At 42.8% G+C, this 55,000-nt stretch carries 53 protein-coding genes and 4 rRNA genes (2 of these 57 only partly in view); 56 read left to right on the forward strand and 1 reads right to left on the reverse strand.

From position 1 onward, the window contains the following. From QNN06_RS00165 to rsmI, 12 genes are all read left to right on the forward strand, one after another. Positions 1 to 457, forward strand: a 23S ribosomal RNA gene (locus QNN06_RS00165); it begins 2,477 nt to the left of the window's first position. Positions 458 to 695: 238 nt separating this feature from the next. Then, positions 696 to 812: ribosomal RNA gene (gene rrf, locus QNN06_RS00170) — 5S ribosomal RNA — on the forward strand. Between the two features lie 203 nt (positions 813 to 1,015). Beyond that, positions 1,016 to 1,234 carry a sigma factor G inhibitor Gin gene (locus QNN06_RS00175; RefSeq protein WP_213121164.1) on the forward strand — a complete coding sequence of 73 codons (219 nt, stop codon included), beginning with the start codon at positions 1,016 to 1,018 and terminating at the stop codon, positions 1,232 to 1,234. Positions 1,235 to 1,311: 77 nt separating this feature from the next. Continuing rightward, a complete protein-coding gene (locus tag QNN06_RS00180) occupies positions 1,312 to 2,757 on the forward strand; it encodes an aminotransferase class I/II-fold pyridoxal phosphate-dependent enzyme (RefSeq protein WP_284036731.1) in 1,446 nt (481 codons plus the stop codon). A gap of 26 nt (positions 2,758 to 2,783) precedes the next feature. Continuing rightward, positions 2,784 to 3,419, forward strand: a complete 636-nt coding sequence (gene tmk, locus QNN06_RS00185) for a dTMP kinase (RefSeq protein ID WP_284036732.1) — start codon at positions 2,784 to 2,786, stop codon at positions 3,417 to 3,419. A 118-nt stretch (positions 3,420 to 3,537) separates the two neighbouring features. Then, positions 3,538 to 3,867, forward strand: coding sequence for a cyclic-di-AMP receptor (locus QNN06_RS00190; protein WP_213121161.1), 330 nt, complete (start codon positions 3,538 to 3,540; stop codon positions 3,865 to 3,867). A gap of 123 nt (positions 3,868 to 3,990) precedes the next feature. Next, positions 3,991 to 4,989, forward strand: a complete 999-nt coding sequence (gene holB / locus QNN06_RS00195) for a DNA polymerase III subunit delta' (RefSeq protein WP_284036733.1) — start codon at positions 3,991 to 3,993, stop codon at positions 4,987 to 4,989. Between the two features lie 2 nt (positions 4,990 to 4,991). After that, the gene (locus QNN06_RS00200; RefSeq protein WP_213121159.1) at positions 4,992 to 5,819 is read left to right on the forward strand and encodes a PSP1 domain-containing protein; all 828 of its coding nucleotides are present in this window, start codon (positions 4,992 to 4,994) and stop codon (positions 5,817 to 5,819) included. Positions 5,820 to 5,832: 13 nt separating this feature from the next. Beyond that, positions 5,833 to 6,210: a DNA replication initiation control protein YabA gene (gene yabA / locus QNN06_RS00205; protein WP_213121158.1), complete on the forward strand. Its 378-nt coding sequence runs from the start codon at positions 5,833 to 5,835 to the stop codon at positions 6,208 to 6,210. Positions 6,211 to 6,271: 61 nt separating this feature from the next. Then, a complete protein-coding gene (locus QNN06_RS00210; protein WP_213121157.1) occupies positions 6,272 to 7,015 on the forward strand; it encodes a tRNA1(Val) (adenine(37)-N6)-methyltransferase in 744 nt (247 codons plus the stop codon). Next, complete coding sequence (locus tag QNN06_RS00215; RefSeq protein ID WP_213121156.1) at positions 7,002 to 7,295, forward strand: GIY-YIG nuclease family protein; 294 nt, start codon at positions 7,002 to 7,004, stop codon at positions 7,293 to 7,295. Before QNN06_RS00210 ends, QNN06_RS00215 begins: the two co-directional genes overlap by 14 nt. Further along, positions 7,267 to 8,145 carry a 16S rRNA (cytidine(1402)-2'-O)-methyltransferase gene (gene rsmI, locus QNN06_RS00220; protein ID WP_284037869.1) on the forward strand — a complete coding sequence of 293 codons (879 nt, stop codon included), beginning with the start codon at positions 7,267 to 7,269 and terminating at the stop codon, positions 8,143 to 8,145. The genes QNN06_RS00215 and rsmI overlap by 29 nt, the downstream gene beginning before the upstream one ends. 73 nt (positions 8,146 to 8,218) lie before the next feature. Here rsmI and QNN06_RS00225 read toward each other — a convergent pair whose 3' ends face one another. Next, on the reverse strand, positions 8,219 to 8,509 hold the full coding sequence (locus QNN06_RS00225) for a transition state genes transcriptional regulator AbrB (RefSeq protein ID WP_213121168.1): 291 nt from the start codon (positions 8,507 to 8,509) through the stop codon (positions 8,219 to 8,221). A 479-nt stretch (positions 8,510 to 8,988) separates the two neighbouring features. On the opposite strand from QNN06_RS00225, the gene metG reads away from it, so the two are divergent. The 44 genes from metG to QNN06_RS00445 form a co-directional block, all read left to right on the forward strand. After that, positions 8,989 to 10,947: a methionine--tRNA ligase gene (gene metG / locus QNN06_RS00230; RefSeq protein WP_284036734.1), complete on the forward strand. Its 1,959-nt coding sequence runs from the start codon at positions 8,989 to 8,991 to the stop codon at positions 10,945 to 10,947. A 352-nt stretch (positions 10,948 to 11,299) separates the two neighbouring features. After that, entirely contained in the window at positions 11,300 to 12,067 is a 768-nt protein-coding gene (locus tag QNN06_RS00235; RefSeq protein WP_217037423.1) for a TatD family hydrolase, read from the forward strand. Positions 12,068 to 12,304: 237 nt separating this feature from the next. Next, on the forward strand, positions 12,305 to 13,486 hold the full coding sequence (locus QNN06_RS00240; RefSeq protein ID WP_213121152.1) for a G5 and 3D domain-containing protein: 1,182 nt from the start codon (positions 12,305 to 12,307) through the stop codon (positions 13,484 to 13,486). A gap of 182 nt (positions 13,487 to 13,668) precedes the next feature. After that, positions 13,669 to 14,229: a ribonuclease M5 gene (gene rnmV, locus QNN06_RS00245; protein WP_213121151.1), complete on the forward strand. Its 561-nt coding sequence runs from the start codon at positions 13,669 to 13,671 to the stop codon at positions 14,227 to 14,229. Further along, on the forward strand, positions 14,222 to 15,100 hold the full coding sequence (gene rsmA, locus QNN06_RS00250) for a 16S rRNA (adenine(1518)-N(6)/adenine(1519)-N(6))-dimethyltransferase RsmA (protein ID WP_217037422.1): 879 nt from the start codon (positions 14,222 to 14,224) through the stop codon (positions 15,098 to 15,100). Before rnmV ends, rsmA begins: the two co-directional genes overlap by 8 nt. 98 nt (positions 15,101 to 15,198) lie before the next feature. Next, positions 15,199 to 16,089 carry a sporulation peptidase YabG gene (gene yabG, locus QNN06_RS00255; RefSeq protein ID WP_372447650.1) on the forward strand — a complete coding sequence of 297 codons (891 nt, stop codon included), beginning with the start codon at positions 15,199 to 15,201 and terminating at the stop codon, positions 16,087 to 16,089. Positions 16,090 to 16,333: 244 nt separating this feature from the next. Further along, on the forward strand, positions 16,334 to 16,597 hold the full coding sequence (gene veg / locus QNN06_RS00260) for a biofilm formation stimulator Veg (RefSeq protein WP_213121148.1): 264 nt from the start codon (positions 16,334 to 16,336) through the stop codon (positions 16,595 to 16,597). Between the two features lie 191 nt (positions 16,598 to 16,788). Then, positions 16,789 to 16,977, forward strand: a complete 189-nt coding sequence (locus tag QNN06_RS00265; protein WP_213121147.1) for a small, acid-soluble spore protein, alpha/beta type — start codon at positions 16,789 to 16,791, stop codon at positions 16,975 to 16,977. Positions 16,978 to 17,235: 258 nt separating this feature from the next. Continuing rightward, the gene (gene ispE / locus QNN06_RS00270) at positions 17,236 to 18,105 is read left to right on the forward strand and encodes a 4-(cytidine 5'-diphospho)-2-C-methyl-D-erythritol kinase (RefSeq protein ID WP_213121146.1); all 870 of its coding nucleotides are present in this window, start codon (positions 17,236 to 17,238) and stop codon (positions 18,103 to 18,105) included. Positions 18,106 to 18,159: 54 nt separating this feature from the next. Further along, positions 18,160 to 18,978 (forward strand): pur operon repressor, encoded by an 819-nt coding sequence (gene purR / locus QNN06_RS00275; protein ID WP_213121145.1) that lies wholly within the window; start codon positions 18,160 to 18,162, stop codon positions 18,976 to 18,978. 16 nt (positions 18,979 to 18,994) lie between these two features. Then, positions 18,995 to 19,369 carry a 2-iminobutanoate/2-iminopropanoate deaminase gene (gene ridA / locus QNN06_RS00280; RefSeq protein WP_213121144.1) on the forward strand — a complete coding sequence of 125 codons (375 nt, stop codon included), beginning with the start codon at positions 18,995 to 18,997 and terminating at the stop codon, positions 19,367 to 19,369. 149 nt (positions 19,370 to 19,518) lie between these two features. Then, positions 19,519 to 19,809 carry a septation regulator SpoVG gene (gene spoVG, locus QNN06_RS00285; RefSeq protein WP_003347151.1) on the forward strand — a complete coding sequence of 97 codons (291 nt, stop codon included), beginning with the start codon at positions 19,519 to 19,521 and terminating at the stop codon, positions 19,807 to 19,809. Positions 19,810 to 20,017: 208 nt separating this feature from the next. Beyond that, positions 20,018 to 21,391, forward strand: coding sequence for a bifunctional UDP-N-acetylglucosamine diphosphorylase/glucosamine-1-phosphate N-acetyltransferase GlmU (glmU, locus tag QNN06_RS00290; protein WP_213121143.1), 1,374 nt, complete (start codon positions 20,018 to 20,020; stop codon positions 21,389 to 21,391). Positions 21,392 to 21,415: 24 nt separating this feature from the next. Further along, positions 21,416 to 22,372 (forward strand): ribose-phosphate diphosphokinase, encoded by a 957-nt coding sequence (locus QNN06_RS00295; RefSeq protein ID WP_213121142.1) that lies wholly within the window; start codon positions 21,416 to 21,418, stop codon positions 22,370 to 22,372. Between the two features lie 242 nt (positions 22,373 to 22,614). Then, complete coding sequence (locus QNN06_RS00300) at positions 22,615 to 23,250, forward strand: 50S ribosomal protein L25/general stress protein Ctc (protein ID WP_284036735.1); 636 nt, start codon at positions 22,615 to 22,617, stop codon at positions 23,248 to 23,250. 706 nt (positions 23,251 to 23,956) lie between these two features. Then, on the forward strand, positions 23,957 to 24,520 hold the full coding sequence (gene pth, locus QNN06_RS00305) for an aminoacyl-tRNA hydrolase (RefSeq protein WP_284037870.1): 564 nt from the start codon (positions 23,957 to 23,959) through the stop codon (positions 24,518 to 24,520). Between the two features lie 125 nt (positions 24,521 to 24,645). Next, complete coding sequence (fin, locus tag QNN06_RS00310; RefSeq protein ID WP_213121140.1) at positions 24,646 to 24,876, forward strand: anti-sigma-F factor Fin; 231 nt, start codon at positions 24,646 to 24,648, stop codon at positions 24,874 to 24,876. Positions 24,877 to 24,962: 86 nt separating this feature from the next. After that, complete coding sequence (gene mfd, locus QNN06_RS00315; protein WP_284036736.1) at positions 24,963 to 28,499, forward strand: transcription-repair coupling factor; 3,537 nt, start codon at positions 24,963 to 24,965, stop codon at positions 28,497 to 28,499. Between the two features lie 222 nt (positions 28,500 to 28,721). Then, on the forward strand, positions 28,722 to 29,258 hold the full coding sequence (spoVT, locus tag QNN06_RS00320; protein ID WP_213121138.1) for a stage V sporulation protein T: 537 nt from the start codon (positions 28,722 to 28,724) through the stop codon (positions 29,256 to 29,258). Between the two features lie 202 nt (positions 29,259 to 29,460). Then, on the forward strand, positions 29,461 to 31,083 hold the full coding sequence (locus QNN06_RS00325) for a putative polysaccharide biosynthesis protein (RefSeq protein ID WP_284036737.1): 1,623 nt from the start codon (positions 29,461 to 29,463) through the stop codon (positions 31,081 to 31,083). A gap of 1 nt (position 31,084) precedes the next feature. Next, positions 31,085 to 32,557, forward strand: coding sequence for a bifunctional methyltransferase/pyrophosphohydrolase YabN (gene yabN / locus QNN06_RS00330; protein WP_284036738.1), 1,473 nt, complete (start codon positions 31,085 to 31,087; stop codon positions 32,555 to 32,557). 77 nt (positions 32,558 to 32,634) lie between these two features. Further along, entirely contained in the window at positions 32,635 to 32,913 is a 279-nt protein-coding gene (locus QNN06_RS00335) for an RNA-binding S4 domain-containing protein (RefSeq protein ID WP_213121136.1), read from the forward strand. 113 nt (positions 32,914 to 33,026) lie between these two features. Then, positions 33,027 to 33,329: a sporulation protein YabP gene (gene yabP / locus QNN06_RS00340; RefSeq protein WP_213121135.1), complete on the forward strand. Its 303-nt coding sequence runs from the start codon at positions 33,027 to 33,029 to the stop codon at positions 33,327 to 33,329. Next, positions 33,326 to 33,958 carry a spore cortex biosynthesis protein YabQ gene (yabQ, locus tag QNN06_RS00345; RefSeq protein WP_284036739.1) on the forward strand — a complete coding sequence of 211 codons (633 nt, stop codon included), beginning with the start codon at positions 33,326 to 33,328 and terminating at the stop codon, positions 33,956 to 33,958. The genes yabP and yabQ overlap by 4 nt, the downstream gene beginning before the upstream one ends. Positions 33,959 to 33,970: 12 nt before the next feature. Further along, complete coding sequence (locus tag QNN06_RS00350; protein ID WP_217037419.1) at positions 33,971 to 34,354, forward strand: FtsB family cell division protein; 384 nt, start codon at positions 33,971 to 33,973, stop codon at positions 34,352 to 34,354. 93 nt (positions 34,355 to 34,447) lie between these two features. Then, positions 34,448 to 34,882, forward strand: coding sequence for a S1 domain-containing RNA-binding protein (locus tag QNN06_RS00355; RefSeq protein ID WP_213121132.1), 435 nt, complete (start codon positions 34,448 to 34,450; stop codon positions 34,880 to 34,882). Between the two features lie 255 nt (positions 34,883 to 35,137). Next, a complete protein-coding gene (gene spoIIE, locus QNN06_RS00360) occupies positions 35,138 to 37,612 on the forward strand; it encodes a stage II sporulation protein E (protein ID WP_213121131.1) in 2,475 nt (824 codons plus the stop codon). Positions 37,613 to 37,705: 93 nt separating this feature from the next. Continuing rightward, positions 37,706 to 38,443 (forward strand): VWA domain-containing protein, encoded by a 738-nt coding sequence (locus QNN06_RS00365; RefSeq protein WP_284036740.1) that lies wholly within the window; start codon positions 37,706 to 37,708, stop codon positions 38,441 to 38,443. Next, positions 38,412 to 39,425 carry a protein kinase domain-containing protein gene (locus tag QNN06_RS00370; protein WP_284036741.1) on the forward strand — a complete coding sequence of 338 codons (1,014 nt, stop codon included), beginning with the start codon at positions 38,412 to 38,414 and terminating at the stop codon, positions 39,423 to 39,425. Before QNN06_RS00365 ends, QNN06_RS00370 begins: the two co-directional genes overlap by 32 nt. Positions 39,426 to 39,700: 275 nt before the next feature. Beyond that, positions 39,701 to 41,086 carry a tRNA lysidine(34) synthetase TilS gene (tilS, locus tag QNN06_RS00375; protein ID WP_213121128.1) on the forward strand — a complete coding sequence of 462 codons (1,386 nt, stop codon included), beginning with the start codon at positions 39,701 to 39,703 and terminating at the stop codon, positions 41,084 to 41,086. A gap of 25 nt (positions 41,087 to 41,111) precedes the next feature. Beyond that, positions 41,112 to 41,651, forward strand: coding sequence for a hypoxanthine phosphoribosyltransferase (gene hpt, locus QNN06_RS00380; protein WP_249367023.1), 540 nt, complete (start codon positions 41,112 to 41,114; stop codon positions 41,649 to 41,651). Positions 41,652 to 41,786: 135 nt separating this feature from the next. Beyond that, complete coding sequence (gene ftsH / locus QNN06_RS00385; protein ID WP_213121127.1) at positions 41,787 to 43,727, forward strand: ATP-dependent zinc metalloprotease FtsH; 1,941 nt, start codon at positions 41,787 to 41,789, stop codon at positions 43,725 to 43,727. A gap of 111 nt (positions 43,728 to 43,838) precedes the next feature. Beyond that, positions 43,839 to 44,624, forward strand: coding sequence for a type III pantothenate kinase (locus tag QNN06_RS00390; protein ID WP_213121126.1), 786 nt, complete (start codon positions 43,839 to 43,841; stop codon positions 44,622 to 44,624). Between the two features lie 13 nt (positions 44,625 to 44,637). Then, the gene (gene hslO / locus QNN06_RS00395; protein WP_213121125.1) at positions 44,638 to 45,516 is read left to right on the forward strand and encodes an Hsp33 family molecular chaperone HslO; all 879 of its coding nucleotides are present in this window, start codon (positions 44,638 to 44,640) and stop codon (positions 45,514 to 45,516) included. A gap of 24 nt (positions 45,517 to 45,540) precedes the next feature. Continuing rightward, a complete protein-coding gene (locus QNN06_RS00400; protein WP_213121124.1) occupies positions 45,541 to 46,440 on the forward strand; it encodes a peptidyl-prolyl cis-trans isomerase in 900 nt (299 codons plus the stop codon). Positions 46,441 to 46,602: 162 nt separating this feature from the next. Beyond that, entirely contained in the window at positions 46,603 to 47,532 is a 930-nt protein-coding gene (gene cysK, locus QNN06_RS00405; protein WP_213121123.1) for a cysteine synthase A, read from the forward strand. 105 nt (positions 47,533 to 47,637) lie between these two features. Then, positions 47,638 to 48,483, forward strand: coding sequence for a dihydropteroate synthase (gene folP / locus QNN06_RS00410; protein ID WP_213121122.1), 846 nt, complete (start codon positions 47,638 to 47,640; stop codon positions 48,481 to 48,483). Next, positions 48,476 to 48,835 (forward strand): dihydroneopterin aldolase, encoded by a 360-nt coding sequence (folB, locus tag QNN06_RS00415; RefSeq protein WP_213121121.1) that lies wholly within the window; start codon positions 48,476 to 48,478, stop codon positions 48,833 to 48,835. The genes folP and folB overlap by 8 nt, the downstream gene beginning before the upstream one ends. Before the next feature lie 2 nt (positions 48,836 to 48,837). Further along, positions 48,838 to 49,365 carry a 2-amino-4-hydroxy-6-hydroxymethyldihydropteridine diphosphokinase gene (gene folK / locus QNN06_RS00420; RefSeq protein WP_284036742.1) on the forward strand — a complete coding sequence of 176 codons (528 nt, stop codon included), beginning with the start codon at positions 48,838 to 48,840 and terminating at the stop codon, positions 49,363 to 49,365. Continuing rightward, entirely contained in the window at positions 49,317 to 49,523 is a 207-nt protein-coding gene (locus QNN06_RS00425; RefSeq protein ID WP_213121119.1) for a helix-turn-helix domain-containing protein, read from the forward strand. Before folK ends, QNN06_RS00425 begins: the two co-directional genes overlap by 49 nt. Positions 49,524 to 49,558: 35 nt before the next feature. Further along, positions 49,559 to 50,560 (forward strand): tRNA dihydrouridine synthase DusB, encoded by a 1,002-nt coding sequence (gene dusB, locus QNN06_RS00430; RefSeq protein ID WP_217037416.1) that lies wholly within the window; start codon positions 49,559 to 49,561, stop codon positions 50,558 to 50,560. Between the two features lie 180 nt (positions 50,561 to 50,740). Beyond that, positions 50,741 to 52,237: a lysine--tRNA ligase gene (gene lysS / locus QNN06_RS00435; RefSeq protein ID WP_213121117.1), complete on the forward strand. Its 1,497-nt coding sequence runs from the start codon at positions 50,741 to 50,743 to the stop codon at positions 52,235 to 52,237. Positions 52,238 to 52,587: 350 nt separating this feature from the next. After that, a 16S ribosomal RNA gene (locus QNN06_RS00440) occupies positions 52,588 to 54,137 on the forward strand. A 206-nt stretch (positions 54,138 to 54,343) separates the two neighbouring features. Further along, a 23S ribosomal RNA gene (locus QNN06_RS00445) occupies positions 54,344 to 55,000 on the forward strand (it continues 2,277 nt past the right edge of the window). The 16S and 23S rRNA genes sit together here, the layout of an rRNA operon.

Here is a 55,000-nt window from a genome sequence, read left to right on the forward strand (position 1 = left end):
TGGGGATAACAGGCTTATCTCCCCCAAGAGTCCACATCGACGGGGAGGTTTGGCACCTCGATGTCGGCTCATCGCATCCTGGGGCTGTAGTCGGTCCCAAGGGTTGGGCTGTTCGCCCATTAAAGCGGTACGCGAGCTGGGTTCAGAACGTCGTGAGACAGTTCGGTCCCTATCCGTCGTGGGCGCAGGAAATTTGAGAGGAGCTGTCCTTAGTACGAGAGGACCGGGATGGACGCACCGCTGGTGTACCAGTTGTCTTGCCAAAGGCATCGCTGGGTAGCTATGTGCGGACGGGATAAGTGCTGAAAGCATCTAAGCATGAAGCCCCCTCGAGATGAGATTTCCCATAGCGTCAAGCTAGTAAGATCCCTGAAAGATGATCAGGTTGATAGGTCAGAGGTGGAAGCGCGGTGACGTGTGGAGCTGACTGATACTAATCGATCGAGGACTTAACCAAAATCGAAAAGCGGAAGCGGCCGGTTAGCAACGTATGGCCTGGAGGGCTTTGACTGAGATAAAGGAAACACGATGAGCGATAGCGAATCGATGTTGACTTATCGTAGGGAAAAGACCGAAGGACACTAGTTGCTGGACGCTGGAGCTAGACAATTATCAAAGTAATATGACGAACTCGTTCTTATAAACTTCTTCTGCATTATCTAGTTTTGAGGGAATGAAACCTCTAATTTAATAGGTCCGGTAGCAATGGCGAGAAGGTCACACCCGTTCCCATCCCGAACACGGAAGTTAAGCTTCTCAGCGCCGATGGTAGTTGGGACGCAAGTCCCTGTGAGAGTAGGACGCTGCCGGGCAAGCAAAAAGACAACTATTTTCAGGTTGTCTTTTTTTTGTTGGTTATTTATGCTTGAATGATGCATGAGAACCGTCCCCGTGCATCAATAAAAAATCGATATTAGACATACACCCAATTGTGAATGGCGACATATATTATTATTGCGGATGCGAAAATTCGAAAAATTGTATACAAATTTTTGTTATCGGGCAGAATGGGTGTATGGAGGTGGAGCGATTGAGTTCAAACTTAGCACATAACCATTTAAGGGAAACATGCGTTATTTGTGAGAATCTTAAAGCGAAAGGCATACATCTATACACTTCTTTTATTTGCACAGAATGTGAAAATGATTTAATTCAAACAGACACGAGCGATCCAAAATATAAACATTATTTGAAACAGCTTAAAAAAATTACGACTCCGGAAATATTTTCATAACAAAGTCCTGATTGGGGCTTTATTTTTTTTCCTTAAAACGAGACAATAGGTTAGAATCTTAACAAGGATGTAAGGAAATGTTTAAGCAGATGAAAACACCTTTATATGATGCGTTAATGAAACATGAAATCAGGAAACCTGTTTCATTTCATGTTCCTGGACATAAATATGGTCTTATTTTTGATGCGAATGCACAAGAGCACTTTAAACAAATTCTAAAGCTGGATGCAACTGAGTTAACTGGATTAGATGACTTGCATTCTCCTGAAGGAGCAATTTTAGAAGCGGAAGCCCTTTTAACGCAGCTTTACCAATCAAAGAAAAGTTACTTTCTTGTAAATGGCTCCACTGTCGGAAATATTGCCATGATTTTAGCGGCGTGCTCGGAGGAAGATACGGTCCTGGTACAAAGGAATAGCCATAAGTCGGTCATGAATGCTATACAGCTGGCCAAGGCAAGACCCATATTTCTGGAGCCGGAATATGACCAAGAATGGATGGTTCCCTCTGGAATATCAGTCGAGACTGTTAAAGAAGCCATCCGTCGGTATCCGAATGCAAAAGCCCTTATATTGACATACCCGAACTACTATGGAATGGTATATGATTTGCAAGGGATTATTCAGGAGGCGCACGGGCATAACATCCCAGTCCTAGTGGATGAGGCACACGGGCCCCATTTTATCCTCGGAAAGCCTTTCCCAGCATCAGCTGTTCAACTTGGTGCGGATATTGTTGTGCAGTCAGCGCATAAGACACTCCCGGCCATGACGATGGGGTCCTTTTTGCATGTTAATAGCAGTCTTATTGAGAGTAAAAAAATCAAGGGTTACTTGGAAATGTTTCAGTCCAGCAGCCCGTCTTATCCGATAATGGCATCGCTGGATTTGGCGAGAGGCTATCTAGCAGCCTATGAGCAGACGGATTTAGAGTTTTTACAAAGCGAGATCCACTTATTTAAAAAGGATTTGGCCGATGTTTCCGCGATTAAGGTATTAGACTACCCAAATCAGCAGGGGGATTTATTAAAAATCACGCTTCAGTCACGAAGCAAATTAAGTGGCTTTGAGCTGCAGCAAAGGCTGGAGGAATACTCCATTTATACAGAATTAGCAGATCCAAATAATGTCCTTTTCATACTTCCACTACTGAAGGATGGCCAAAAGTATCCTTTTAGGGAAACGGCCGTAAAAATAAAAGAGGCTCTAAAAGATACTTTTTGTGATTGTGGCGAGAAAAAGGAAGAATTTCAATTAAGTAATAATCGAATTTCTGAGTTAGCTATTCCTTTCAAAAAGATGGGCGATTATGAGGAGTGGGAAATTTCTAATTCTGAAGCAGAGGACAAGGTTTGTGCGGAAACGATTATTCCTTATCCTCCTGGGATTCCGCTTTTGTTAAAAGGAGAACGAATCACTGCTGAAAAGCTAAGCCGCTTACATAATCTGATGAAAACGGGGGCAAGGTTTCAAGGTGGGTCCTTATTAAGAAAAAGTATGCTGAAGGTTTTTCGGACAACTTAAGATATACAGTTTTGGAGGTTTCATTGATGACGAACGGAACATTTATTACATTTGAGGGCCCGGATGGGGCAGGCAAGACTACAATCCTCAGTATGGTTGCTGAGCAGCTGCCAATGGCAATGGTTACAAGGGAACCTGGCGGCATTGATATTGCGGAACAAATTCGCCGCGTCATTTTGTCAAAAGAAAATACGGCCATGGACCCGCGGACGGAGGCGTTGCTCTATGCTGCCGCAAGAAGACAGCATTTAATTGAAAAAGTAAAACCTGCCTTAGAAGAGGGAAAGGTTGTTTTGTGTGACCGCTTCGTTGATAGCTCCCTGGCTTATCAAGGCTATGCACGGGGATTGGGAATTGATGAGGTATGGTCGATTAACCAATTTGCGATCGAGAAGATGATGCCAGATTTGACGATCTACTTTGATATTGAGCCGGAAGCTGGGCTCGAGCGAATTAATAAGAATAAAGGCAGAGAAGTTAACCGCTTGGATTTGGAAAACCTGGAGTTTCACCAAAAGGTGAGAGAAGGCTATCATATCCTTTTAGACCGATTCCCCGGCCGGATTATCAAACTTGATGCCTCAAGAACAATCGAGGATATTTTTCAACAAACACTCGATATAATTAAATCAAAACTAACAGAAAGAAAGCCTTCGCTATAAGGCTTTTTTTGCTAGCAAGGAAAACCTTCCTAATTATTGCGAATGTAAGTCCCCAAAGAAACTGTTATAATATAGGATAAGTAATGCCGGAAATTCTAAAGGAGAGGGTGGATTTACTATGAAACTTATTATTGCGGTGGTTCAAGACCAGGACAGCAATCGTTTGTCAAAGGCGTTAGTGGAAAATAATTTTAGAGCTACAAAGCTGGCGAGTACTGGCGGGTTTTTAAAATCAGGAAATACCACTTTCATAATCGGTACTGAAGATATTCGCGTTGACCGGGCTCTGCAGATTATTAAGGATAACTGCCGCGCCCGCGACCAGCTAGTGTCACCTGTTTCGCCAATGGGCGGCAATGCCGACTCTTATGTCCCTTATCCAGTAGAAGTCGAGGTTGGCGGCGCAACGGTTTTCGTGCTGCCGATTGAGCAGTTTTTACATTTTTAGCTAATAAGAAAGTATAAACTTTCTTAACGCATAAGGGCAACTCGCCTCATGAACCGCATTATGGGGCTCGCCAATCGGCGAGTTTTCTATAAATTCCTATTCTTTAGTTAGTGAGTGATAATCTTGGTGAAAACCTGGGGTCAACTGGAGGAGCTGCAGCCGGCGGTCCTCCGTATGTTAAAAAATAGCTTATTAAAAAATCGGGTGGCTCACGCTTACCTTTTTGAGGGCATGAGAGGAACGGGGAAAAAAGAAATCGCCGAACTTCTAACCAGGGCTCTTTTCTGTGAATCGTTAATTGATGGCTATAAACCTTGTGAGGCCTGCAGCAGCTGCCGGCGTATCATTAGCGGAAATCATCCAGATGTGCACATTATCGAGCCGGACGGTCAATCTATTAAGGTAGAACAAATCAGAAACCTCCAGGCGGAGTTTTCCAAAAAAGGAGTAGAATCCTTAAAAAAGGTCTATATGCTGGTTCACGCTGATAAGATGAGCGTAAGTGCTGCCAATAGCCTCCTTAAATTTCTCGAGGAACCTAATGCCGAAACGGCTGCAATATTACTAACCGAACAGCCTCAGAAAATCATTCCGACGATTCTCTCAAGATGCCAGGCTTTAACCTTCCAACCGCTATCACCGCAAAAACTGGTAAGTCAGTTGGTTGAAAACGGTGTAACACCGCAAAAAGCCCCATTACTTGCACAGTTGACTAATAGTCTGGATGAGGCGCTAGAATTAAATGTCGATGAATGGTTTGCACAAGCCCAAAAAATAGTGGTAAAATTATATGAGGTGTTAGAAAAAAATCAGCTCGAAGCGATGGTCACGCTTCAGACCGATTGGTTCTTGCACTTTAAGGAGAAGGAACAAATTCAACGTGGGTTAGACTTATTACTTCTTATTTTTAAAGATTTATTATATATACAATTAGATAAGCAGGAGCAAATTGTTTTCCAAAATGAATTGGAACGCATGCAGCAGTTTGCTCTAAGAACATCAAGGCGGCGCTTAACGGCTCAAATGTCAGCTATTCTCGAAGCGAAGAGAAAGCTTGCTGCGAACATGAATCCTCAGCTGATGATGGAACAGCTTGTGCTTAAATTGCAGGAGGGATCTTGAATTTGTATGATGTTGTAGGAGTACGCTTTAAAAAAGCGGGGAAAATCTATTATTTTGATCCTGGAGACCTCCCAATTCAAAAAGATGACTTTGTCATTGTCGAAACCGTCCGCGGGGTGGAATATGGCAGGGCTGTGATACCCCGGAAGCGGGTTGAGGAACATGATGTGGTCCTTCCGTTAAAAAAGGTTGTTAGAATTGCGGATCAGAAGGATCGGATGATTGTCGAGGAAAATAAGCAGGCGGCCCAGGAAGCCTATGAGGTTTGTAATGAAAAAGTAACTGAACATCAACTGGATATGAAGCTGGTGGATGTTGAATATACATTTGATCGCAATAAAATTATTTTCTATTTTACAGCGGATGGACGAGTTGATTTCCGTGAGCTTGTCAAGGATTTGGCAGCCATCTTTCGGACAAGGATCGAATTGCGCCAAATTGGGGTCCGCGATGAAGCCAAGATGCTTGGCGGGATCGGCCCGTGTGGAAGAATGCTGTGCTGTTCCACTTTCTTAGGGGATTTTGATCCTGTGTCGATTAAAATGGCAAAGGATCAAAATCTATCTTTAAATCCTACCAAAATTTCAGGTTTATGCGGCCGACTTATGTGCTGCTTAAAATATGAAAATGATGAATACGAATCGGCTAAAGAACAGCTGCCGGATTTGGGAGAAGTCATTGAAACTCCTAATGGCAGGGGAAAAGTGGTAGGTTTGAATATTTTAGAGCGGGTTCTTCAGGTGGAATTGACAGAACAAGAGCGGGTTCTGGAATATACACTAGATGAAATCATTAAAGAAGGTGCCTTTTCGATACAATCCACAGATTAATGAGGTGGAAGGCGTGGATAAAAAAGAGATATTTGAATCAGTAAGTAATATGGAAACACAAATTGGCCATCTTTACCAGCAGCTTGGGGAATTAAAGGAGCACTTAGCTGAAATACTAGAAGAAAATCATTGTTTAAAGCTTGAAAATGAGCATTTAAGACGCCGTTTAGATGTAACCACAGAAGCTGAGAAGAAGGATAGTAGCAGCAAAAAGGCAGAGGAGGCGGCACAAACCCCATCTCCCAATGTAAAGCCGTTTGATGTCGGAGAAGGCTATGATAATCTAGCCCGCCTTTATCAAGAGGGATTTCATATCTGCAATCTTCATTTTGGCAGTTTGCGCAAGGAAGGCGACTGTTTATTCTGTCTATCTTTTCTAAATAAGAAATAACCTTAAGAGGCTGACCTTTCATCAGCCTCTATTTTCATACTTTGATAAGGAATGAATGAACATGATTAACTTGAAGGATGATGAACGCTTAGATTATTTGCTGGCCGAGAACTTAAGGATTATTCAAAGTCCATCTGTATTTGCGTTTTCACTGGATGCAGTCCTTTTGGCGAGGTTTGTTTATGTCCCCATCCAAAAAGGAAACCTCATCGACCTTTGCAGTGGCAACGGGGTAATTCCGCTGTTTTTAAGTGCCAGGACAAAGGGCAAAATTACAGGGGTGGAGATTCAGGAACGCCTTTACGATATGGCGGTCAGAAGTATTGAATATAATGGTCTTGAAAATAGGCTCGAGATGATTCTTGGGGATATTAAGGATATGCCGAAAAAATTGGGATACGGCAAATTTGATGTGGTTACCTGCAATCCTCCTTATTTTACGACACCATCAAAGGGAGAAATTAACCCAAATGAACATTTGGCGATCGCCCGTCATGAAATTCTCTGTACGCTTGAGGATGCTATTAAGGCATCTAGCGACCTTGTCAGGCAAGGTGGGAAAGTGGCATTCGTACACCGCCCGGGGCGACTATTGGATATCGTAACTTTTATGCGTCAATATAGGCTGGAGCCAAAGCGAATCCAATTTGTTTACCCGAAAATGGGGAAGGAAGCTAATACCATATTAGTCGAAGCCATTAAGGATGGAAGTCCTGATCTGAAAATTCTCCCACCGCTGATCGTTTATCAAGATAACGATGAATATACCCCAGAAATAAGAGAGATTTTATATGGAGAAAAGTGAGCATTATTTTTATGTGCTGACCTGCAGGGACGGGAGCTTCTATGGGGGTTACACCAATAATCTAGAACGCAGGATACAGCTTCACAATGATGGAAAAGGGGCCAAGTATACAAGGGGCCGCGGTCCGGTTAAACTGACGTACTATAAGGGCTTTGAAAATAAAGGTGATGCCCTAAGAGCCGAATACCATTTTAAAAAGCTGACACGGAAACAAAAGTTGGATTTTTTAGTGAGAGAGATAGGTGATGATGATGTGGCAGCAAAAGAGCTTTGCGAATGAGGAGCAAAAGGGAATTCTCTATTTGGTTCCGACCCCGATTGGAAATCTGGAGGATATGAGCTTTCGCGCGGTACGGATATTGAAAGAGGCAGACCTGATTGCCGCCGAGGATACAAGAAATACAAAAAAGCTGTTGAATTACTTTGAAATTGACACCCCAGTGGTAAGCTACCATGAACATAACAAAGAAATGAGCGGGGAAAAGCTGATTCAAAGGTTAAATGATGGCGCCAAAATTGCATTAGTGAGCGATGCCGGTACACCTGCTATTTCTGACCCTGGCTACGAGCTTGTCGTGCAAGCCACAGCCGAAATGCTGACGGTCGTGCCGCTGCCGGGGGCAAATGCAGGGATCACTTCGTTAATTGCCTCGGGCCTTGTCTGCCAGCCTTTCTATTTTTATGGGTTTCTGCCCCGCAGCAAAAAGGAAAAACGGGAGCAATTAGAAGGACTAAAGCGACAGACGGCTACCATCATATTTTATGAAGCCCCGCACAGGCTGAAGGAAACGCTAGCCCTCATGCTTGAAGTCCTTGGCAGCCGGAAGGTCGCCCTTTGCCGGGAGCTGACAAAAAAGTTTGAGGAATTTATTAGAGGAAATCTCGAAGAGGCTCTACAATGGGCTAATGAAGAGGAAATCCGCGGGGAATTCTGCGTCATCGTTGAAGGAACCAGCAAATTACCGGAGCCCGAAGAGGCCGCTTGGTGGGAGCAGTTAACGATTGAAGAGCATGTCGGACACTACATAACTGAAAAAGATATGTCTTCTAAAGACGCCATTAAACAAACGGCGAAGGACAGAGGATTAAATAAACGGGAAGTTTACCAGGCTTATCATATTGAACCATAAAAAGAGGCTGACATTATGTCAGCCTCTTGGTCTATTTATAAAAGAAGAGATTGCCTTTGGTAAGGAAGTCTTCTTATTTTACTACTTCAAAGTTGCTTTGGATTTCTTTGATTAATTGCTCTGCACCTTCACGGCTTAGAATTAACTTTCCGCCAGCAAGAGCAAGATTATCATCAGAAACCTCACCAGTGATTTGGCAAGTCATATTTGGTTTGTATTTCTTTAAAATAATGCGGTCATCATCAACATAGATTTCAAGAGCATCCTTTTCAGCAATTCCAAGCGTACGTCTTAATTCAATCGGAATAACCACGCGGCCTAATTCATCAACCTTACGAACGATACCAGTAGATTTCATTTTTATTAATCTCCTCTCACTATTAAACAATTATTTTTTTCTCTTTATAATTCGTCATTATTCGACAAAAATTTCATATATTCATAATACCAGCGTTTCCCAAATTCGTCAATTATTTAATTTTGAAAAATAATAAAGAATTTTTACCCATACTGAAAAGGTTGATTTAATAAGGGATTTTTGAATTTCTATTAAATAATTACCATCATTAACATTATAGATAACTAATATTCTTTATTAGACATAAATTCGACAATTCGACAAAATTCTACAAAATCCTATCTTATTTCAAAAATAAGTTTCGTAGTTTGTGGGTGTTTTATGGGTGTATTTTGGAAAATTTTTAAAAAAAATGGAATCCGTCTAAATGCCGGTTTCTTGCACAAAAACGTAATTTTCGGTATATTTTGATGTTAGAGACCAATAAAAAAGGGCAATAATGTTTAGATGGGGATTAATTGTCTATTACAAGAGGAGTGATACAAATGGCGGGAAAATCTTTTTATATTACGACACCGATTTATTATCCAAGCGGTAATTTACATATTGGACATGCCTATACGACGGTTGCAGGGGATGCAATGGCCCGTTATAAGCGGTTGCGCGGGTTTGATGTAAGATATCTAACAGGTACAGATGAGCACGGACAAAAAATTCAGCGCAAGGCAGAGGAAAAAGGCATTACTCCTCAGGCCTATGTCGATGAAATTGTCGGAGGTATTAAAGAGCTTTGGAAGAAGCTTGATATTTCCTATGATGATTTTATCCGGACAACAGAGGACAGACATAAACAAGTTGTCGAAAAGATCTTTGCCAGACTGCTTGAGCAGGGTGATATTTATTTGGATCAATATGAAGGCTGGTACTGTACGCCTTGTGAATCCTTTTTTACTGACCGCCAGCTTGTTGACGGGAACTGCCCGGATTGCGGCCGCCCGGTCGAAAGGGTAAAGGAAGAATCGTACTTTTTCAGAATGAGCAAGTACGTGGACAGACTTCTGCAATATTATGAGGAGAATCCTGAATTTATCCAACCGGAATCCCGCAAGAATGAAATGATCAACAACTTCATTAAGCCGGGCCTTGAGGATTTGGCCGTTTCAAGGACAACCTTTGACTGGGGCATCAAAGTGCCGGGCGATCCAAAACATGTAATCTATGTTTGGATTGATGCGCTTTCCAATTATATTACCGCACTTGGTTATGGCACCGAAAACGACGCTAACTACTTAAAATACTGGCCGGCAGATGTACATTTAGTCGGTAAAGAAATTGTCCGTTTCCACACCATTTATTGGCCAATTATGCTGATGGCGCTCGACCTTCCGCTGCCAAGGAAAGTATTTGCTCATGGCTGGCTGTTAATGAAGGATGGGAAAATGTCGAAGTCAAAGGGAAATGTTGTCGATCCAGTGACATTGATTGACCGCTATGGCCTTGATGCACTTCGCTACTATCTGTTACGTGAGGTTCCTTTTGGAGCAGATGGTGTCTTCACTCCAGAAGGGTTTATCGAAAGAATCAATTTTGATTTAGCGAATGACCTTGGAAACCTCCTAAACCGGGCAGTTGCGATGATTGAAAAATATTTTAATGGGATTATTCCCGACTATGCAGGTTCTGTTGGTGAATTCGATGAGTCCTTGCTCCAAACAAATCAAGAGACTATTACCAAGTATGAAGAAGCCATGGAGAAAATGGAGTTTTCTGTTGCATTAAGCTCCGTTTGGCAGCTAGTCAGCAGGACAAATAAATATATTGATGAAACACAGCCATGGACGTTAGCTAAGGATGAGGCAAAGAAAAGCGAGCTTGCCAGCGTTATGGTTCATTTAGCGGAATCACTGCGCCGAATTGGGATTCTTCTTCAGCCATTCTTAACGCGGACACCGAATGGGGTCTTCAAACAGTTAGGAATTATCGATGAAGCATTGAAGACATGGGAAAGCCTTGACACATTTGGCAATATTCCAAGCGGAACAAAAGTTGAAAAAGATGCACCATTGTTCCCAAGACTAGAAATCGCTGTGGAAGTCGAATTTATTAAGACTAAGATGCAAGGCGGAACGGCTCCCGCACCTGAAGCAGAAGAAAAGAAAGAGGAGAAGCCTGAAGAACTTGCAGAAATCGCCATTGATGATTTCATGAAAATTGACCTGCGTGTAGCGGAGGTTATCCAGGCAGAACCTATTAAGAAGGCTGATAAATTATTAAAGCTTCAGTTGGATTTAGGCTATGAAAAACGCCAGGTTGTATCAGGAATTGCTCAGTACTATAAACCAGAGGAATTGGTGGGGCGCAAGGTAATCTGTATCACAAACCTAAAACCGGTTAAGCTGCGTGGTGAATTATCTCAAGGAATGATTTTGGCTGGCTCTAAAGACGGGCAGCTGTCTCTGGCAACAGTGGACCAAACACTGCCGAATGGCTCAAAGGTAAAATAAAAAAATGAAAAGCGCCTAGTTTAGGCGCTTTTGCTTTGAGGGATGTCTAGCTGCGGCGCCTAGGGGCTCGGGGTCATAAGCCAATCCGTCAAGAAGGCTAAAAAGCTGCCTTCTCGCCGGCTCGTCTTATGCCTGGCTAACAGAAAGCTAACGCTTCCTGTACGCATTAAGGAGGACTAATCTCTGGCTGCGCTCTCGCTTGCCAGTCGATAAGTCTCCCTATATCGCCCCTGGTCAAGGCGCCTCCGCTTTTCGATGTTCCACGTGAAACAAATTTCGTGGAAATTTCCCTTTTTTCGTGTTTAAGCAGAAAAGAGTAAGATGATGATGAAAAAAGAAAGAAGGGAATAAGATGTTATTCGACACACATGCCCATTTAAATGCCGAACAGTTTAATGAAGACCTTGAAGAGGTAATTGCAAGGGCCAAAAAGGCAGGGGTAACAAATATGGTTGTGGTGGGTTTTGACCGTCCAACCATTACAAGAGCGATGGAATTGGCCGAAAGCTATGAGTTTATTTATGCCTGTGTGGGCTGGCATCCGGTCGATGCCATTGATATGACGGAAGAAGACCTAAAGTGGATTGAGGAACTCGCCGCACATCCAAAGGTAGTCGCAATTGGCGAGATGGGTTTGGATTATCATTGGGACAAGTCGCCTAAGGATATTCAAAAAGAGGTGTTCAGGAAACAAATCCGGCTGGCTAAAAAAGTGAAGCTGCCAATTGTCATCCACAACCGGGAAGCAACTCAAGATATTGTTGAAATATTAAAGGAGGAAGGCGCGGCAGAGGTAGGCGGAATTATGCATTGCTTTAGCGGCAGCGCCGAGACAGCAAAGGAATGTGTGAACATGAACTTTTATATCTCGCTGGGCGGTCCTGTTACATTTAAGAATGCCAAAAAGCCGAAGGAGGTAGCTGCTGAAATTCCGCTTGGTAAGTTGTTAATTGAAACAGACTGCCCGTATTTGGCGCCGCATCCTTACCGGGGAAAACGAAATGAACCGAGCTATGTGAAGTTGGTTGCCGAGCAAATTGCCGAAATAAAGGGATTGACGTACGAAGAGGTGGCCGAGGCAACGACACAAAATGCTAAAAAATGTTTCGCCATAAACTGATAAGGGAAATTGTCGAAACAGTAAGAAGCTTGTCCAAATTTTTTCCGATAACTAAAAGTTCTACACGTCTCCTTTTCAACATAGGATAACCGTGTCGATAAGTTTTCCTTTGCAAAATTTCCAGTTATGTGCATAATTAGGAATATGTTCTCAGGGTATGCAAGGGTTGACAGCCGGCGGCATGGTTTCACTATATCTCCATAAGAAAAGGAGGCGTTTTTCATCGTATTCAAAAACATGAAAAGCCTGTTTTTCCGGTCTTGGAGTGCGAGGAATTTGACCATTGCTTTTGCTAGTTTCGTAGTTTTGCTAACAACTCTTGGAATTCTTTTTTACGAAGGATCAAAGAAAACGGTGGCAATTACTCTTAATGGCGAACAAAAGGTCATCAAAACGCATGCAGATACCATTAAGGAATTATTGGATGAACTGGATGTTTCAATGCGCTCCCAAGACTACTTGTATCCAAAGGCGAGTACGAAGGTAAATGAAAACCTACATATCGTCTGGCTGCAAGCGAAACAGGTTACCATTGTCAAGAACAACGAGAAGAAAACGATTTGGACTACAGCCAAGACTGTAGCGGAGGCTTTGAAAGAACAACATATTGCTTTAAACGAGCATGATAAAGTTTCACCCGGACCGCAGACGGCAATCAAAAATAAGATGAAAATCGGCGTCACCGAGGCCTATCATCTGACTTTCATTGACGGCGGAAAAGAGCAAGCAGTCTGGTCCACTTCGACTACGGTCGCTGACTTTTTAACGCAGCAGGGCACTAAACTAAACGATTTTGACCGAGTTGAACCGCCATTAACAGAAACCATAGCAGAGAATGGTGTTGTTAACGTCATTCGTGTAGAAAAAGTCACCGATGTAGTGGAAGAACCTGTTGAATTTGCCGTGGTTACCAAGAGGGATGACAGCCTTGAGAAAGGGAAAGAACAGACCATCTCTCAAGGTAAAAAAGGGCTCGTTTCCAAACAATATGAAGTCCTAATCGAAAATGGTAAAGAGGTATCAAGGAAGTTAATCAGTGAGCAGATGGTTACAGCAAAACAGGATAGGGTTGTCGCTGTCGGCACGAAAGACTTAGCCCTTCAAGTATCCCGCGGTGAGGCACCTGCAGGAAAAGAGCTTTATGTGACGTCTACAGCGTATACAGCCTATTGTAATGGCTGTTCAGGAAGGACTGCAACCGGTTTTAATTTGCGCTCTAATCCGGACGCTAAAATAATTGCCGTTGATCCAAATATCATTCCGCTTGGCACGAAGGTTTATGTCGAAGGCTATGGCTATGCGGTTGCTGCCGATACAGGCGGGGCCATAAAAGGGTATATAATTGACGTATTTATGCCCTCAAAAGCTGATGCATATCGATGGGGACGAAAAAAAGTAAAGATTACGATAATGCAGTAATTCATTTTGCGGCAGGGGGAAACCCCTGCTTTTTTACTTTTTCTTAAAATTTCTTTATACTTAACAACGAACTCCTAAGCAAATGATTACTAAAGTTTATGAATGGTTTCGTTAATATAGACGATGGACATTACAAAAATGTTTCAACTTTTTTTCAATTATATTTATTTTTTGGAGGCAAAATGAAAATCAAGGAATTTATCGTGGTGGAGGGAAGAGATGATACGACGGCCATTAAACGGGCAGTCGAGGCGGATACGATTGAAACAAACGGGTCCGCAGTTAATCAAGCCACGATTGAAAAAATAAAACGTGCCCAGGAAACAAGGGGAGTCATTATTTTTACTGATCCAGATTATCCTGGTGAAAAAATTAGAAAAACCATTGCCGAACAGGTTCCAGGCTGTAAACATGCTTTCCTGGCAAAAGAGGATGCCTTGGCAAAAAGAGATAAAGGAATCGGGGTTGAGCATGCCTCACCAGATGCAATCAGGGCGGCTTTAAAGGACGCACAAGTCATGCGTGAAGATATTTTAGAAGAAATCAGCCAGGATGATTTAATCACTGCCGGACTAATCGGCGGGGAAGGCGCCAAGGAACGGAGAATTCAATTAGGGAAGCTATTAAAAATTGGCTATACAAACGGTAAGCAGCTGCATAAGCGTCTCATGATGTTTCAAATCAGCAAACAGGAATTTGCTGAGGCACTTAGCAAGGTACGTCAGGAGGAGAGTAATGGATAAAGATATCGCTACCCCTGTGAGAACAAGGGCTATTTTAGAAAAATACGGTTTTTCCTTTAAGAAAAGCCTGGGGCAAAATTTCTTAATCGATACGAATATATTAAAAAAGATTGTCAGCTTTGCGGACCTTACCGATGAATCAGGAGCCATTGAAATTGGCCCAGGAATCGGAGCCTTAACGGAACAGTTGGCCCGTTCGAGCAAAAAGACCGTTGCTTTTGAAATTGATCAAAGGCTTCTGCCAATTTTAGAGGATACGTTGTCACCATATTCGAATGTAAAAGTCATTCATAATGATGTGTTAAAGGCTGATGTTGCGGAGGTTATTGCTGCTGAATTTGCTGACATTTCTGATTTGATGGTGGTTGCTAATCTGCCTTATTATGTAACGACGCCGATTATTATGAAGTTGCTTGAAGAGCATTTGCCGATTCGCGGCATCGTTTGTATGCTCCAAAAAGAAGTAGCGGACCGGATTTCTGCGAAGCCTGGAACAAAGGACTACGGCTCCCTGTCCATCGCGGTTCAGTATTATACTGAAGCGGAGACCGTCATGATTGTGCCAAAAACGGTTTTTGTCCCGCAGCCAAACGTCGATTCTGCGGTCATCAGGCTGACACGGAGGGAAAACCCTGCTGTCCAGGTAAAGGATGAGAACTTCTTTTTCCAGGTGACAAAGGCGAGCTTTGCCCAAAGAAGAAAGACATTATTAAACAACTTAACAAGTGGCCTGCCAGATGGCAAACAAAAGAAAGAGGAAATCCTTGCGGCCTTGGCGGCTAGCGGCATTGAACCGTCAAGAAGAGGGGAAACACTGTCACTCGAAGAGTTTGGCGGCCTAAGCGACGAATTATATGCATACTTCCAATAGACCTTTAAAATAGGTCTATTTTTTTTCACAAGGACAACTACCCATGCATAGCCTATCAAAGAACCTTATTTGAAGGCCTTACCTGCGGTCTTATTGGAGTGACGACAGTGGATATAAAAATAAATGATATTGTCGGCAGACGTTCATATAATTGCGATATTCTCTTTCGAGTTATCGATATACAAAAAATTAATGGCCAGACAGTGGCGATCCTCTATGGCGAGGATTTCCGCCTAGTAGCAGATGCCCCATATCAAGATTTGATGGTAATTAACCCAAATGAGCGGCTAAAGCTCACGAAGGAGTACCGGACGCTCGAGGAGCAATCCTTAAGGCTTTTTACACAGGATGTCGATTTATTGAGGGAGAGGCAGGAATACGAAGCCACTAGTGGCTATGTAAAGCCGAGCAGCTATTTTCAAATCCCCGGAAAAGTCCTTCACCTAGATGGCGACCCTGCCTATTTAAAAAAATGCATGGCCTTATATGAAAAAATCGGTGTACCTGTTTTAGGGATTCATTGCAATGAAAAAGAGATGCCTGCGAAAATTGGCGGCTACATGGACTATTATCGTCCCGACATTCTCGTTATCACTGGACATGATGCTTATTCAAAAGCAAAGGGGAAAATGACTGATATCAATGCGTACCGCCATTCTAAACACTTTGTGGAAACGGTTAGGGAAGCCCGAAGGAAAGTGCCCCATTTGGACCAGCTTGTCATCTTTGCGGGTGCATGCCAATCCCATTTTGAATCGCTTATTCATGCCGGCGCAAACTTTGCCAGCTCCCCATCTAGGATCAACATTCACGCACTTGACCCAGTCTATATCGTCGCCAAAATCAGTTTTACCCCTTTTATGGAAAGAATCAACGTTTGGGAAGTGCTGAGAAATACACTTACAGGTGAAAAAGGGCTGGGAGGAATTGAAACAAAAGGAGTCCTCAGAACCGGAATGCCCTATCACCCTGTTCAAGAGGAGGAATAGGCCTATTAGAGAGGCGAAAAGCTAGTCATCAATATTAAACTACTTTCGCTATGCTCTAATGGGTTTATTTTTTCCCCTTGATACATATTCCCAAACATTTCAGGCAACGCTAAAAATGTTGAAATTTAGCAAAAAAAACAGAACAAAAAATATTGACAATCTTTTTGTCGGACTGATATAATTTATATTTTTGTTTGACATAAGTATGTCAGCGTGATATACTTTACATAGTGAGGTGGACCGAATGACTAAAACCTTAGCGGATATTAAAAAATCCCTGGACTCAAATTTAGGGAAAAGGTTGTTACTAAAGGCCAACGGGGGACGTCGAAAAACAATTGAACGTTCCGGTGTCCTTGCAGAGACGTACCCATCTGTTTTTGTCATCGAACTGGATCAGGATGAGAATGCATTCGAACGAGTTTCCTACAGCTATGCTGATGTTTTAACCGAAACCGTTCAAATTACCTTCTATGAAGAGGCAGCAGGAAATGCAGCTTTAAGCTAGAATATAATCAACGCATGGCAGTAAACCAAAGGTTTACTGCTTTTTGCTGTTCAAAAAGAACTAAAAAACACCTTGGCTGATTCTTCTATCTGTTGATTGGAGCGGAAATCAACAGACCTATATTAAAAAATTATTTAATACCCGAAATTATCTCATACTAATAATGCTGCGACAGGAAAGGGGTTGTTTAGATGGGCAGAAGAAGAGGAATCATGTCAGAACGCTTTAAAGAAGAATTAGCAAAAGAACTTGGATTTTACGATGTTGTCCAAAAAGAGGGCTGGGGCGGCATCCGGGCAAAAGATGCAGGGAATATGGTAAAGCGGGCCATCGAGCTTGCGGAACAGCAATTAACCAGCAGGAACTCGCATAAATCTTAATTCCCACAAGAACTTCCGCTATTTATTTAAACACTTAAACGCCGCAGCAAAGCCGGAGAATCTCCTCCGGCTTTTTTCTTGCTAAAAAAATATCACTTTTTTCTTATCAAAACTATGATAAAATATAAAATTTGATAGGATTCACGTCTTGCAATTGTCGTTTTGTGGTAAAATAGGACAATATATGGATTCGGAAAGCAGGAATGCAGGCAAAAGGAGCCTGTCTCTTAGGATATTTGTAAAAGTAGGTGGACGAGCGTGAAGCTTTTAGTTAAAGCACCGGCTAAAATTAATTTAGCACTGGATGTTTTACATAAACGGCCCGATGGATATCATGAGGTTGAAATGATTATGACCACCATTGATTTAGCCGACCGGGTTGAACTTTCCTTGTTACAGGAGGATAAAATACATATTCTTTCTCATAATCGGTACGTGCCCGATGACCAGCGTAATTTAGCCTACCAGGCTGCACTGCTGCTAAAAAACCGTTTTAATGTAAAGAAGGGTGTATCAATCTCCATTGAAAAAACAATCCCCGTTGCGGCTGGCTTGGCTGGTGGAAGCAGCGATGCAGCAGCAGCTTTAAGGGGCCTTAACAAGCTATGGAATCTTGGACTGACGTTGGATGAACTGGCTCAACTTGGCAGTGAAATTGGTTCAGACGTCTCCTTTTGTGTGTACGGTGGGACCGCGCTGGCAAAGGGCAGAGGGGAATTTATCACCGAACTGCCGGCTCCGCCGACATGCTGGGTTATTTTGGCCAAGCCGTTCATCGGTGTCTCAACTGCTGAGGTTTATCGGCGTTTGGATGTAAACAGAATCACCCACCCAAATATAAACGAAATGATCAATGCCATTGGGCAAAATGACTATCAAAAAGTATGCCAACATGTTGGCAACGTGCTAGAGGAAGTAACTTTAAACCTTCATCCAGAGGTAGCACAAATAAAAGACCAAATGAAACGATTCGGTGCAGATGCGGTATTAATGAGTGGCAGCGGTCCGACCGTTTTTGGGCTGGTTCAGCACGATTCCAGAATGCATCGCATTTATAATGGCCTGCGCGGGTTTTGTGACCAGGTTTTTGCAGTAAGAATGTTAGGTGAACGGCATACGCTTGATTAAAGGCGCACAATAATAGTATCCTTTAATTAGAATATTCGGATTCGGGGGGTTGTTATGAAATTTCGCCGCAGTGAACGTTTGATAGATATGACAAGTTATCTTCTCGATCATCCTCGCCAGTTAGTGCCGCTAACCTTTTTTGCGGAGCGTTATTCTTCGGCAAAGTCCTCAATCAGTGAAGATTTGGCCATTGTCAAAGAGACGCTTGAAGAAAGGGGAATCGGAACGCTGCAAACTGTGCCAGGAGCAGCGGGCGGTGTTAAATTTTTCGTCAAGGTAAGCAAGAGAGAAGCTGAGCCTTTCATTAATGAGCTCTGTCAGCTTATCGGCAGTCCTGACCGGCTTTTGCCCGGCGGCTATTTATATTTGACTGATATTTTAGGCAGTCCGCAGGTGGTGCAAAAGGCAGGAAGAATCATTGCTTCGGCCTATGCGGATGCAAAAATTGATGTCGTCATGACAATAGCCACAAAAGGTATACCGCTCGCGTATGCCGTTGCCAGTCAATTAAATGTTCCGGTAGTGATTGTCAGAAGGGACAGCAAAGTGACAGAAGGGCCGACTGTAAGCATTAATTATGTGTCAGGTTCAGCCAAAAGGATACAAACAATGGTTCTTTCCAAGCGAAGCATGAAGGAAGGGGCAAATGTCCTCATTGTTGATGATTTTATGAAGGCGGGCGGTACAGTCTTAGGTATGGTAAGCATGCTTGAGGAGTTCAATGGCCACGTAGCCGGGATTGCTGTTTTAGTCGAAGCGGAGGAAACTGAGGACAGGTTAGTGGATGACTACTTATCGTTAGTTAAGCTATCAGATGTAGATGTTAAAGAAAAAAGTATCAATGTGGAAGTGGGAAACTTTTTTGATAGGTAAAGGAGAGGAATATACGATGAAAGTTGTACAAACCAATCAAGCCCCGGCTGCAATCGGCCCATACTCACAAGGTATTATTGTAAACAATATATTCTACAGCTCTGGACAAATTCCGTTAACTGCTGAAGGAACAATGGTAACAGGGGATGTAAAAGAACAGACACATCAAGTGTTCCGCAATTTGCAGGCTGTTCTGAGTGAAGCTGGTGCTTCATTAGAAACCGTCGTAAAGGCCACTGTCTTTATCAAAAACATGGACGAATTTGTGGAGGTTAATGAAGTCTATGGTGAATATTTTTCCGTCCACAAACCAGCCAGATCCTGCGTAGAAGTGGCTCGTCTTCCAAAAGACGCCTTAGTTGAAATCGAAGTAGTAGCGCTCGTAAAATAATACGGGCGTTTTTTTGTCAGCAAAAATCCAAAATTTACAAATGTTCACCAATTTGCCCTAATTTTTCAAAAAATTTTTTAAAAATAAAGAAGGAAAACGCAAAATCTTGTTGAATTATTAATCTAACATTGAGAAAAGGGTGTGAGCACATGGAAGTAACTGACGTAAGACTGCGCCGCGTTAATACCGACGGTCGCATGAGAGCGATTGCATCAATCACATTAGATAATGAGTTCGTGGTTCACGACATTCGCGTTATTGACGGAAACAACGGTTTGTTTGTCGCTATGCCAAGTAAACGGACTCCTGATGGAGAATTTCGTGATATTGCGCATCCAATCAATTCAGGAACACGTGGAAAAATCCAAGAAGCTGTATTGGCTGAGTACCACCGTTTAGGTGAATTGGAAGTAGAATTCGAAGAAGCCGGAGCTTCCTGAAGATAATCAACTAGGGCCTTTCTTCTGAGTAAGGCTCTTTTTATTATTTAAAAAATCCCCCCTCGTCCTCCCCTCACAAATAATTATCCCAATCGGAAAAAACGCAATATTATGACATTAGACACATATCGTTCATTCCTTGAAATGAGTTCCTATTTACGATAATATTTTTTATGGATAAGAAGGTTGAAAAATGGAGGATCAGTCCATGTCAAATCGTTATGCTGTGATTTTGGCCGCCGGGCAAGGAACGCGGATGAAATCAAAGCTTTATAAGGTATTGCACCCAGTGTGCGGAAAACCAATGGTACAGCATGTTGTAGATCAAGTCAAAAAACTTGATATTAAGGATATCGTGACCATCATCGGCCATGGTGCCGAAAAAGTACGGGCCCAATTAGGTGATGAGAGTCTGTATGCCCTGCAAGAAAAGCAGCTAGGGACAGCTCATGCGGTGATGCAGGCTGCCAGCATGCTTGAGGGAAAAGAGGGAACAACGATTGTCGTATGCGGAGATACGCCGCTCATTAAAGCAGAAACGATGGAGGCTTTATTTAAAGAGCATGTAGAAGCAAAGGCAAAAGCCTCGATTCTTACGGCAAAAATCGACAATCCTGCCGGTTATGGCCGTATCGTTCGCAATGAAAGTGGTTTTGTTGAAAAAATCGTGGAGCATAAAGATGCCACGGAAGAAGAGCGGAAGATCAACGAAATAAACACAGGAACATACTGCTTTGACAATCAGGCTTTATTCGAAGCACTGAAAAATGTTTCAAATGATAATGTGCAGGGAGAATATTATTTACCGGACGTTATTGAAATCTTGAAGAAGCAGGGAGAAATCGTTACAGCTTACCAAACTGAAGATTTGGATGAGACTCTAGGGGTTAATGACCGCGTGGCTTTGGCAGAAGCAGAACGGATTATGCGTGGGCGCATTAATGAAGCCCAAATGCGCAATGGGGTAACCATAATTGACCCGCAAAACAGCTATATCGAAGCTGATGTACAAATTGGACCTGATACGGTAATCCATCCAGGAACAATCCTAAAAGGTGAAACTGTTATCGGGGCAGATTGCATCATTGGCCCACATTCAGAAATTGCTAACTGCCATGTTGGCGATGAGACGGTTATCCGTCAATCTGCCGCTTATAATAGTTCGATTGGCTCCCATGTCAATATTGGGCCGTTCGCCCATATCCGCCCGGATTCAGCAATTGCTGATGAGGTGAAAATCGGCAACTTTGTGGAAATCAAAAAGGCTGTATTCGGTCAAGGAAGCAAAGCGTCCCATCTGAGCTATATCGGTGATGCGGAGGTTGGCAGCGACGTCAATATCGGCTGCGGCTCTATCACGGTTAATTACGATGGTAAAAATAAATATTTAACAAAGATTGAAGATCATGTGTTTATTGGCTGTAATTCCAACTTGGTTGCTCCAGTCACGATTGGCGAAGGAGCTTATGTAGCTGCTGGTTCCACTGTCACAAAGAATGTTCCTGGAAATGCATTGGCGATTGCCAGAGCACATCAAGTGAATAAAGAAAATTATGTTGAAAAGCTAAATATAAAGAAATAAGCGAAATTAAAATGGAGGGCCCTCATGTCGAACCAATATTTAGATCCAAATTTAAAGGTATTTAGTTTAAACTCCAATGTTGCACTAGCTAGAGAAATTGCAAAGGTTATTGGGGTAGAGCTTGGAAAGAGCTCGGTTACAAGATTCAGTGACGGTGAAATTCAAATTAATATTGAAGAGAGTATCCGCGGCTGTGATGTCTATGTCATCCAATCGACAAGTGCACCAGTAAATGAAAATATCATGGAACTATTAATCATGATTGATGCGCTAAAGAGGGCTTCTGCCAAAACAATCAATATTGTTATGCCGTATTATGGCTATGCCCGTCAGGACCGGAAAGCGCGCGCCCGTGAACCAATCACTTCGAAATTAGTGGCCAATCTGCTTGAGACTGCCGGTGCGACCCGCGTGCTGACCCTTGATTTGCATGCACCGCAGATCCAAGGATTTTTCGATATTCCAATCGACCATCTTATGGGTGTGCCGATTTTATCGGAATACTTTAGAAATAAAGAATTAAATGGTGATATTGTGGTTGTTTCGCCAGACCATGGCGGCGTAACGAGAGCCAGAAAAATGGCTGAACGCCTCAAGGCGCCAATCGCAATTATCGACAAACGCCGTCCAAGACCAAATGTGGCAGAGGTTATGAATATCGTTGGTAACATTGAAGGCAAAGTTGCCATTTTAATTGATGATATTATTGATACAGCAGGGACCATTACCCTTGCCGCTAACGCGTTAGTAGAAAACGGGGCAAAGGAAGTTTATGCCTGCTGTACACATCCAGTTTTATCGGGCCCTGCCATTGAAAGAATTCAGAATTCCAAAATCAAAGAATTGGTTGTAACAAATTCTATTGATCTTCCGGAAGAAAAGAAAATTGAAAAAATCCAAAGCTTGTCTGTTGCGCCATTAATCGGCGAAGCGATTATTCGCATCCACGAAGAGCAATCAGTCAGCACATTGTTTGATTAAGATTAATCTAAGGTGAACAGTCCCGCTTTTCTATTGTCTAGCTCCAGGCGCCATCGGCTCGAGGTCACAAGCCAATCCGTCCAAAAGGTTAAAAAGCAACCTTTCGGCCGGCTCGTCTTGTGCTTGTCGCCGATAGGCGGGCGCCTTCCGCTTTTCTAAAAAGAAACAGTACAAATATGTTTAGACCTTCCTTTTTTGGGGAAATTTTATATAGATAAATGAAATAGGAAGGTGGACTATACATGAGTACTGTTTTACAAGCGAAGGAGCGGAAGGAGCTGCGCCGTTCGGAATTGAGGAAAATCCGCGATAACGGCAATATCCCTGCTGTGGTATATGGAGCAAAAGTTGAGAGCAAGCCGGTGTTTGTCAGTGGGGCTGATTTTACAAAAACCATTCGCGCTGTAGGCAGAAACGGAATCATTTCACTCGATGTTGATGGCAGCAAACAGGATGTTATATTAACGGCTTACCAAGAGGATGCCATTAAAAAAGAAGTTATTCATGTTGATTTTCTAGCCGTTGATAAGTCATCAAAAGTAACAGTTGATGTTAGACTTGTTTTGGCTGGAGAAGCAGCGGGCGTGAAGGACGGCGGCGTTCTGCAGCAGCCATTGCATCAGCTTTCCATCACGACCACACCAGACAATATTCCGCCGCAGATTGAAGTAGATGTTTCTCATTTGCAGGTAGGCGAAACTATTCTGGCGGGGGATATTCCAGCCTTTGATTTTACGATTAATCATGAGGATAGTGAAGTAATTGCCTCCATTCTGCCTCCGAAGGTAGAAGTGGAAATTAATGCTGGCGAGCAGCAGGAGGGCGGCCACCCTGACAACGAAGAAGGCAGGGAAACAGAGCCTGAAGGGAAAGAATAGAAATAGACGTAACCTAGCTTTAGGTTACGTCTTTTGTTGCATTATCCTTAAAGGAGAAGTGCGGGAGGAGCATGCCGTTAATAACAAAGGTTATTGGAGCTCAAACTGGTTACAAAAATGGAAAAAGGGTCACCAATAAGGGCTATTGGAGCCCAAACCGGTTCGGAAAAATGAAAAAAGGTCGCCAATAAGGGCTATTGGAGCCCAAACCGGTTCAGAAAAATGAAAAAAGGTCGCCAATAAGGGCTATTGGAGCCCAAACCGGTTCAGAAAAATGAAAAAAGGTCGCCAATAAGGGCTATTGGAGCCCAAACCGGTTCTGGAAAATGAAAAAAGGTCGCCAATAAGGGCTATTGGAGCCCAAACCGGTTCCGAAAAATGAAAAAAGGGTCACCAATACGGGCTATTGGAGCCCAAACCGGTTCTGAAAAATGGAAAAAGGTCGCCAATACGGGCTATTGGAGCCCAAACCGGTTCTGAAAAATGGAAAAAGGGTCACCAATAAGGGCTATTGGAGCCCAAACCGGTTCTGGAAAATGAAAAAAGGTCGCCAATAAGGGCAACCGGTCCCGAAATCAGAGAAAAGGTCACCAATAAAGGTTATTGGGGCCCAAACTGAGCCCAATCTTTGAAAAAAGAGGATAACATTATGTTTCGAAAATTTTTTAACAGGCGGGCGAAACAGGAAGAGGAGGCGGGAGTCCCTATGAAATTAATCGTTGGATTAGGCAACCCCGGGAAACAGTACGATCAAACCCGGCACAATGTCGGCTTTGAAGTCATTGACGAGTTGGCAAACCGGTTGCAAATCCCCCTTAATCAGTCAAAATTTAAAGGTTTGTACGGCATGGGCAATCACAAAGGGGAAAAGGTATTGCTGTTAAAGCCGCTGACCTATATGAATTTATCTGGAGAATCTATCAGCGCGGTGATGGATTATTATAAAATAGAGTTAGAAGACCTTGTCGTTATCTATGATGACCTTGATTTGCCGGTTGGGAAAATCCGCCTGCGCCAAAAGGGGAGTCCAGGCGGTCATAATGGCATTAAATCAACAGTGGCCCATCTTGGCACTCAAGCCTTTAACCGTATCCGGATTGGAATTGACCGGCCGCATCCACCGGGAATCAGCGTTCCTGACTATGTGCTGGGAAGGTTCCTCCCCGAAGAGCAGCAGCCAATCAAAGAAGCGGTGGAAAAAAGTGCAGATGCCTGTGAGGCATGGCTGGAACGGCCATTTTTGCAGGTTATGAACGATTATAATCAGTGAATTGTTCATGATAAAGAAGGATCTTTCATACAATAAAGACAAGAAACGGGAGAGTTGAGAATGAATAAGTTCCTCCTGCAAGGTTCATACTATTATCAAGGAATCTTGAGATCAGGAGGGATTGTATGGCCATCCATTACCATTGCCGCCATTGTGGCTCAAATATTGGTTCAATTCAGCAAACGTCCATCCATTCAGAAGCGCTTGGACTTCATAGATTAACGGACCAAGAGAGACAGGATATGGTTACTTATGATAATTCAGGAGATATTCATATAAAGGCAATTTGCGAGGACTGTCAGGAAGCATTAGAGAAGAATCCAGATTTTCACCAATATGATTATCTTATTCATTAACCAGCTTTGGAGGGGAAATCCAAAGCGTTTTTCTATTTAAGAAATGAACTTGATAGATGCAAACATGTACGGGAGGAGGAGAAACTTTGGAGGGGTTAAAATCACTATTCCTTCAGCAGGAAGATATTTACTCGGTTATTTCCGGAGTAGAAGAGGGCTTAAGGGAACAGCTTATTGCGGGCCTATCCGGCTCATCGAGAACAGTGCTGACAGCTGCAATCTACGAAAAAATGAAAAGACCAATAATGGTTGTCACCCATAATTTGCTGCAGGCACAAAAACTTTATGATGACATTGCAAATTTAGTGAATGAAAAGGAAGTTTTTCTTTTTCCTGCAAATGAGTTAATTGCTGCTGAAATGAGCATTGCCAGTCCAGAGCTCAAGGCGCAGCGGATGGAAGCTTTAAATTATTGGAGCAAACAGACCAGGGGAATCATGATTGTCCCGATTGCCGGATTAAAGAAAATCCTCCCTCCAAAATCACTGTGGGAAAAATACCAGCTTTCCTTAAAAGTAGGAGAAGATATCAATCTTGATTCTTTGTTAAACATCCTCGTGCAAATGGGGTATGTACGGGGAGAAATGGTATCCACACCGGGTGAATTTAGTGTAAGAGGCGGCATCATTGATATTTATCCATTAACAGAGGAAAACCCGCTGCGCATTGAACTGTTTGATACAGAAATCGATTCAATTCGTTATTTTTCTCTAGAGGACCAAAGATCAAAGGAAAAGGTGTCCGAGGTCTTTATCGGACCAGCAACAGAGGTATTATTAGAGGCAGAACATTATAGCCGCATGGTTGGAAAAATAGAAGATGGTTTAGGGATTAGTCTAAGGAAATTAAAAAATGATAAAGCAAAAATCGAACTTAGCCAAAATATTAGCTTCGAACTCGAGCAGTTGAAAAATGGCCAAAAGCCCGATCAGGTTTTTAAATACCTGTCACTGGCCTATGAAACCCCTAGTAGTTTACTAGACTATCTGCCTAAGAACGGGCTGGTTATAATCGATGAAATCAGCAGGATTCAAGAGATGAATGAATCCCTTGTGAAAGAGGAGGCAGAGTGGTATACAGCTTTACTTGCTGAAGGGCAAATTATCCATGATGTACAAATATCCCACGATTTGCAGGCGTTTTTGCAAAGAAAGCAATTTCCAATTCTTTATATGTCGTTATTTTTACGGCATGTGGCCAATACCAGCCCGCAAAATATTATTAATATTTCCTGCCGGTCGATGCAGAATTTTCACGGGCAGATGCATTTGTTGAAATCAGAAATAGAAAGATGGAAAAAAGGGAATTATACCATTTTATTTTTAGGGGCTAACGAAGAGAGAGTTGCCAAGCTAGAACGGGTGCTCGAAGACTATGAAATTGACGCAAATGTTACCTCCGAGAACCAGCAGCTTTTACCGGGGAAAACCCAGATTATAAGGGGAAATCTGCAGACGGGGTTTGAACTTTCAATTCAGAAAATTGCCGTTATTACGGAGGAAGAGCTCTTTAATAAACGGGTGAAACGGTCCTCCAGCCGTCAAAAGCTATCCAATGCCGAGCGGATTAAAAGCTACTCGGAGTTGAAGATTGGCGATTATGTTGTTCATGTGAATCATGGAATAGGAAAGTATTTAGGCATTGAAACTCTTGTGATAAACGGGATTCATAAGGATTATCTACATATCCGCTATCAAGGGACTGATAAACTCTATGTACCTGTAGAACAAATCGACCTTGTCCAGAAGTATGTCGGTTCTGAAGGAAAAGAGCCGAAAATCTATAAACTCGGCGGTACCGATTGGAAGAAGGTAAAGAAAAAGGTTCAATCATCGGTAGAGGATATAGCCGACGATTTAATCAAATTATATGCCGAGCGGGAAGCGGCAGTCGGTTACGCCTTTACACCGGATGGGGATATGCAGCGGGAGTTTGAAACATCATTTGCTTATCGTGAAACAGATGACCAGCTTCGGTCGATTCATGAAATCAAAAAGGATATGGAACGGCCGCGGCCAATGGACCGGTTATTATGCGGCGATGTCGGTTATGGGAAAACAGAGGTCGCTATCCGCGCCGCTTTTAAAGCAATTGCTGACGGTAAACAGGTGGCATTCCTTGTACCGACGACGATTTTAGCACAGCAGCATCACGAAACATTAAGAGAGAGATTTCAAGACTTTCCGATTAATATCGGCTTATTAAGCAGGTTCCGTACGAAAAAACAACAAACAGAAACAATCAAAGGGCTGAAGGCAGGAACTGTGGATATAGTCGTTGGCACCCATCGCCTGCTCTCAAAAGACATTGTTTATCATGATTTGGGATTGTTAATTATTGATGAGGAACAAAGATTTGGTGTTTCACATAAAGAGAAAATCAAAAAACTGAAAACAAATATTGATGTGTTAACCTTAACGGCGACACCAATCCCAAGAACGCTGCATATGTCGATGCTTGGCGTAAGGGACTTATCGGTCATTGAAACGCCGCCGGAAAACCGTTTCCCAGTGCAGACCTATGTAATGGAATACAATGGTGCCTTGGTAAGGGAAGCGATTGAGCGCGAGCTTGCCCGCGACGGACAAGTATACTTTTTATATAACCGCGTCGAGGATATCGACCGGAAGGCAGAGGAAATTTCCATGCTGGTGCCGGACGCAAAGGTCACCTTTGCCCATGGTCAGATGTCGGAAAACGAGCTTGAATCGGTGATGCTTGGTTTTTTGGCGGGTGATTTCGATGTCCTTGTCAGTACGACCATTATTGAAACAGGTGTCGATATACCGAATGTTAATACTTTGATTGTCCATGATGCCGATCGCATGGGACTCTCCCAGCTTTATCAGCTCCGCGGCCGGGTCGGAAGATCAAACAGGGTGGCCTATGCTTATTTCACATATCGGAAGGATAAGGTTTTGACAGAGGTAGCTGAAAAACGCCTCGAGGCGATAAAAGAATTTACCGAGTTAGGTTCCGGTTTTAAAATTGCGATGAGGGACCTGTCCATCCGCGGTGCAGGAAATTTACTCGGCGCCCAGCAGCATGGATTTATTGATTCAGTAGGGTTTGACCTTTATTCGCAAATGCTCAAAGAGGCAATTGAGGAACGGAAGGGTGACCTTAAGGCTGAGGCAAAACCTTCAGTGGAAATTGACCTTGAAATTGATGCCTATATTCCAGATTCCTATATCCGGGACGGCCATCAAAAAATCGAAATGTATAAACGCTTCAGAGGAGCTTTGGCACTTGAGGATATTGACGAGCTGCAGTCTGAAATGCTCGACCGCTTTGGTGAATATCCTGACGAGGTCGGCTACCTATTCCAAATTGCCGAAATGAAGGTATACGCCATCCAAAATGGCGTAGAGCTGATTAAACAGGTCAAGCAGGATGTCACGATTTTATTAACGGAAGAAATGACAAACACGATTGAAGGCAGCAAGCTTTTCCATATTGGCAACCGCTTTGGAAGAGCCGTTACCCCGGGCATGGAAGGACGTAAGCTGAAAATCATGATTAAAACAAAGGACCTTGAGACTGCACAATGGCTTAATATTGTGTTTGAAATGATCAAGGGAATTTCTTTGGCGAAAAAAGAACAGGGAAATCCTGTAAATTAACGAAAAGGACCTGACCCCAACATTAACGCATTAAAGCGGGGTTCAGGCCCTTTTATGTGATGTTGGGAATCTTTCCTGAATATGTGAAAAAAATATGTCCTATGTGAATAGAACTTTCCAGTTGAAAGATACTAAGTTCAAAGTTGGTGATGATTTCAATTAAAGGAAATTAAGTCACTCACCAAGTTGAAAAATCATCAGATGAAAGTGAGGCAACATTGGATGAAAGCAACTGGAATAGTTCGTCGAATCGATGATTTGGGTCGTGTTGTAATTCCTAAAGAAATACGCAGAACGCTGCGTATCCGTGAAGGGGATCCATTAGAGATCTTCGTGGACCGGGATGGAGAAGTCATTTTAAAGAAGTATTCACCAATCAGCGAATTAAGCGATTTTGCCAAAGAATATGCTGAAGCCCTATTTGACAGCCTCGGTAATCCTGTTTTAATTTGTGATAGAGATGCGTATATTGCTGTTGCAGGCGGTTCTAAGAAAGATTATTTAAATAAAAATATCAGTGATTTAGTCGAGAAAACAATGGAGGATCGCAACTCCATGCTCAGTACCCAGCAGGGCGATGTTGCCTTGGTTGAGGGTAACGACGAACCAGTAACATCTTATACAATCGGGCCAATAATTGCAAATGGCGACCCGATTGGGGCAGTTATCATTTTTTCAAAGGAAGGCTCCCTTGGTGAGGTTGAACAAAAGGCAGTTGAAACGGCCGCAGGTTTCCTCGCTAGGCAAATGGAGCAATAAAATGCGGTATAACATTAAAAAAGGCAGCCAGCGCTGCCTTTTTTAATGTTTGCTAATAAGAAAGAGTGAAATTTTTACAAAATTTCACCCTTTCTTTAACGTATAAATTCAACTACGGCTCATGAACCGTCCTATCAGACTCGCCAATCGCCGAGTTTTCATTTATAATGGATGCGCTTATGCTAATTAGGCAGGTGAAACTGTGAAAAATATCAATCCTTCAAAGGCTGTGTTTAAAGGGGCCTTTATTTTAGCTTTATCGGCACTGATTACCAAAATTTTAAGTGCTTTTTACCGTATTCCCTTTCAAAACATTGTCGGGGATATCGGGTTTTACATATATCAGCAGGTTTATCCATTTTATGGGGTGGCTGTTGTTCTTTCTACTACCGGATTTCCGGTTGTCATATCAAAGCTGTATGCTGAGCTGCTGGAAAAAGGCGACCAGGAAAAGTCACGCCTTCTTCTATTTTTATCGTTTATCTATTTGCAGATATTCGGCCTTCTTTGTTTTCTTGTTCTTTATTTTGGGGCCGGTCAGCTGTCTCTTTGGATGAAGGATCCTCATCTGGCCGTCATCATCCGGGTAGTTTCGATAGTTTTTTTAACCTTTCCATTTGTCTCGGTTTTGCGGGGCTATTATCAGGGAAAAGGCGATATGGTACCGACCGCTTTATCTCAAGTGGCAGAACAAACAATCCGCGTTGTCACGATTCTTTTTCTATCATGGCTGTTAATGGAAAAAGGAGTTTCCCTCTATCTTGTCGGCGGGGGCGCGATGTTTGGGTCGATTACAGGCAGTTTGGTTTCTGGGCTTATTTTGTTTATGTTTTTGTGGATTCGTAAAGAATGGAAACTAATGGCGCCAAATAAAGGTAATTTAAAGACGAGCGCCCTTCAAGTAAAGCGGATCTTTAAAGCGCTCACGTTTCAAGGACTTACTATTTGTGTAAGCGGCATGCTGATGATTTTTATTCAAATGGCGGATTCTTTAAACCTCTATTCTCTGCTCGTTTCGAATGGAACCCCCGGGGATATGGCAAAAAGCTTAAAAGGAATCTTTGACCGCGGCCAGCCGCTCATCCAGCTGGGAACAATTGCGGCTTCTTCGATGTCGTTAACTTTGGTGCCGTTGATTAGCCGCGAGAGGCTTGCTTCCAAACCGGAATTTTTACACCACAAAATTCAATTGGCGCTAAAAGTAAGTATCGTTATTGGCGTAGGGGCTTCTGCTGGATTATGGGCGATTATTCGTCCGGCCAACACTATGCTGTTTGAGAATGATTATGGTTCAGATGTTTTAGGGATGCTTAGTTTTGTTATTTTGTTTACATCAATGATTGCAACGATTGTTGCCATTCTCCAGGGATTAGGCAGCTTTGCCCTTCCAGCTTTGGCGGTGGCAGCGATATTTCCTGTTAAGTATGTATTAAACATGATATTCGTACCAACGTTAGGTACAATGGGGGCAGCACTTTCTACTTTGTTATCGCTCGGTATTATTATCATTTTATTATTTATTCATTTTAAAAAAATTGCGCCCCTCCCGCTATTTCATCTTCGTTTTATAAGGACTGTTTTGGTGGCGGCGCTAGCTATGGTTCTTTTTTTGAAAGGCTGGTTGTTCCTAGCAGGACTTCTATTGGAACCACTTGGATTAAGCCGCTTTGGTGCAGCTATCCAGTCTTTAAGTGCTGTATTTTCTGGTGGAATTCTATTCACGTTGATTATTATTAGAGGACGCACTTTTCTAGAGGAAGAGCTTGCCCTTTTCCCGTTTGGCAGTAAACTCATTCATTTTATGGCTCGAAAGGATCGAAGATAATATGGCGAAAAAAATTGAAATTGTCGGATTGGGTGCAGGAGATCTGCAGCAGCTTCAGGTCGGCGTTTATCGAAAACTTATAAAAGGACAGCAGCTTTTTTTGCGAACAAAGGAGCATCCGGTAGTCGCAGAGTTAGTGAAGGAAGGAATGGTTTATACTTCCTTTGATTCCGTTTATGAAAAGCATGAGCAGTTTGAGGATGTCTATCAGGAAATTGCCGAAAACTTGCTGGAGAAGGCGCAATCGGAATCAGTAACCTATGCTGTGCCCGGGCATCCCCTTGTAGCAGAGCGGACGGTCCAAATCCTTTTGGAAAATGGGGCAAAGGCCGGGGTTGAAATTGTCATTGGCGGAGGTCAAAGCTTTATCGATGCTTTATTCACTTCCTTAAAAATTGACCCTATTGACGGGTTTCAGCTGTTAGACGGCACCTCGCTTGAGGCGGGACAGCTCCAAATAGACCAGCATATCATCATCAGCCAGGTCTATGATGCCTTTGTTGCTTCGAATGTGAAATTAACCTTAATGGAGAAGCTTCCGGATGATTATGAGGTATATATTGTCTCTGCAGCAGGCAGTCAAGAAGAGTCAATTATGAAAGTACCTTTATATGAAGTAGACCGGAATTTATCTATTGATAATTTAAGGTCCATCTACGTTCCTCCGGTACAGGAGGAAGAAATTTTATGGAGAACCTTCCCCAAGCTGCGCAACATTATTGCCCATTTGAGGGGACCAAATGGCTGCCCATGGGATAAAGAACAAACCCATGAGTCATTAAAGAAATATTTAATTGAAGAAACGTATGAAGTGATTGAAGCGATTAATAGCGAGGATATTGACCATCTCATCGAAGAATTGGGAGATGTTCTGTTGCAGGTTTTGCTGCACGCACAAATTGGCGAGGATGATGGGTATTTCTCCATTGAGGATGTGATTGAAGGCTTGTCCGCGAAGATGGTCCGCCGCCATCCTCATGTTTTTGGAGGTGCTGAAGCGGCTAATGCCAATGAGGTGGTCAAGAATTGGCAGGAGATTAAGAAGCAGGAAAAAGGCGGGGAGCACGCTGATGTCTCCTTGCTTGCCGGAGTTTCGCTGGCCCTGCCTAATCTGCTGCGCGCCTATGAGCTCCAAAAGAAAGCGGCAAAGGTGGGCTTTGATTGGAAGGAAATTGGCCCTGCCTTGGAGAAAGTTAAAGAGGAGCTGGATGAATTTATTGCCGAACTTGATGGAACGGAAGAGGGTCATGTCCGTGCAAATAAAGAATTCGGCGATTTATTGTTTGCGTTTGTCAATGTCGCCCGGTTTTTAAAAATTAATCCGGAAGAAGCTTTGTTTGCAACAAATGAAAAGTTTATTCGGCGTTTTCAGTACATTGAAGAGAAGGTAAAGATGAGCGGAAAAGCTATCGAAGCCCATTCCCTCAAGGAATTGGATCAGTACTGGGATGAGGCAAAATTAAAAGGGCTATGATGCATGGGGACGGTTCTCATGCATCAATGCTGGAATTATCCCAAAATTAAAAGGGATTTAGAAAGGGTCGAGTTAACATGCGTTTAGATAAATTTTTAAAGGTATCAAGGTTAATTAAAAGAAGAACACTGGCAAAAGAAGTGTCAGACCAAGGGAGAATTGAAATCAACGGTAAAGAGGCAAAAGCAAGCTCTACTGTAAAGGTCGGAGATGAATTAACACTCCGCCTTGGCCCTAGGAGAATTACCGTCCGAATTGAACGAATTCAGGAAACTACCCGTAAGGAAGAAGCAGCAGAAATGTATACAATTCTAAAAGAAGAACGGGTCGGCTATTCCGAGGAGCAAAACGACTAATGATGTTCTAATTCTTTTACCTCACACATAGAAATGTACAAAAAGGTTGTACAAATAGAAAAGCGGAAGCTCCTTGGCGCTGAAGCTGGACAAATGATTGTGAGGGATGAAGGATGAGCCAATATTATGATAATACTCCTGCTAAAAGCAGTATTCCTGACCACGATGTGATTATGAGAGGAAGAAAGCTTCTTGATATTACCGGTGTGAAGCAAGTGGAAAGCTTTGATAATGAGGAGTTTTTATTAGAAACTTCAATGGGCTTTTTAGCGATCAAGGGACAAAACCTGCAAATGAAGAACCTGGATGTTGAAAAAGGGATTGTTTCGATTAAAGGGAAAATATTTGATTTGGTCTATCTTGATGAACACCACGGGGAGAAGGCTAAAGGATTCTTTAGCAAGTTGTTCCGATGACCCTTTCTACGCAATTTCTGACAATGCTTTCCATGATTGGCATGGGGTCATTATTTGGGGCAATGCTTGACACGTATCATCGGTTTTTAAAGAGGCCCCATCGAAAAGGCTGGATTGTATTTTTAAATGATCTGTTATTTTGGATGATTCAAGCCTTACTAATCTTTTATGCGTTATTTTTAGCAAATAACGGAGAATTGCGGTTTTATATTTTTATAGCTCTTCTATGTGGATTCGCTGCCTATCAAAGCTTATTAAAAGCGATGTACCTGAGGCTCCTGGAGCTTTTAATTGAGACTGTCATCTCCATCTCCCGATTTACAAAAAGAACCTTCCTCCTCTTGATTTATAAACCAATTGTCGGACTGATCCAGCTTGTCATCGCCATCCTATTAACATTTGGCAGGGGGTTATTATCCCTTGTCAAATTTATTTGGAAGGTCCTTCTTTATATCCTGAACGTGCTATTTGTCATTGTGAAGAAGATTTTGTTTGTTTTTTGGAAACTTTTGCCGAAAGGTATTAAAAAATCCGTCGAGAAGTTATATAATAGAACGGCAGGAAAATCAAAGGGAATCGTGAATTATATTAGTAAGTGGATGGACAAGTTGAGAAAAAGAAAAGAGTAAGGAAGGATATAAATGGGAGCAGAACGACAAAAAGCAGTATCAAAAATCCAAACAGCTTATGTCCAACAGCAGGAATATGCTGAAATTGCATCAGCCCGCAGGAAAAAGCTGCTTCTCAGACGGCTGTCACTGTTTTTTGTGTTTGCCTGTTTGCTTTCTTATTTTATGATATCCAGTTATCTTTCCCAAACAAGAATCTTGGAGGCGAAAGTGGCGGAGAAGCGGAAGCTTGATCATCAGCTGGCAGATTTAAAAAAGCAAGAGAAGATATTAAAAGAGAACATCGTCAAATTAAATGATGATGATTACATTGCGAAGCTTGCCCGCAAAGAGTATTTTTTCTCGGACAAGAACGAAATAATCTTTAATATTCCAGAAGAAAAGAAGGAAAAATGAACCAATATGTAGTGTTATTGACACTCAATTTTGCCTTTCTGTATAATATATAGTAAGATGATTTTTAAATTTTTAAGGAGGAACATTTTTTTTATGTCAATCGAAGTAGGCAGCAAGTTACAGGGAAAGGTGACAGGCATTACAAATTTCGGAGCGTTTGTGGAGCTGCCGGATGGTTCAACTGGACTCGTTCACATCAGTGAGGTCGCAGACAACTATGTAAAAGATATCAATGATCATCTTAAAGTTGGCGACCAGGTTGAAGTGAAGGTTCTTAATGTTGAGAAAGATGGGAAGATTGGACTATCCATCAAAAAAGCAAAAGATAGACCGGAACCAGAGAAAAAACATTCACACTCCCATTCGCAACGTCCTCGTCAGGGAAGGGCAAACGATCGTAATAATAATAGACCGGAATCCTTCGAGCAAAAAATGGCAAGATTCTTAAAAGACAGTGAAGATCGTTTATCTTCCCTAAAGCGGCACACCGAGTCCAAGCGCGGCGGAAGAGGAGCTAGACGGGGGTAACTTGCTGCAGACTTTTTAAACAAATAGAGCAGGTTTTACAAAAAGACAGGTCGTAATGGCCGGTCTTTTTTTTTGTACCAATATGTATTAAAAACTTTGAAATAATGACAACAAATTAAGATAGATAATATTATTTGATTGAAAATAGTGAAAACCGTCGAACGATTCTTTGAACTCGTTCACTATTATGACAAACTTTTAAATCTAGCAAACTTATAATAGATTCTAACAATAATGAATCGGGAGTGTGGATATATGGAAAAGCCAAATGCGAGTTTAATAGAACCGATCGGGGAAGTCAATCTTCACACGCCAAAATGGAATTTTAACTATGGATTTAAAAAGCTTCAATTTTTGCTAGAGTCCTTTTTTATTAAAAAGGGATTTCTATTATTAATCGTGGGATTTTTACTTGGACGAGCCCTGATATTGGCAAAGTTGACTCCGTTCAGTCTTCCCTTTTTTGCTGCTGTTTATTTCATTAAAAAGGATCGGGCACCGCTCGCCCTGATTGGACTGGTTACAGGGGCCGCTACCCTGTCATTAGGAAATGCCGCCTTTACCTTTATTGTCACTTTTCTGTTCTTATTTATTTACCGTATCAGTCAAAAATGGCTGAACAATGAAATGAGAGCACTGCCCTTTTTTGTGGGGATTATTTTAGGGCTTTCGAAATTGGCTGAAGCCTTTATTCTCTCCCGAGCCATAACCCTTTATGATGTCATGATGGTTGGGGTTCAGGCCAGCCTTGCTTTTATTTTGACGATGATTTTCCTGCAGAGCATTCCACTGCTAACGGCTAATAAACGCAGGCAGCTATTAAAAACAGAAGAAATCGTCTGCTTGATTATCATGCTGGCTTCGATTATGACGGGAACGATTGGCTGGAAGGTCTATGATCTATCGCTTGAACATGTCTTGTCCCGTTATTTGGTTCTCGTCTTTTCTTTTATAGCAGGAGCAACTGTCGGGTCAACGGTTGGGGTTGTCACTGGTCTAATTTTCAGCCTGGCAAGTGTGTCGAGTTTCTATCATATGAGTCTATTAGCCTTCTCAGGTGTTTTAGGGGGTCTCCTCAAGGAAGGAAAAAAGATTGGTGTATCCGTTGGCTTGTTTATCGCTACCCTGCTGATTGGCATGTACGGTGAAGGGGGCGGCTCACTGCTGTTGACAATCTATGAAACAGCGGCAGCTATTTGTTTATTCCTGTTAACACCCCAAAGCTTAACCTCCAGGCTGGCAAAGTATATACCCGGAACACCCGAGCATATGGCTGAGCAGCAAAAATATATGAGAAAAATGCGCGATGTAACGGCCCAAAGGGTTTCGCAATTTTCAAATGTCTTTCATGCCCTCTCCAAAAGCTTTTCACAAACGGATGCATTTCCCGTTGAAAATGAAGATGAACGGGAAATGGATTACTTCATGAGTCATGTAACCGAAAAGACATGCCAAACCTGCTTTAAAAAAGAGCAGTGCTGGGCAAAGAATTTTAGTACAACCTATGCTTGCATGGAGGAAATTATTCATGAAATGGATCAAAACGACGGCAATATTTCTTTAAGGATGTCAAGAGAATGGGAAAAGCTTTGTTCGCGGCCAAAAAAGGTGTATGAAACAATTGCCCAGGAACTGACCTTTTACCAGGCCAATATAAAATTGAAGAAAAAAGTACACGAAAGCCGAAAGCTGGTTGCCGACCAACTTTTAGGTGTTTCCGAAGTGATGAACAATTTCGCCAAGGAAATCCAGCGTGAGCGGGAAAATTACTACAAACAGGAGGAGCAAATCATGGAGGCCATGCAAGGATTTGGCATCCATATTGAACAGGTGGAAATTTACAGCTTGGAGCCGGGAAATGTTGATATTGAAATGTCTGTTCCATTTTGCAATGGCCACGGGGAGTGTGAAAAATTAATTGCCCCAATGCTGTCCGATATTCTTGGGGAAACGATTGTGGTTAGATTGGAGGAATGTGCAACCTATTCAAATGGCTTCTGCCATGTTGTCTTTAGGTCTTCAAAGGCCTATACGGTCGACACGGGTGTAGCTCATGCTGCCAAGGATGGCGGTTTAGTGTCCGGTGACAGCCATTCCACAATTGAATTGGGACTTGGAAAAATGGCGCTCGCCATCAGTGACGGAATGGGGAATGGCGAACGGGCTCATTATGAGAGTGATGAGACACTAAAGCTGTTGCAAAAAATTCTTCAATCAGGCATTGAAGAAAAAATCGCCATCAAATCGGTTAATTCCATCCTCTCACTGCGGACAACCGATGAAATATTCTCCACATTGGACTTGGCGATGATCGATTTAAAAAACGCATCTGCCAAATTTCTTAAAATAGGATCTACGCCGAGCTTTATTAAAAGGGGGAAAAAAGTCATTAAGATACAGGCAAGCAACCTGCCGATGGGAATTCTTCAGGATTTTGAGGTAGATGTAGTGGATGAACAGTTAAAGGCAGGGGACTTGTTAATTATGATGAGCGACGGTGTCTTTGAGGGGCCGAAGCATGTAGAAAATTATGATTTATGGATGAAACGGAAAATCCTTGAATTGGAAACAGATGACCCGCAAGAGGTAGCTGATTTAATCCTAGAAGATGTGATTCGCTCCAAATCAGAAATAATTGACGATGATATGACCGTCATGGTGGCAAAGATCAGACATAATACACCGAAATGGGCAACTATTCCTGTTCAAAAGATGAAGCGCCAAGCGTAACTAATTATTTTACGCCGGATTCTGCTAATTTATGTATAAATATTTTTTCCCTCGTCGACAATGATACCAATTCATTTGTGGAGGGAGAAGGTTATGTACACAGGGAAGATTCGCCAAATCCTATTAATTACAGATGGCTGCTCCAATCAGGGTGAGGACCCGATTGCGATGGCGGCACTAGCTCATGAACAGGGAATAACCGTCAATGTCATTGGTGTAATGGAGCATGATGTCATTGATGAAAAAGGAATGACAGAAATAGAAGGAATCGCTGCTTCAGGCGGGGGCGTGAGCCAGATAGTCTATGCCGAGGCGCTCTCACAAACGGTTCAAATGGTCACAAGAAAAGCAATGAACCAAACCATCCAAGGGGTGGTAAATCGGGAATTGCAGCAAATCCTCGGCCGTTCCAAGACAATGGAGGACCTGCCCCCGGAAAAAAGAGGCGAAGTGATGGAGATTGTCGACGAACTCGGCGAGACTGTCGAATTAGAGGTGTTGATTCTTGTCGATACAAGCGCGAGCATGAAGCAAAAGCTTCCGACCGTAAAAGAGGCGCTGCTTGACCTTTCACTAAGCTTAAACGCAAGGTCAGGAGATAACCAATTTTCTGTTTATGTATTTCCCGGGAAAAAGAATGATGTCGAAAGATTACTGGATTGGACGCCAAACCTACAAAATTTGACAAGCATCTTTTCCAAATTGACTACAGGGGGAATAACGCCGACTGGGCCAGCCATCCGGACTGCTTTAACGTCCTTTAATCAAAAACGATCATTAAGGAGTCTCTTATCAGACGATGATGAATCATACATGGAAGAATCAATATAAACTCAGTCCGGGAACAAATGTTACAGGGAGATGGCATTCCAAACAATATAAAATCATAAAGGAACTAGGATTTGGAGCAAACGGGGTGGTCTACCTTGCAAAGAATAATAATACACAGGTCGCTCTAAAAATGAGCGATAACGGTATGTCCATCACGTCTGAGGTAAACGTTTTAAAATCCTTTGCAAAGGTCCAGGGCCAAGAAACCCTTGGGCCTTCTTTGTTTGATGTCGATGATTGGCAAGTTGGCAGAGGGAACTCCCGCCCTATTTCGTTTTATGTGATGGAATATATTCAGGGGCCCGATTTGCTTTCCTTTTTAGAGCAGAAGGGAAAATCATGGATGCCGATTTTGTTCCTGCAATTATTAAATGATTTGGATAAGCTGCATGGCAGCGGCTGGATTTTTGGGGACTTAAAGCCGGAAAACCTGATTGTGACTGGACCTCCTCCGAAAATCAGGTGCATTGATGTCGGCGGAACAACAATTGAGGGAAGAGCCATTAAAGAATTCACGGAGTTCTATGATCGCGGCTATTGGGGCTTGGGCTCCAGAAAGGCCGAAGCAACCTATGATTTGTTCTCGGCAGCGATGATGATGATTAATACTGCATATCCTAAGCGTTTTAAAAAAACAACAGGCGGAATAGAGCAATTAAGGGAGGCGATTCGTTTAAAACCGGAACTGCATCGCTATGAACGGGTTATCCTAAAGGCTTTAATGGGACATTATCCTAGTGCCAGCCAAATGAGATCAGACCTATTGGACACCATTAGCGACCAGCCAAAAAAGGATTCCAAACCGGTATCCAAAGGAAGCAGACCCAGCCAGCATTCAGCACAATCCCCAAAAGGGAATATTAACATTTCCCGCCGCGATTTCCGAAAGAAAAAGAAAAAAAGCGGCTGGCTAGAATTTTTCTTTATCGCCATAGTGCTAAGTGTATTGTATGGGCTATATATTTTTTTAAAACTGCTTTAAATGAAAACTCGCCGATTGGCGAGCCCGTAAGGACGATGACAGAGGCGTAGTTGAATTTATGCGTTAAGGAAGAATAAAATTTGGAAAAATTTTATTCTTTCTTATTAGCAAAAAAATGAAACTTTTTTATTCTTTCTCCGTAAATAACAAGAGTTCAGGTTTTTATGAAATATTTCTTTTTCAAACTGGTCTATAATTTTGATAGTTACTCTAAAAGAGTGGTATTCTAAACTTAAGTTTTTTCAAAACATTGATTTTAGAGAGTGTGTATCTGTATGTTAGAAGCCAAGGTTGAGGACTTTCTTAACCGGCATTCATTTAAGCTTAAAGATAAAAGAATTGTCGTCGGGGTTTCAGGCGGGCCTGATTCGTTGGCGCTGCTCGACTTCCTGCTAAGGAAGAAGGAAAAACAGAACCTGACAATTGTAGTTGCCCATATTGACCATATGTTTCGCGGCCAGGAATCCTTTGAGGATGCTATGTTCGTTAAGGAATTTTGTGAACAGTATGGAGTTCCTTTTGAAATGACCCGGGTAAATGTAACGGACATCATGAAGGAGGAAGGGAAAAGCTCACAGGTAGCTGGCAGGGAAGTACGATACTCCTTTTATTCACAAGTTATGGAAAAGTATCAAGCCCCCTATTTGGCTCTTGGGCATCATGGTGATGATCAGATTGAAACGATTCTCATGCGCTTTACAAGGGGCAGTACAGGTTTGGCCAGGGCTGGCATTCCTTTCTCCCGCCCCTTCCATTTCGGCACAATATTTCGCCCGTTCTTATGTGTAACAAAGGGTGAAATTGAACAGTATTGCCAAAAGCATCAGCTTACACCAAGAATCGATCCAAGCAATAAAAAGGGTGTATACAGTAGAAATCGGTTTCGCAGCGAAGTTCTTCCTTTTTTAAAATCAGAAAATCCTCTTGTCCATGAACAGTTTCAGCGATTTAGCGAAGACCTGCAAGCGGATGAATCGTTTCTTCAGGAATTAACGATTGAAAAAATGAATAAAGTAGAAAAACAAAGAGAAGCCGATAAAATTTTGATTGACATTGGGGGATTCATCGAATTGCCTTTGCCTTTACAAAGAAGGGGTATTCAACTAATATTAAACTATCTTTACAAAAAAAGGTGCGCAGATCTTTCAGCCATACATATCGACCAAGTTTTTAATCTAATCCAGCGCGGCGGACCATCGGGGAAATTGGATTTTCCGGGTGGATTAAAAGTAATCCGTTCTTATCAGGAATTATCCTTTGAATTTAAGCCCGCTAAAGGGGAACAATACTTTATCGAGGTGAATGAGCCTGGAATGATTAATCTGCCTAATGGCACCAGTGTTAAAGTGGAATACACCGGTTTGGATATTGCTGATATTCCAGCCAATATGGCGGTGTTTGAAACCGAGAGATTGTATTGGCCTATTATCATACGGACAAGAAAAAAAGGCGATCGAATGACCTTAAAAGGGATGACAGGTTCCAAAAAGTTAAAAGATATCTTTATTGACCAAAAAATCCCGCTTCATGACAGGGATACGTGGCCGGTCATAACAGACAGGGAAGGGAGTATCCTATGGCTGCCAGGTCTTAAAAAGTCATCATATGAAGGTATAGAAATGTCAGCTAAACAATATATACTACTTACATATATTAAGTAAACATCTTCTAGGGGGCACTCTAATAATGAACCAGGATATTAAAGAAGTATTAGTATCAGAAGAGGAAATACAAGAAAAAGTAAAGGAGTTAGCGGCTCAATTAACCGAGGAATATAAAGACCGCTTCCCCCTTGCAATTGGAGTTTTAAAAGGTGCATTGCCTTTTATGGCCGATTTGTTAAAACGAATGGATTGCTATTTGGAAATGGATTTTATGGATGTTTCCAGTTACGGAAACTCGATGGTTTCCTCCGGAGAGGTAAAAATAATTAAGGATTTGGATACATCTGTAGAAGGAAGAGACATCTTAATTATCGAAGATATTATCGACAGCGGTTTAACACTCAGCTATTTAGTCGATTTATTCCGTTACCGCAAGGCTAAATCCATAAAAATTGTCACGCTCCTGGATAAGCCGGCGGGTAGAAAAAGCAAGATACAAGCTGATGTTGTTGGTTTTATTGTTCCTGATGAATTTGTGGTAGGCTATGGTTTGGATTACATGGAAAAATACCGGAACCTTCCATATATTGGTGTTTTGAAACCGGAAGTATATAGCAATTAGTCATTAATCGGAACCAAAAAGCCAGGCATTATTCTCGCTGGCCAAAACCTACTATGGCGAGGGCAATTCCTTGAATTAACAGGATTTTCTATGATACTATTTAATATAGTCTTTACCCGCGGGAGGAGGTAAGAGATGAATCGGATTTTCCGTAATACCATCTTTTATTTATTAATATTTTTAGTCATTATTGGCGTAGTCAGCTTTTTTAATGGCAGCAATGAACCAACCGATCATATTTCCTATGATAAGTTCGTAACACAACTGGAAAATGGTGAAGTTAAATCATTTTCGATGCAGCCTGAGCGGGGAGTATATGAGGTTCGTGGAGTGTTGGAAGCTGGTGATAAAAAGTTTATTACCTATATTCCAAACAGCGAAAAAATCCTAGATCGCATTGATAAAGCTGATTCCAAGGTAGAAGTAATGCCTGCTAAAGAAACAAGCGGCTGGGTAACTTTCTTTACTTCGATTATTCCGTTTGTGATTATCTTTATTTTATTCTTCTTTTTATTAAACCAAGCCCAAGGCGGCGGAAGCCGAGTTATGAACTTTGGGAAATCAAAAGCAAGACTTTATAACGACGATAAGAAAAAGGTCCGTTTTAGAGATGTTGCCGGTGCAGATGAAGAGAAGGCCGAGTTAGTGGAAGTTGTTGAATTCTTAAAAGACCCGCGTAAGTTTGCTGAGCTTGGCGCGCGGATTCCTAAAGGAGTTCTGTTAGTCGGACCTCCAGGAACAGGTAAAACTTTGCTTGCCCGGGCAGTAGCCGGTGAAGCAGGAGTTCCGTTCTTCTCAATCAGTGGTTCTGATTTCGTAGAAATGTTCGTCGGGGTCGGTGCATCCCGCGTGCGTGATTTGTTTGAAAATGCGAAGAAAAACGCACCATGTATTATTTTTATCGATGAAATTGATGCTGTAGGACGTCAGCGCGGCGCTGGTCTAGGCGGCGGGCATGATGAACGCGAACAGACATTGAACCAATTGCTTGTCGAAATGGATGGCTTTGGTGCTAACGAAGGAATCATTATCATTGCGGCTACCAATAGACCAGATATTTTAGACCCTGCATTACTTCGTCCAGGACGTTTTGACCGTCAGATTACGGTAGACCGTCCGGATGTCAATGGCCGTGAGGCAGTGCTTAAAGTCCATGCCCGCAATAAGCCGTTAGATGAAGCTGTTAATTTAAAAAATATCGCGATGCGTACACCTGGTTTTTCAGGTGCAGACCTGGAAAACTTATTGAATGAGGCAGCCCTTGTTGCCGCCCGTCAAAATAAAAAGAAAATTGATATGGTTGATATCGATGAAGCAACTGACCGCGTGATTGCTGGACCGGCGAAAAAGAGCCGAGTCATTTCAGAAAAGGAAAGACGGATTGTTGCTTTCCACGAAGGCGGTCATACTGTTATCGGCTTAGTCCTGGATGAAGCCGATATGGTTCATAAGGTAACGATTGTACCGCGCGGGCAGGCAGGCGGTTATGCCGTGATGCTTCCGAGAGAAGATCGCTACTTCATGACAAAGCCCGAATTGCTTGATAAGATTGTTGGTCTATTAGGCGGACGGGTTGCAGAAGAGATTGTGTTTGGTGAGGTCAGCACTGGCGCTCATAATGACTTCCAGCGTGCCACCGGCATTGCCCGTAGAATGGTAACGGAATTTGGAATGAGCGATAAGCTTGGACCGCTTCAGTTTGGTCAGGCGCAAGGCGGTCAGGTATTCTTGGGACGTGACCTTCATAATGAACAAAATTATTCTGATGCTATCGCCTATGAAATTGACCTTGAGATTCAACGGATTATAAAGGAATCTTATGAAAGATGCCGACAAATCCTTACTGAAAATCGTGATAAACTTGACCTTATTGCTAAAACCCTGCTGGAAGTGGAAACACTAAATGCAGAGCAAATTAAGTATTTGATTGAAAATGGCCATTTGCCGGAAAATCCTGCTGAATTAGAATCTGTTCGCTTAGATACTAAAAAAGCAGATGATGTGAAGGTAAACATAAACATGAAAAAGGATGAAGACGTTAAGGAAGATGCCCCTAACGATCCTGAAAATAAATAAAATGAAGAAGAGTGCTTCAGCAGAAGCACTCTTATTTTTTTTCACCAGTAATGTAAATATGGTATTATGTTTGCATATAAATGAAAATTTCCTAAAAAGTGAGTGATAGATGTGATCTTCGTTATTGATGTGGGGAATACAAATATTGTCCTTGGTGTTTACAAAGGAGAAGAGCTGAAATACCATTGGCGGGTGGAAACAAGTCGGAACCGTACTGAAGATGAATTTGGGATGAATATTAAGTCTCTGTTTGATTATTCCGGCCTTGCTTTTTCCGATATAGATGGAATTATTATTTCATCTGTTGTTCCGCCAATCATGTTCGCCTTAGAGAGAATGTGTCATAAATATTTTCATGTGAAACCGCTGGTTGTTGGTCCTGGCATTAAAACAGGCCTAAATATTAAATATGAAAACCCTCGTGAGGTTGGAGCAGACAGAATTGTAAATGCTGTTGCAGCGATCCATGAGTACGGCAGTCCATTAGTAATTGTTGATTTCGGAACAGCTACTACCTATTGCTATGTAAATGAGGAACGCCAGTACATGGGCGGTGCCATTGCACCAGGAATTGGCATTTCTACTGAAGCCTTGTATTCAAGAGCAGCGAAACTGCCGCGTATTGAGATTGCCCGTCCGGAAGGGGTTATTGGGAAAAACACCGTTGCTGCTATGCAGGCTGGAATTGTTTATGGTTATGTTGGACAGGTTGAAGGCATTGTCAGACGGATCACAGATCATAGTGAGAAAAAGCCGACTGTTATTGCTACAGGCGGACTGGCCAGTTTAATCGCCCAAGAGTCAACGGTTATTGATGTAGTCGATCCATTTTTAACTTTAAAGGGCCTTCACCTTATCTATAAACGGAATATGGATAATATAAAGAATAGCAACTAGAAAGGGGTTTAACATGAAGGATTATTTAGTTAAGGCACTTGCCTATGATGGAAATATTAGAGCGTATGCCGTCCGAACGACGGAAATGGTCAGTGAGGCGCAGAGACGCCATCAAACATGGAGGACTGCCTCTGCCGCGCTTGGCCGCGCGATGACAGCAGGGGTGATGATGGGGGCGATGCTAAAAGGCGACGAAAAGCTGACCATCAAAATCGATGGGGGCGGCCCGCTTGGACCGATTCTCGTCGATAGTAACGCGAGCGGTGAGGTGCGCGGATATGTGACCAACCCAGAGGTTGATTTTGAATCCAATGAGCACGGTAAGCTTGATGTCCGCCGCGCGGTCGGAACGGACGGGACATTAGCGATTGTAAAGGATATTGGCCTCCGGGATTTCTTTTCCGGCCAGGTTCCGCTTGTGTCAGGAGAACTAGGAGAGGATTTTACATATTATTTTGCAACCTCAGAGCAAATTCCGTCCTCAGTGGGCGTGGGTGTCTTGGTGAATCCTGATGATTCCATTCTGGCAGCTGGCGGCTTTATCCTGCAAATCCTGCCTGGAACAGAAGATGCTGTGATTACTAAATTGGAGGAACGGTTAAAGACGATTCCGCCTATTTCAAAATTGGTGGAAAAGGGTTTAACCCCTGAAGAAATTTTGAATGAACTTTTTGGACAAGAGAATGTGAAAATCTTGGAGACCATGCCGGTCAAATTCCAATGTACTTGTTCAAAACAGCGCTTTGCTGATGCCATCGTCGGATTAGGTGCCCATGAGATTACCGCGATGATTGAAGAGGATGGACAAGCAGAGGCTCATTGCCATTTCTGTAACGAGAAATACCTCTTTACAAAAGAAGAGCTGGAGGAATTGAAAGAAGCAGCTAAATAATCGTTTATGGGGAGAGAATTAGGCTTGGGGAAAAAGCAACTGTGGATGATAATCGCCGGCCTTATTATGCTGAATTGTTTAACAATCGCTTTTTTTCTGGCAAAGGGAACCGGAGCTGGCGGAACTGCAATAAATGATGAAGCCGTGGCTACCGTGGGGAAGCAGTCAATTACAAGGCAGGAATGGCTAAATGAATTGGAAAAAAGATATGGGAAAGATATCTTAAAAGAGCTGATTGATCAAAAGGTTATTCGAGAGATGGCAAAGAAGTATGACATTAAAATCTCGGACCAAGAGGTTGAACGTGAATTTCGGCTCCTGCAGGCTTCGAATAGCGCATTCAACCAAAAAAATCAGCTTGATGAGAAAAGGTGGAAAGAACAAATACGGGACAGTCTTCTCCTGCAAGAGCTTTTGACAAAAGACGTGATCATTTCTGATAAAGAATTACAGAGTTATTACCAAAAGAACAAGGATTTATACGAAGTTCCTGAGATTTATCATCTTTCCCATATTGTCGTGAAAACCAAGGATGAAGCGAGTAAGGCAATAAAAGAATTGGCCCAAGGATCAAGCTTTTCGGCCTTGGCCATGGAGAAATCTATTGATGAATTTTCCGCGAATGAGGGCGGGGATATCGGGTATATTAGTGATGGGGATGAGCGATACCCGGAAAGTTATATTGCCACGGCAAAAAAATTAAAGAAAAAAGCTTATAGTAAACCATTTAAGATTGATGATGGGTTTGCCATCATCAAAATGGAAGGCAAAACCAGCGGTAAAAAGTATTCCTTCAACGAGGTTAAAAAACAAGTCCGCCGACAATTGGCCCTAGAGCAGATGAAGACCCCAGCCTCCGCTTCTTCCTTCTGGAAAGAAGCCAAGGTAGACTGGTTTTACGGGAAAAATAAAGAAACAAATTAAAGCACAGGAGTCCATCTTGTGTTTTTCTTTTAGATAATTTGTTACGAAAATTTTCACAAAATTCCCTAGTCAAAATGATTGACAAAACAAGTATAAAACTGGTAAATTCAATATATATAAATCCAATAAAAATACTCGGAATAGAATGGAGAGAGATTTCAAATGGTTCGTGTAGCAAATTCCATTACAGAATTAATTGGGCAAACACCGATTGTAAAGCTTAACAAATTAGTTGATGAAAATAGCGCAGATGTTTATTTAAAGCTTGAATACTTTAATCCAGGCAGCAGTGTAAAAGATCGTATCGGATTAGCAATGATTGAAGCTGCAGAAGAAAAAGGCTTAATCAAACCAGGTGTCGATACAATCGTTGAGCCTACAAGCGGCAACACAGGTATCGGACTTGCGATGGTAGCTGCTGCAAAGGGCTATAAAGCTGTTTTTGTAATGCCAGAAACAATGAGCTTAGAAAGACGGAATCTGCTTCGTGCCTATGGTGCGGAATTAGTTCTTACACCAGGACCAGAAGGAATGAAGGGAGCTATTGCTCGCGCCGAAGCTTTAGTAGCTGAAAAAGGCTACTTCATGCCACAGCAGTTCAAAAACGAAGCCAACCCTGAAGTACACCGCAGAACAACAGGAAAAGAAATTGTCGAGCAAATGGATCAGCTCGATGGATTTGTTTCCGGTATTGGTACAGGCGGAACTATTTCCGGTGCCGGCAGTGTTATCCGTGAAAAATTCCCTAATGTAAAAATTTATGCAATTGAGCCGCAGGATTCTCCAGTATTGTCCGGCGGTAAGCCTGGACCGCATAAGCTGCAAGGCCTTGGTGCTGGATTCGTGCCAGATACATTAAATACAGAAATTTATGATGAAGTTGTTCAAATCAGCACGGAAGAAGCATTTGATGCTTCCCGCCGCGCGGCCAGAGAAGAAGGAATTCTTGGCGGTATTTCTTCCGGCGCTGCTATTTCTGCAGCATTAAAAGTGGCAAAGGAACTTGGAAAAGGCAAAAAAGTATTAGCAATTATACCTGATAACGGCGAGCGTTATTTAAGTACTCCTCTATATCAATACGATGTAGAATAAGTGAACGGACAGGGGGACGTCGGCAATTGCCGGCGCCTCTTTTTTTGTGTCCTAGTCCTATTTTATTGTATGATTGAAGGATAAGAGTTTTTAGGAGGGAATGGGATGAATGTAGCTTTTGAACAAAACATCAATTGCGGGCCATACACGTTGGACATGAGCCAAAAAACCATTGTGATGGGAATCCTCAATGTCACACCAGATTCATTCTCCGACGGCGGTAAATTTAATAATATTGACATGGCTGTTGAACATGCTAAGAAACTGGTTGAATCTGGCGCTGATATTATTGATATCGGAGGAGAATCTACCCGTCCGGGCTTTGCGGTGGTTCCTGAGGAGGAAGAAATTAAGCGGGTAGTTCCGATAATTGAGGCCATTGCCAAACAAGTTCAAGTGCCAATTTCGATTGATACATACAAAGCGGAAGTGGCCAGGCAGGCGATCCAAGCTGGTGCCCATATTATTAACGATATCTGGGGCGCAAAGGCGGATGAGCGGATGGGTGAGGTTGCGGCGGAATATGATGTTCCAATTATCCTAATGCACAATCGACATGACCGAAATTATCGCTTGTTTGTAAGGGATGTCATCAATGATATATATGAAAGCATCGCGATTGTTAAAAAAGCGGGTGTGAAGGATGAAAATATTATTCTCGACCCGGGCATTGGTTTTGCTAAGGACTACCAAGAAAATCTGTTGATGATGCAAAATTTGGATAAGCTTGTGATGCTTGGCTACCCTGTCCTCTTGGCAACCTCTCGAAAAACGATGATTGGACAGGCCTTAAATCTGCCTGTTAATGAAAGAATGGAAGGTACAGGGGCAACCATCTGTTACGGCATTCAAAAAGGCTGCCAAATGATCCGTGTTCACGATGTCAAAGAAATGAGCAGGATGGCAAGAATGATGGATGCAATGATGGGAAAGGGTGACATGCTTGGATAAAATATATGTTAATGGTATGGAGTTTTACGGCTACCACGGCGTTTTTCCCGAAGAAACCGTATTGGGGCAGCGCTTTTCTGTCGATTTGTCTGTCTCATTGGATTTAAAAACAGCAGGTGAAACTGACGCGCTTGAACATTCTGTTCATTACGGTGAGCTTTATCAATTATGTAAGGAAGTAGTCGAGGGTGAGCCTAAAAAGTTGGTCGAGGCAGTCGCTGAGAAAATTGCCGGAAGTGTCTTATTAGGATTTCCTTTAGTTGAAGAGGTTACGGTGAAGGTGATAAAGCCTGATCCTCCTATTCCCGGTCATTACGAATCTGTTGCTGTCGAGATTACAAGGAGAAGATAAAAGTGGAAAATACAGCATTTATTGCCCTTGGCTCAAATATCGGAAACCGTTATGATAATATGGCGAAGGCTATCCAAATCTTAACCAATCATCCGGGAATTCAGTTGGTAAATAAGTCCTCTATATACGAGACAGATCCTATCGGCTATGAGGATCAGGCTTTATTTTTAAATATGGTAATCGAGGTTAAAACAGTCTTAAACGCCAATGAACTATTGGATACATGTTTAAAAACCGAGCAGGAACTTGGCAGGAAAAGGGAGATCAGATGGGGGCCGCGGACGATTGACCTTGACATTTTGACATTTAATCACGAAAATATTGAAACAGAGAAGCTTATTGTTCCGCACCCGCGGATGCTGGAACGGGCGTTTGTGATGATTCCGCTTTTTGAAATAAATCCAGATATTCATATTTCGGGGATGAAGAAGCCTCTTAGAGCATGTATGGTTGAATTACAAGATAAAGAAGGAGTCCGAATATGGAAGCAGAAAAATGGGGAAGGCGGATTCGAGCCTATCGAAAGCTAAAAGGTTTTACACAAGAGAGCTTTTCAAAGGAACTGGGGGTATCAGTTTCCATTTTGGGAGAAATTGAGCGGGGCAACCGTCTGCCGGCAGAGGAGTTGCTGGAGAAAATTGCGCTGTCTTTAAAAATAACGAAGGAAGATTTAGCACCAAAGGAATAGATGGATAGGGAAATTTTAGTTAAGGAGGACGTTTAATGCTGAAAATTGGCAATATTGAAATGAAGAACCCTGTCGTCTTGGCGCCTATGGCTGGAGTCTGTAACTCGGCATTCCGTCTGACGGTAAAAGAGTTTGGCGCCGGATTGGTCTGCGCCGAAATGGTCAGCGACAAAGGAATAGTTTTTAAAAATGAAAAAACAATGAACATGCTTTATATTGATGAGCGGGAAAAACCATTAAGCCTGCAAATTTTTGGCGGCGAAAAAGAAACACTTGTCGAGGCAGCAAGATTCGTCGATAAAAATACGAACGCTGATATTATCGATATTAATATGGGCTGTCCGGTTCCAAAAATCACAAAATGTGATGCTGGAGCGAAATGGCTGCTTGATCCTAATAAAATCTATGAAATGGTTTCGGCTGTGGTAGATGCTGTTGAAAAGCCTGTTACGGTTAAAATGCGGATGGGCTGGGATGAAGACCATATCTTTGCGGTTAAAAACGCGCAAATGATTGAAAAGGCAGGCGGGAAAGCTGTTGCTCTGCACGGTAGAACGCGCGTCCAAATGTACGAAGGAAAAGCGAATTGGGATATTATCCGTGAAGTAAAGCAGTCAGTAAATATTCCTGTCATCGGCAACGGTGATGTGCAAACACCACAGGATGCCAAAAGAATGCTAGATGAAACCGGTGTTGACGGTGTCATGATCGGCCGGGCTGCACTTGGAAACCCTTGGATGATTTATCGTACGGTTCAATATTTAGAAACCGGGAAATTAATGGGCGAACCATCTGTCCGTGAAAAAATTGATGTCTGCATTCTACACCTCGATCGTTTGATTGCGTTGAAAAACGAGGATATCGCAGTCCGTGAAATGCGTAAGCATGCTGCCTGGTATTTAAAAGGAATCCGCGGCAATGCCAAGGCGCGCAATGCCGTCAATGAGTGCCTTACACGCGAACAGCTGGTTTCCTTGTTAAACGAATTAGTAGTAGATGCAGAGGCAAAAGAACAAAGTCAGGCAATAGTAGGCTGAATTTGACATAGATATTGCTATTTTCTATAATTATTTTGTTTGAAGTGAAGGCTGCCAGTGTGTTACTGGCAGTTTTTATTCTATTCTATCTTTTTTAATGTCTGAATTCCGAAGTTTGTGTAAAATAATAGAAGTATGCAGATGCGCGAATTTTACATGCATTTTACATAAAAAAGTTTAATGGAGTTGATAGTTGTGAGTGAAGAATTAAATGACCAATTAAAGGTCAGACGTGAAAAAATGCATTCGATGCGGGAAAAAGGACTAGATCCCTTTGGTAAACGTTTTGATCGTACACATAGCAGTCAAGAGTTAATCAGTCAATATGGCGAAGTTGATAAAGAGGAATTGGAAACCCAAAATGTGACTGTTGCCATTGCCGGGAGAATTATGACGAAACGCGGCAAAGGGAAAGCTGGATTTGCTCATATCCAGGATTTAACTGGTCAAATTCAATTATACGTAAGACAGGACGCAGTTGGCGAAGAGTCATATGAAATTTTTGATTCAGCTGACTTAGGCGATATTGTCGCAGTACATGGAACCTTATTTAAAACGAAAGTTGGCGAGTTATCTGTTAAAGTTGATAACTTTGTGTTCTTAACAAAAGCACTCCGCCCGCTGCCGGATAAATTCCATGGCTTAAAGGACGTTGAACAGCGCTACCGTCAGCGTTACTTAGATTTAATCATGAGCCAGGAAAGCAAAGAAACCTTTATTACCCGCAGCAAAATCATTCAATCAATGCGCCGTTATTTAGATGACCATGGTTATCTAGAGGTTGAAACACCGATGATGCATGCCATCGCTGGCGGAGCATCTGCGAGACCATTTATCACACATCATAATGCTCTTGATATGCCGTTGTACATGCGGATAGCGATTGAACTTCATTTGAAGCGTTTGATTGTCGGCGGTCTTGAAAAGGTTTATGAAATCGGTCGGGTATTCCGTAACGAAGGAGTTTCTACACGTCATAATCCTGAGTTTACGATGATTGAATTATATGAGGCATATGCTGACTATCGCGATATTATGAGTTTGACAGAAAACCTCATTGCTCATATTGCGCAAGAAGTATTAGGTACAACAACAGTACAGTACGGAGAATATGAAGTAGACCTCAAGCCGGAGTGGAAAAGACTCCACATGGTTGACGCCATCAAAGAATACACTGGTGTGGATTTCTGGAAGGAGACGAGCGTCGAAGATGCCCGTCAGCTTGCGAAGGAACATGGTGTAGAAATTACTGAGCATATGCTGTATGGTCATATCGTTAATGAATTCTTTGAGCAAAAAGTAGAAGAAAAGTTGATACAACCGACATTCATTTATGGGCATCCGGTTGAAATTTCTCCACTTGCGAAGAAAAATGACGAGGATCCGCGCTTTACAGACCGTTTTGAGCTGTTTATAGTTGCCCGTGAGCATGCTAATGCATTTACAGAGTTGAACGACCCGATTGATCAGCGTGAGCGTTTTGAAGCCCAGTTAAAAGAACGCGAGCAGGGTAATGATGAAGCACACGAGATGGATGAAGATTTCGTAGAGGCATTGGAATATGGAATGCCTCCAACAGGTGGACTAGGAATCGGTATTGACCGTTTAGTAATGTTATTGACAAACTCACCATCGATTCGTGATGTTCTGTTATTCCCGCTAATGCGTCATAAGTAACTTGTTATGGAAAAGTGCTGTTAAAACAGCACTTTTTCTTTTATTTTTTAATTAATAGAGTGAATATTTAAACTTGTATTTAGGTTTAAAAAAACTGATAAAAACTATTGCGCGAAATTATTAATGGTGGTATATTAATATCTGTTGTTGCGAGACAATAAGCTTCAACAAAGGAATTTAAAAAAGTTGTTGACATTAAGTTGATAACTTGGTATGATAAGAAAGTCGCTTTTAGGCGGCGAGTTAAATAGTTCTTTGAAAACTAAACAAACAAAAACGTCAACAAACAATAATATTCGTTTCATTTGAAACGAAGCCAACGTAACATTTTTGAGCTAATCAACTCAACTTTATTGGAGAGTTTGATCCTGGCTCAGGACGAACGCTGGCGGCGTGCCTAATACATGCAAGTCGAGCGAATCACTGGGAGCTTGCTCCCGGTGGTTAGCGGCGGACGGGTGAGTAACACGTGGGCAACCTGCCTGTAAGACTGGGATAACTTCGGGAAACCGGAGCTAATACCGGATAATTTCTTCCCTTGCATGAGGGAAGGTTGAAAGTCGGTTTCGGCTGACACTTACAGATGGGCCCGCGGCGCATTAGCTAGTTGGTGAGGTAACGGCTCACCAAGGCGACGATGCGTAGCCGACCTGAGAGGGTGATCGGCCACACTGGGACTGAGACACGGCCCAGACTCCTACGGGAGGCAGCAGTAGGGAATCTTCCACAATGGACGAAAGTCTGATGGAGCAACGCCGCGTGAGCGATGAAGGCCTTCGGGTCGTAAAGCTCTGTTGTCAGGGAAGAACAAGTATCGGAGTAACTGCCGGTACCTTGACGGTACCTGACCAGAAAGCCACGGCTAACTACGTGCCAGCAGCCGCGGTAATACGTAGGTGGCAAGCGTTGTCCGGAATTATTGGGCGTAAAGCGCGCGCAGGCGGTCCTTTAAGTCTGATGTGAAAGCCCACGGCTCAACCGTGGAGGGTCATTGGAAACTGGGGGACTTGAGTGCAGAAGAGGAAAGCGGAATTCCACGTGTAGCGGTGAAATGCGTAGAGATGTGGAGGAACACCAGTGGCGAAGGCGGCTTTCTGGTCTGTAACTGACGCTGAGGCGCGAAAGCGTGGGGAGCAAACAGGATTAGATACCCTGGTAGTCCACGCCGTAAACGATGAGTGCTAAGTGTTAGAGGGTTTCCGCCCTTTAGTGCTGCAGCTAACGCATTAAGCACTCCGCCTGGGGAGTACGGCCGCAAGGCTGAAACTCAAAGGAATTGACGGGGGCCCGCACAAGCGGTGGAGCATGTGGTTTAATTCGAAGCAACGCGAAGAACCTTACCAGGTCTTGACATCCTCTGACACTCCTAGAGATAGGAATTTCCCCTTCGGGGGACAGAGTGACAGGTGGTGCATGGTTGTCGTCAGCTCGTGTCGTGAGATGTTGGGTTAAGTCCCGCAACGAGCGCAACCCTTGATCTTAGTTGCCAGCATTCAGTTGGGCACTCTAAGGTGACTGCCGGTGACAAACCGGAGGAAGGTGGGGATGACGTCAAATCATCATGCCCCTTATGACCTGGGCTACACACGTGCTACAATGGATGGTACAAAGGGCAGCGAAGCCGCGAGGTGGAGCCAATCCCATAAAACTATTCTCAGTTCGGATTGCAGGCTGCAACTCGCCTGCATGAAGCCGGAATCGCTAGTAATCGCGGATCAGCATGCCGCGGTGAATACGTTCCCGGGCCTTGTACACACCGCCCGTCACACCACGAGAGTTTGTAACACCCGAAGTCGGTGGGGTAACCGTAAGGAGCCAGCCGCCTAAGGTGGGACAGATGATTGGGGTGAAGTCGTAACAAGGTAGCCGTATCGGAAGGTGCGGCTGGATCACCTCCTTTCTAAGGATATATGCTGGACATATGAGCCAGACAATACATGTTTGTTTGATTGTTTTTTGTTTGTTTAGTTTTGAGGGAATTATCTCTCAAAACTTTTTGTTCCTTGAAAACTAGATAATCGTAAAAGAAGAAGTAACCAAGTAAGAACCGAGTAATCGCCATTTTAGTTTATCTCTCTTATTTTTAAGAGTAAGTAAAACCTTTTAGGTTAAGTTAGAAAGGGCGCACGGTGAATGCCTTGGCACTAGGAGCCGATGAAGGACGGGACTAACACCGATATGCTTCGGGGAGCTGTAAGTAAGCGCCGATCCGGAGATTTCCGAATGGGGAAACCCACTGTTCGTAATGGAACAGTATCTTTACCTGAATACATAGGGTATTGAAGGCAGACCCGGGGAACTGAAACATCTAAGTACCCGGAGGAAGAGAAAGCAAACGCGATTCCCTGAGTAGCGGCGAGCGAAACGGGAACAGCCCAAACCGAAAGGCTTGCCTTTCGGGGTTGTAGGACACTCAACATGGAGTTACAAAGGAACGGGGTAGATGAAGCGGTCTGGAAAGGCCGGCCATAGAAGGTAAAAGCCCTGTAGTCGAAACTTCGTTCCCTCCTGAGTGGATCCTGAGTACGGCCGGACACGTGAAATCCGGTCGGAAGCAGGGAGGACCATCTCCCAAGGCTAAATACTCCCTAGTGACCGATAGTGAACCAGTACCGTGAGGGAAAGGTGAAAAGCACCCCGGAAGGGGAGTGAAAGAGACCCTGAAACCGTGTGCCTACAAGTAGTCAGAGCCCGTTCATGGGTGATGGCGTGCCTTTTGTAGAATGAACCGGCGAGTTACGATTGCATGCGAGGTTAAGTTGA

Source organism: Neobacillus sp. 114 (assembly GCF_030127045.1).
GTDB classification, from domain to species: domain Bacteria; phylum Bacillota; class Bacilli; order Bacillales; family Cytobacillaceae; genus Neobacillus; species Neobacillus rhizophilus.

What these genes read in the sequence shown, in the direction of transcription:
- QNN06_RS00175 (WP_213121164.1), top strand. Translation starts at nt 1,016, where the DNA reads ATGGAGGTGGAGCGATTGAGTTCAAACTTAGCACATAACCATTTAAGG.
- QNN06_RS00180 (WP_284036731.1), top strand. Translation starts at nt 1,312, where the DNA reads ATGTTTAAGCAGATGAAAACACCTTTATATGATGCGTTAATGAAACAT.
- tmk (WP_284036732.1), top strand. Translation starts at nt 2,784, where the DNA reads ATGACGAACGGAACATTTATTACATTTGAGGGCCCGGATGGGGCAGGC.
- QNN06_RS00190 (WP_213121161.1), top strand. Translation starts at nt 3,538, where the DNA reads ATGAAACTTATTATTGCGGTGGTTCAAGACCAGGACAGCAATCGTTTG.
- QNN06_RS00210 (WP_213121157.1), top strand. Translation starts at nt 6,272, where the DNA reads ATGATTAACTTGAAGGATGATGAACGCTTAGATTATTTGCTGGCCGAG.
- QNN06_RS00215 (WP_213121156.1), top strand. Translation starts at nt 7,002, where the DNA reads ATGGAGAAAAGTGAGCATTATTTTTATGTGCTGACCTGCAGGGACGGG.
- rsmI (WP_284037869.1), top strand. Translation starts at nt 7,267, where the DNA reads ATGTGGCAGCAAAAGAGCTTTGCGAATGAGGAGCAAAAGGGAATTCTC.
- metG (WP_284036734.1), top strand. Translation starts at nt 8,989, where the DNA reads ATGGCGGGAAAATCTTTTTATATTACGACACCGATTTATTATCCAAGC.
- QNN06_RS00235 (WP_217037423.1), top strand. Translation starts at nt 11,300, where the DNA reads ATGTTATTCGACACACATGCCCATTTAAATGCCGAACAGTTTAATGAA.
- QNN06_RS00240 (WP_213121152.1), top strand. Translation starts at nt 12,305, where the DNA reads ATGAAAAGCCTGTTTTTCCGGTCTTGGAGTGCGAGGAATTTGACCATT.
- rnmV (WP_213121151.1), top strand. Translation starts at nt 13,669, where the DNA reads ATGAAAATCAAGGAATTTATCGTGGTGGAGGGAAGAGATGATACGACG.
- rsmA (WP_217037422.1), top strand. Translation starts at nt 14,222, where the DNA reads ATGGATAAAGATATCGCTACCCCTGTGAGAACAAGGGCTATTTTAGAA.
- veg (WP_213121148.1), top strand. Translation starts at nt 16,334, where the DNA reads ATGACTAAAACCTTAGCGGATATTAAAAAATCCCTGGACTCAAATTTA.
- QNN06_RS00265 (WP_213121147.1), top strand. Translation starts at nt 16,789, where the DNA reads ATGGGCAGAAGAAGAGGAATCATGTCAGAACGCTTTAAAGAAGAATTA.
- purR (WP_213121145.1), top strand. Translation starts at nt 18,160, where the DNA reads ATGAAATTTCGCCGCAGTGAACGTTTGATAGATATGACAAGTTATCTT.
- ridA (WP_213121144.1), top strand. Translation starts at nt 18,995, where the DNA reads ATGAAAGTTGTACAAACCAATCAAGCCCCGGCTGCAATCGGCCCATAC.
- spoVG (WP_003347151.1), top strand. Translation starts at nt 19,519, where the DNA reads ATGGAAGTAACTGACGTAAGACTGCGCCGCGTTAATACCGACGGTCGC.
- glmU (WP_213121143.1), top strand. Translation starts at nt 20,018, where the DNA reads ATGTCAAATCGTTATGCTGTGATTTTGGCCGCCGGGCAAGGAACGCGG.
- QNN06_RS00295 (WP_213121142.1), top strand. Translation starts at nt 21,416, where the DNA reads ATGTCGAACCAATATTTAGATCCAAATTTAAAGGTATTTAGTTTAAAC.
- QNN06_RS00300 (WP_284036735.1), top strand. Translation starts at nt 22,615, where the DNA reads ATGAGTACTGTTTTACAAGCGAAGGAGCGGAAGGAGCTGCGCCGTTCG.
- pth (WP_284037870.1), top strand. Translation starts at nt 23,957, where the DNA reads ATGAAATTAATCGTTGGATTAGGCAACCCCGGGAAACAGTACGATCAA.
- fin (WP_213121140.1), top strand. Translation starts at nt 24,646, where the DNA reads ATGGCCATCCATTACCATTGCCGCCATTGTGGCTCAAATATTGGTTCA.
- spoVT (WP_213121138.1), top strand. Translation starts at nt 28,722, where the DNA reads ATGAAAGCAACTGGAATAGTTCGTCGAATCGATGATTTGGGTCGTGTT.
- yabN (WP_284036738.1), top strand. Translation starts at nt 31,085, where the DNA reads ATGGCGAAAAAAATTGAAATTGTCGGATTGGGTGCAGGAGATCTGCAG.
- QNN06_RS00335 (WP_213121136.1), top strand. Translation starts at nt 32,635, where the DNA reads ATGCGTTTAGATAAATTTTTAAAGGTATCAAGGTTAATTAAAAGAAGA.
- yabP (WP_213121135.1), top strand. Translation starts at nt 33,027, where the DNA reads ATGAGCCAATATTATGATAATACTCCTGCTAAAAGCAGTATTCCTGAC.
- yabQ (WP_284036739.1), top strand. Translation starts at nt 33,326, where the DNA reads ATGACCCTTTCTACGCAATTTCTGACAATGCTTTCCATGATTGGCATG.
- QNN06_RS00350 (WP_217037419.1), top strand. Translation starts at nt 33,971, where the DNA reads ATGGGAGCAGAACGACAAAAAGCAGTATCAAAAATCCAAACAGCTTAT.
- QNN06_RS00355 (WP_213121132.1), top strand. Translation starts at nt 34,448, where the DNA reads ATGTCAATCGAAGTAGGCAGCAAGTTACAGGGAAAGGTGACAGGCATT.
- spoIIE (WP_213121131.1), top strand. Translation starts at nt 35,138, where the DNA reads ATGGAAAAGCCAAATGCGAGTTTAATAGAACCGATCGGGGAAGTCAAT.
- QNN06_RS00365 (WP_284036740.1), top strand. Translation starts at nt 37,706, where the DNA reads ATGTACACAGGGAAGATTCGCCAAATCCTATTAATTACAGATGGCTGC.
- QNN06_RS00370 (WP_284036741.1), top strand. Translation starts at nt 38,412, where the DNA reads ATGATGAATCATACATGGAAGAATCAATATAAACTCAGTCCGGGAACA.
- tilS (WP_213121128.1), top strand. Translation starts at nt 39,701, where the DNA reads ATGTTAGAAGCCAAGGTTGAGGACTTTCTTAACCGGCATTCATTTAAG.
- hpt (WP_249367023.1), top strand. Translation starts at nt 41,112, where the DNA reads ATGAACCAGGATATTAAAGAAGTATTAGTATCAGAAGAGGAAATACAA.
- ftsH (WP_213121127.1), top strand. Translation starts at nt 41,787, where the DNA reads ATGAATCGGATTTTCCGTAATACCATCTTTTATTTATTAATATTTTTA.
- hslO (WP_213121125.1), top strand. Translation starts at nt 44,638, where the DNA reads ATGAAGGATTATTTAGTTAAGGCACTTGCCTATGATGGAAATATTAGA.
- cysK (WP_213121123.1), top strand. Translation starts at nt 46,603, where the DNA reads ATGGTTCGTGTAGCAAATTCCATTACAGAATTAATTGGGCAAACACCG.
- folP (WP_213121122.1), top strand. Translation starts at nt 47,638, where the DNA reads ATGAATGTAGCTTTTGAACAAAACATCAATTGCGGGCCATACACGTTG.
- QNN06_RS00425 (WP_213121119.1), top strand. Translation starts at nt 49,317, where the DNA reads ATGGAAGCAGAAAAATGGGGAAGGCGGATTCGAGCCTATCGAAAGCTA.
- dusB (WP_217037416.1), top strand. Translation starts at nt 49,559, where the DNA reads ATGCTGAAAATTGGCAATATTGAAATGAAGAACCCTGTCGTCTTGGCG.
- lysS (WP_213121117.1), top strand. Translation starts at nt 50,741, where the DNA reads ATGGAGTTGATAGTTGTGAGTGAAGAATTAAATGACCAATTAAAGGTC.